Source organism: Geodermatophilus sp. DSM 45219 (genome assembly GCF_900104025.1).
In the GTDB taxonomy this organism is placed as follows: domain Bacteria; phylum Actinomycetota; class Actinomycetes; order Mycobacteriales; family Geodermatophilaceae; genus Geodermatophilus.
Map to the genome: position 1 here is coordinate 560711 of NZ_FNIQ01000002.1, position 56199 is coordinate 616909.

A 56199-nucleotide genomic window follows, 5' to 3' on the forward strand; every position below is an offset into this window, starting at 1 on the left:
CGACCGGCTCGGCGCAGACCAGCGACGCCGTCCAGCCGAGGCCGCCGGCCCGGCGCAGCAGGTGACCGAGGTACACCTCGGCGCCGCCCCAGTTCTCGGAGTCGCAGACCAGCGACAGCCGGCTCACCGCGCCACCAGCGCCCGGGCGGCGGCGAGCACGTCGACGGGCCGCACCGAGTCCGCGCACCGGAAGTCGATCGGGCAGACCAGGTGCGGGCAGGGCGCGCACGGGACGTCGGCCACGACCGCGCGGTGCCGCGGCCCGCGGTGCGCCCACCGCACCGGGTCGCCGGGCAGGAAGACGGTGACGCTGCGCGCGCCGACGGCCGCGGCCAGGTGCGCCGAGCCGGTGTCGTTGCCGACCAGCACCGCGGCGTCGCGCAGCAGGGCCGCCAGCCCGCCGAGGCCGGTGGCGCCGGTGAGGTCGACCGCCGGGGCGCGCATCGCGGCGGCCACCGCGGCGCCGAGCGGCCGCTCCCCCGGCCCGCCGGTGACGACGACGGCCAGCCCGTCGGCGGCCAGCGCGTCCCCGACCGCGGCGTACCGCTCGACCGGCCACATCCGGGTGGGCGAGGAGGCGCCGGGGTGCAGGACGGCGTACCCACCCGGCACCAGGCCGTGCCGGTCGAGCGTGGCCGCGTGCCCGGCCTCCTCGGCGGGCGGGACCGGGAAGGCCATGACCGGCGGTCCGGCCGGCGGCACGCCGAGGTGCTCGAACAGCCGGGTGTGCCGCTCGGCCTCGTGCAGCTCCAGCGGGTAGCGCAGGTGCAGGTGCTCCGTGCCGGGCGGCGGGGTCCACCCGGTCGGCGCGAACCCGCCGACGAGCCGGGCGCCCAGCGCCGCGGTGACCCGGTTGGCGGCCGGCCGGTCGCCGTAGACCTGCAGCGCGAGGTCGAAGCGGCGCGCGGCGGCCGCGGCGGTGAAGGCGGCCCAGGACGCCGGGTCGGGCTCGCGGCCGGGCGGGCGGTCGGGCACGTCGTCCGCCCCCGGGAAGGCCAGCAGCTCGTCGACGGCGTCCCCCATCCGCTCGACCACCCCCGCGGTCTCCGCCCAGGTGACCAGGGTGACCCGCAGGTCCGGCCGGGCCGCGCGCAGCCGGTGCAGGGCGGGCAGCGAGCAGAGCAGGTCGCCCAGGCCCAGCCGCAGGCGCACCAGCGCCACGCGGCGCACGGCCGGGTCGGCGAGTGGGGCGGTCACCTGCGGCATCCTCCCCGGCGGCGACGGCGCCGCAACTCTGCTTCACTGCGGGTCCGTCGATCTGGGTTGAGTCACTCCAACCAGGAGGCCCCGTGCACCCCGTCCACGTGCTGAGGCTGTGCAGCGTGTTCGAGCCGCTGTCCGTCGACGGGCGGTCCGCGCGGTTCGACCCGGTCGGCGGGATGCAGAACCACACCGCCACGCTGACCCGCTGCCTGGACGCGCAGGGGCTCGCCCAGACGGTGGTCACCTCGCGGCTGGCCGGGCGCCGCGGACCGACCCCGCTCGGCCGCTCCGCCGTGGTCCACCGCACCGGGCTGCGCGTGCCGCGACTGCGCCAGCTGTGGGCCCTCGACGCGCTGCGCGTCGTCCTGCGCCGGCCCGCCCGGGCGGTCGACGTGGTGCACGCCCACCAGGGCGAGGACCTGGCCACCCTGCCGCTGGCCCGGCTCGCCGCTCGCCGGCACCGCTGCCCGCTGGTGGTGACCGTGCACTGCAGCGTCGGGCACACGCTGACCGGCCGGGGTCCGCGCACCCGGCTGCTGCGGGCGCTCGGCGGGTGGGTGGAGCGGTCGGCGCTGCGCCGGGCCGACGCGGTCGTCGTCCTCACCGACCGGACGGCGGCGGCGCTGGCCGCCGACGGGCTGCGCGCCGAGCACGTGCACACCATCCCGTCGGGCTTCGACCCGGCGCTGTTCGCCGGCCGCGCCGCCGACGCGTTCCCGGGAGCCGGCCGGCCGCGGATCGGCTACGTCGGCCGGCTGGCCCCGCAGAAGCGGGCCGACCTGCTGGTCGAGGCGTTCGGCCGGATGCGCGCCGACGCCTGGCTGGTCGTCGTCGGCGACGGGCCCGACCGCGAGCGGGTGCACCGGCTGGCGGCCGGTCTGCCGCGGGCGCACCTGACCGGCTTCGTCGAGCACTCCGCCGTCCCGGCCGTGCTGGCCGCTCTCGACGTCCTGGTGCTGCCCTCGGCGTACGAGGAGATGGGCTCGGTGCTCACCGAGGCCATGGCCGCAGGCCTGCCGGTGGTCGCCAGCGACGTCGGCGGCATCCCCGAGGTGGTCCGCGACGGGGTCACCGGCCTGCTCGTGCCGCCCGGGGACGTCGGGGCGCTGGCCGCCGCGCTGGACCGGCTGGCCGCCGACGCCGACCTGCGCGCCGGGCTGTCGGCGGGGGCGCGCGCCCGGGCGGACGGGTACTCGTGGCCGCGGCTGGCGGCCCGGGTGGCGGCGGTCTACGCGGGCGTGCGGGAGGGGCCCGCCTTCGGGCTCGCGGCGTGACCGCCGTCGGCGTGCTGGTGCCGGTGCACGACCAGGCGGCGTTCCTGCCCCGGGCGCTGGAGGGCCTGCTCGCCCAGTCCTGCACCTCGTGGACCGCGCTGGTGCTCGACGACGGCTCGCCGGAGCCGGTTCCCGGGCCGGCCGATCCGCGGGTGCGGCTGCTGCGGTGGGCGGCCAACCGCGGCCTCGGCGCCACGCTGAACGCCGGGCTCGACGCGCTGGAGACCCCGCTGGTCGCCTACCTGCCGGCCGACGACGTCTGGTCCCCCGACCACCTGGCCGCGCTGCTGGAGCGCCTGGCGGACCCGGACGTCGGGACCGCGGTGTCCCGCCTGGCCGAGCCGGCCGAGACCGCGTACGCCCAGCTGGTGCAGGTCGCCCACCGGGTCACCGCCGAGCGGTGGACCGAGCGGGCCGAGCTGGAGACCGACGACCTGGGCCGGCTGATGTGGGACCGGCTCCCCGGGCGGACGGCGGACACCGGCCGGGTCACCTGCTCGTGGACCCGGCACCCGGCACAGCGCTCGGCAGCGCTGCGCGAGTCGCGGGACGGCGGGTTGAACGTCTTCCGCAGCCGCTACCGGGTGCGCGAGCCGCTGCGCTTCGCCTCCACCGATGGTGGCGCCGTCGACGAGGTCGCCCGCTACGCCCGGTTCCGGTCACGGACGTACCCACCGGCCGCGGACGGGCTCTCCGTGCTGCTGGTCGGCGAGCTCGCGCTCAACCCCGAGCGGGTGCTCGCGCTGGCCGAGCGCGGGCACCGCCTCACCGGGCTCTGGACGGCCGACAGCCTGGGCGACGCCACCATCGGGCCGCTGCCGTTCGGGCACGTGCCCGACCTGGCGCGCGAGGACTGGCGGTCCGGCGTGCGGGCCCTGGCGCCCGACGTGGTGTGGGCGCAGCTGAACTGGCGCGCGGTGCCCTTCGCGCGCGAGGTGCAGTCCGCGTTCCCCGGGCTGCCGTTCGTGTGGACGTTCAAGGAGTCGCCGCAGCGCAGCACCGTGCGGGGCGAGTGGCCGCTGCTGGCCGAGCTGGTGACCCGTGCCCCGGCGTCCCTGTTCGCGACCGAGGAGGAGCGGGACTGGTTCGCCCTGGCGCTGTCCGGCCGGGTCGACCCCGCGCGGCTCGGGGTGCTGGACGGCGACCTGCCCAAGCGCGACTGGCTGGACGCACCGCTGTCGCCGAAGCTGTCGGACGCCGACGGGCAGCCGCACACCGTCGTCGCCGGCCGGCCGGCCGGGCTCGACCTGGACTGGGTGCTCGGGCTGGCCGCACGCGGCGTGCACACCCACCTCCACGGGCAGGTGCGGGCGCCCGGGCCGAAGGGGTCGTGGACCGGCTGGCTGGATGCCGCGCTCGCCGCCGCGCCGGAGTTCGTGCACGTGCACCCGCCGGTCGGGCCGGAGGACTGGGTGACCGAGCTGTCCCGGTACGACGCCGGGTGGCTGCACCGCTTCGACAGCACCAACGGCGGCGACCTGCGGCGGGCGACCTGGGACGACCTCAACTCCCCCGCCCGGCTCCCGGTCCACCTCGCCGCGGGACTGCCGCTGCTGCAACAGGCCAACCCGGGGTCGCTGGTGTCGGTCGAGCGGGTGCTGCGCCGCGACGGCACCGGGCTGCTCTACGGCTCCGCCGACGAGGTGGCCGACGTCCTGGCCGGGGAGCTGGCCGGCCGGCGGGGTGCCGCGGCCGCGCTCGCGGTGCGCGAGCAGCACACCTTCGACGCGCACGCCGACCGCGTGGTCGACCTGTTCCGGTCGGTGGCGTCATGACCTGGCGGGACGTGCCCCCGCGCCCACCGACGCCGGGTGAGCGACGGCTGCTCGACGCGCTGGCGGCCGTGGTCGGTGAGCCGCTGCTGCGCGCGCAGGCGGGGACGGCGCTCGTCGACGGGGTCTGCGGGTGCGGTTGCTCGTCCGTCCGGCTGAGCACCCCGTCGGCCGCCGTCCCCGCGGCCCGGGTCGCGGAGCTCTCGGCGACCGGGCGCGACGACCACCTCGCCGTGGAGGGCACCGGTCGGGGGCCGGACGGGCACGCGGTCGACGTCGTGCTGCACGTCGTCCGCGGCCGGCTGTACGAGCTGGAGGTGTTCGACCCGGTCGCCGGCGAGGGCGCCGCCGTCGACCCCGCGACGCTCACCGGGCTCGCAGATCCGGTGGTGACCTGAGTTCCCGTCGGACCCCCGTCCTACCGTCGCGGCGTGTCGAGCGAGCTGCGCTGGGCGGTGACGGACGGGCCGGCGGGGACGAGCCCCGTCGTGCTGCCCGAGGAGGCCGCAGCCGCCCGTGCGCTGGGGTCGCACCACGGCAGCGGCTTCTGGTGCTCCCGAGAGGCCGGCGGCTGCGGCGGCCGGCTCGCCCTGGACGGCGCCCGGCCGCGGTTCCGCCACGGCGGCGATGCGCGGTGCCGCTTCACCGGTCGCGGGTCCGACGCCGCTCCGGCGTACGAGCACCTCCGCTACCAGCGGGCCGTCGCGGCGTGGCTCACCGGGCAGGGGCACCGGCCGCGGATGGAGAAGGTGCCCGACGCCGGGTGCCGCACCGGCCTGCACGTCGCCGTGGACGAGGTGGGCCAGGCGGTCGAGGTGCAGCTGTCAGCCCTGCCGGACACGTCCTGGCGGGCCCGAGACGACCGCCTGCGTCAGCGGTTCCGGCACGTGACGTGGCTCTACGGTCCGGCGGCCGAGGTCGCCGGCGACACCGAGGTCGCCGTCCGCGGCGTCGCGTACGCGGTGCGCCGGCACAACACGGGGCTCCTCGTCGGCGTCCGGGACGTGGCCGGCGGGACGCGCTGGGTGCGGCTCGGTGCCTGCCGGCTCACCGCGGACGGCTTCGCGGCACCGGGCGCCGCGGAGGCCCGGGCGCTGCACGCGCGGCGCGCGGCCGAGCGGCAGGAGGCGGCGCGACGAGCCGCCCGGTGCGCGGCCAGGGCGGCGCAGGGGCCGTCGCTGTCCGGCCGGGTGCAGGCTGCCTCCGGCACCGGGGACCCGGCTCCGCCGCTGCAGCCGCTGCCCTTCCCGGGCTAGTCCCTCGGAGGGTCAGCCGCTGCGCACCTGCCGCCAGGCCCGCCGCGCCTCCGGCAGCGCGCGCGCCAGCGAGGCGACGGACACCGCGGTGGCGGCCTGGCACCGGGCGCACAGGGCCTCGTTCTCCCGCCACTCCTCGCTGGCCAGGGCCAGGTCGGTGACCACGTCGGTGGCGACCTCGGCGGTCATCAGCAGGGGCAGGACCGGCCGGTGGCGCGCCCGGTCCTGCCCGCCCGCCCCGGCCAGCCACGCGGTGACCGCGTAGGTGAGGACCATCACCAGGCCGTCCGGGCTGGAGGCACGGCGGTAGGCGTAGTCGGAGGCGTCGACGCGATCGCTGTCGAACGGCCCGACCGGTGGATCGGGCAGGTGGCGGAGGATCCCGGTCTGGTAGGCGCCGACGACCTGGCCGATGCCCGCACCCAGGAGCGAGAGACCCACGATCCCGCGGCGCCTGCGCAGGTCCGGGTCGGCACCGGTGCGCAGGTGGCGGGACAGCTGCGACGGGCTCGGGCTGCCACCGCCGTACCGCGGGAGGGGAACGGTCCGGAGGGTCCTCCTCAGGGGTCCGGACGGGACGGTGGCCACCGAGGGCTGTCCGCGAGGTCAGCGCGGGGAGCACGCGTCGGTGGTCGCGCGGTCAGCCGGTGACGACGGTGCCGCCCGTCAGGACGGCGAGCCGGTCGGGCTCTCCTCGTCGCGCGGGGGCACCGGCGCGTCGGTCTGCGGCGCGGGGCGGTCCCGGTGCAGCAGGTGCAGGTGCGGCAGGTGCAGGTGCGGGCGGTGCAGCGCGCTGCGGGTGTGCCCGATGCGGTCGGCCACCCGCGGCGGCAGGTGCACGTGCGGGAGGTGCGCCAGGTGCGGGTGCGGCACGCGCTGCGCGACCAGTGCCGCCGCGCGCACCCGGAGCGACGCCTCCTCGCGGGCCCGGATCTCAGCCCGGGCCGCCCGGTGGTTGCGCTCCCAGCGGGCTGTGTTGCCCCGTGCCATCGCGATGACCAGTGCGATCTCCAACCCGAAGCCGAGCACAGCGATGATCGCCCACTTCATGACGACCCACTCTCCGAGCCGCCGCAGCAGCCCGGCCCACCCGGCGTCAGCGGCGATGACGGCAGGATCCGTCAAGCCCCGTTGCGACACAAGGGAGTCCGGAACGACTCACCGCGCGACACGCCGGTACAGCTCCTGCAGCGCCGCGACATGGTCGAGGGGGTCGTGCCGGGACCGCACCCGGGCCCATCCGGCCCGGCCGAGACGGTCGGCCGCCGCGGGATCCGACAGCAGCCGGGTGAGCGTGCCGGCCAGCGCGGCGGCGTCCCCCGGCGGCACGAGCAGGCCGGTCTCGCCGTCGTCCACCAGCTCGGGCACGCCGCCCACGGCGGAGGCGACCACCGGCACCCCGTGGGCGGCGGCCTCCAGCACCGCCATCGGGCAGTTCTCCCACCACAGCGCCGGCAGGACGGCGACCGCCGCGGCCTGCAGCTCGGCGGCCACCCGCTCCGGCGGCAGCGGGCCCAGCACGTCCACCGGAAGCCCCTCCGCCGCGACCCGGGACCGCACCGCCCGCTCCAGCCGCCCGGACCCGGCCAGCCGCACCCGCACGCCGGCCGGCAGCCGGGCCGCGGCGTCCAGCAGCGTGTCCACGCCCTTCTCGGCGACCAGCCGCGAGGCGTACAGGACGACGGGCGGCCCGGTGGCGGACGGCCGGGGCGACGCCGCTGCCACCACCGGGTTGGGCAGCACCTGCACCCGCCCGGCCGGCAGCCCGCCCTCGACCACCCGGTCGCGGAGGAAGGCACTCGGCGCGAGGAAGCGGTCCACCCGCTGGTACACGCCGCGGGCGCGGGAGGCGTACGCGTCGGCGGCCGCGGCGACCGACCGCCAGCGCGAGCCCTCCAGGCAGCGGTGCCGCACCACCTGCCAGTAGCCGCCGGACAGGCAGCGGGTGCACGGCGCGCCGTCGGTGAACAGCCGGAAGTCCGGGCAGACCGGCTTGTAGTCGTGCAGCGTCATCACCGTCGGCACCCCGCGGCGCTGCAGCGCGTCGAGCACCGAGACGGTCAGCCGCTCGAAGACGTGGTGCACGTGCGCCACGTCCGGCCGCACCTCGTCGACCACCCGCACGAGCGCCCGGTACGCCCGGGGCGACCAGGTGCCCGCCCACGCCTCGCCGAACCGGGTCCGGGAGCCGCTGCCCGCCGCGGCCGGGAGCAGCGGGCGCACCGGCGTCGGCAGCGTCCGCTCCTCCGCGACCGCGAACGGCACCACCTCGTGGCCGGCCGCGCGCAGCAGCTCGGCGGTGAGCACCAGCATCGTCTCCGCGCCACCGGGCCCCTCGGTCCAGTGGTTGCCCACCAGCAGGACCCGCACGGGTCAGTCGAACCGGAGGACGGCCTGCAGCGGCGGGGCGGCCAGCCGGCGGCCGGCGAGGTCCGCCAGCAGACGAGGGCCCTCCTCGAACGGCAGCACGTCGGTGACCAGGTGGGTGCGGATCTCCGGGCCCCGCTCGCGCAGGAGGTCGAGGGTGACCCGCGCCAGCGCCGTCCGCGGCCAGGCGCCGGCCATGCCGCGCGGCACGCGGCTGATCTGCGCGCACACCACCGCGAGGCCGTTGTGGTGGAACTCCTCGCCGAGCCGCACCGCCTCCGCCCCTGCCTGGTAGAAGCCCAGGTCGACGACGGTGCCCTGCGGGCGCAGCGCCTTGAGGCCGGTGGCCAGCGCGGCGTCGTGCCCGCGGCACTGCAGGACGACGTCGGCGCCGGCGTCCCCCGGCCCGTGCCGCCAGCGCTCCTTGACCGCCCGCCAGGCGGGGTGGGCGGGGTCGTCCGGACCGGTGGGGTCGGGCAGCGTGGCCAGGCCCAGCGCCTCGGCGACCGCCCGCCGCTCCGCCGACGGCTCGGCGACGACGACGTCCGCGGCGCCGTGCTGGACGGCGAGCAGCGCGGTGAGCAGCCCGATGACCCCCGCACCGGTGACCAGCACGTGCCGGTCGCGCACGCCGGCGTCGACGTCCGCGCCCGGCCCGGCGACGTCGGCCGCGGCGTGCAGCAGCCCGTTGACGCAGATCGGCCCCATCTGGGCGAGGTAGACGCCGAGCAGCGGGTCGAGGTCGTCGGGCACCGGGACGACCGGCTTGGCCGACGGGTCGGCGCAGGACCCGGTGCGGTGCCCGTAGGCCATCGCGACCAGCTGCCCCTCGGCGAGGCCGGGCGTGCGGCTCTCGGTGACCCGGCCGACCTCCATGTACCCCAGCCCGGTCACCGGGTAGGCAGCCGTCGGCCCGGCGTCGTCGAAGGAGCGCAGCTCGGGGTCCCAGTGCAGCAGGTGGTGCGGGTCGGTGCCGCGGACCAGCGCCACCTCGGTCCCCGCGCTGATCCCGCTCCACTCGGTGCGCACCCACGCCTGTCCGGGGCCGGGGTCGGGCTCCTCGGCGTCCAGGATCGCGGGCTCCCCCGGCCGGACGACGCCGATCGTGCGGACCGCCCTCACAGCTGCACCGTCCCGCCGTCGGCGGCAGCGGTGGCCACGGCGACCGCCAGCCGGTGGGTGCGCAGCGCGTCGGCGTACGTCGTCCGGACGTCGTCCCCTTCGCCGCGGACGGCGGCGACGAACGCGCGGTCCTCGGCCTCGAAGGGGTCGACCTCGCGGTCGATCGTGCGCTCGCCGTCGGGATCGGTGACGACCAGCTGGTGCTCGGTGAGCCACAGGCCCAGCCCCGGCGCGACCAGCTCGACACCGATCCGGTGCGCCCGCGGCAGCAGGCAGCTGTTGGAGAAGGAGCCGACCGCGCCGGAGGCGAACCGCAGCGCGGCGGTGCAGACGTCGAGGATGTCGCCGGGCCCGTCCGGGGAGCGGGAGCCGGTCGCCCAGCCGCCCTCCACCTCACCCACCAGCACCCGGGCGACGTCGAACAGGTGGGTGGCCTGCTCGACGGTCTGCCCGCCGGAGCCGTCCTGCCGGGCCCACCAGTCGACCCGCGGCGCCCTGTCCAGCCAGGCGCCGAGCACCATCCGCGCCGGGGAGCCGGCCAGCAGGTCGCGCGCGGTCTCCAGGGTGTCGAGGTAGCGCCAGTGGTAGCCGACGGAGGTGGGCAGCCCGGCGTCCCCGATGCGCGCGGCCAGCCGCTCCGCGGTCCCCAGGTCCGCGGCCAGGGGCTTCTCCACGAACAGCGGGAGCCCCCGGTCGACCGCCGCCTCCTCGACCGGGCCGTGCGCGTGCGGCGGGACGCACACCCACAGGGCGTCGAGCCGCTCGACGTCGAGCAGGTCCGCCCAGTGCGCGTACGCCGCGGCGCCGACGCGGGCGGCGAGGACCTCGGCCCGATCGGCCCGCGGGTCGGCCACCCCGGCGACCGTCACGCCCTCGATCCGCGCGAGCGCGTCCAGGTGCCGGCCGGCGATGAACCCGGCCCCGACCAGGCCGATCCTCGTCGTCATGCCGGTGCCCGTGCCCGGGTCCGACGCGCGGCAACCCTCACCGGGCCGGGCGGATGGGTGCCCCCTCGCACGCGGCCCGGTCGGCGGGCCGGGCCAGGGCGTGCGTGCGCAGCGTCGCGCCCATCCCCGAGGGGTCGGTCGACGGCGTGCAGAGGCAGATCGGGCGGCAGACGGGCATCGGCGTCCCTCGCGGTCGGTCTCCGGGGAGGCGGAGCCACCGTCCTCCCGCCCACGGTGCGGCCGGTGCCGGCGGGCCCGCGCACCCGTCCCCGGGTTCGGTGACGGGCCACCGGGTAGGGCACGACATCCGACGATCCGAGGAGGCACCCGTGAAGGCAGTCGTGTGGCACGGCGTCGGCGACATCCGGCTCGACGACGTCCCCGACCCCACCGTCCAGGACCCGACCGACGCGATCGTGGAGATCACCGCCAGCGCCATCTGCGGCACCGACCTGCACTTCGTGCGCGGCACGATGTCGGGGATGGTCGAGGGCACGATCCTGGGCCACGAGGCGGTCGGCGTCGTCCGCGAGACCGGCCCCGGCGTGCGCAACCTGCGGCCCGGTGACCGCGTGGTCATCCCCTCGACCGTCGGCTGCGGCACCTGCTCCTACTGCCGCGCCGGCTACTACGCCCAGTGCGACCGGGCCAACCCCAACGGGCCCACCGCGGGCACCTGCTTCTTCGGCGGGCCGCAGACCACCGGCCCGGTCGACGGTCTGCAGGCGCAGTACGCCCGCATCCCCTACGCGAACGTCGGCCCGGTGTGGCTGCCCGAGGAGGTCGGAGACGACGCGGCGATCATGCTGTCCGACATCTACCCGACCGCGTGGTTCGGAGCCCGGCTGGCCGAGGTCGGCAAGGGCGACACCGTGCTGGTGCTCGGCGCCGGGCCGGTGGGCCAGTTCGCCGTCACCAGCGCCTTCCAGCAGGGCGCCGGCCGCGTCCTGGTGGTGGACGGCTTGGGCACCCGGCTGGACCAGGCGCGGGCGCGCGGCGCGGAGGCGATCGACTTCAACGCCGAGGACCCCGTCGCCGTCGTCCAGGAGCTCACCGGCGGCATCGGCGTGGACCGGGTCATCGAGGCGGTGGGCATCGACGCGCAGCGGCCGAGGAGCGGGCCGGCCGCCGAGGCCGCGGAGGCGCAGGCCGGGCAGTTCGAGCAGGAACGCGCGCAGGTGGCCCCCGAGCAGAACCCGCAGGGGGACACCTGGGTGCCCGGCGACGCGCCCAGCCAGGCGCTGCAGTGGGCGGTGGAGGCCGTGGCCAAGGCCGGCACCATCGGCGTGATCGGCGTCTACCCGCCGCAGGCGACGAGCTTCCCGATCGGCGCGGCGATGAACAAGAACCTGACCGTGAAGATGGGCAACTGCAACCACCGCCGCTACATCCCGCACCTGCTGGACCTGGTGCGCACCGGCGCGATCGACCCCTCGACGGTGCTCACCCAGGTCGGGGACATGCCCACGGTGCTCGACGCCTACGAGACCTTCGACCGGCGCGAGGCCGGCTGGACCAAGGTGGCGCTCGACCCGTCCGCATGACGAGTTCGTGTCATCCCGGCCGGGCCGCGTGGGGCCGCGACCCGGCCGGGGCACCCCTCGGGTCACCGCCCGCGATCCCGAGGAGCACCCCGCCATGCGCCGCACGCTGCTGCCGGCAGCCGCCGTCCTGCTCGCCCTGACCTCCTGCGCGAGCCACGAGGAGGACGGACTGCGCGAGGACCTGGCCGCGGTCACGGCGGAGGACCAGGTGGCGTCCGAGGAGCTGGCCGTCGCCGGGGAGGAGCCGCTGGTGCCGGTGGAGGTCACCGCCGACCTGGTGGACCCCGAGGGCAGCACGGTGGGGACGGCGTGGATGCGCGACACCGACAACGGGTCCGAGCTGGAGCTCCGCGTCTCGGGGCTGACGCCGGGCACCCACCCGGTCACCGTGCACGCCGTCGGGACCTGCGACCCGGCGCAGGGGTTCGCCGCCGTCGGGGACGTCGTCGCCGAGCTGCCCGGGGTCCTGGTGCTCGACGGCGGCGTGGGCACGCTGACCACGCTGGTCGGCCCCGAGCCGCTGGAGGACCTGCTGGCCGGCGACGGCGTCGCGGCCGTGGTGCAGGAGTCCGAGGGGGCCGCAGCGCCGCCCGTCGCCACCCGCGTCGCCTGCGCGGCGTTCACCGGCTGACCTGCGGGGAACGCGCACCGACCCGCGTGGCCGGCCGGCCGGCGAGTAGGAGTGGCCGGTGACCGTGGACGTCGCCCCTGGGACCGTGGCCGTGTACACCGACGTGGTCTGCGCGTGGTCGACCGTCGCGCTGCAGCGCTTCCACGCGGCGCGGGCCCGGCTGGGCCTGCACGACCGGGTGCGCGACGACGCCGGCTACCCGGTGGTCGACGCCGACGACCCGGGCGTCCACGAGGACCTCGTGCGGCGCGCGGCTAACGCCGCCGGCTGCTGAGCTCCGGCCCGCGGTCCGCCGCGAGGGGTGACCCGGGTCGCCGACGGGTACCCGGACGACCCTGACACGTCCCGGGGAGGCCCCGTGCGCGACCACCGGATCGGCATGATCGTGCCGAGCTCGAACCTGACCATGGAGACCGAGCTGCCGCGGATGCTGCTCGCCCGCGAGCGGGTGGTGCCCGGTGAGCGGTTCACCTTCCACTCCAGCCGGATGCGGATGAAGCACGTGACGCCGGAGGAGCTCGTGCGGATGAACGCGCAGACCGAGCGCGCCTCCCTGGAGCTGGCCGACGCCCGCCCCGACGTCGTCGCCTCCGCCTGCCTGGTCGCCATCATGGCGCAGGGGCCGGGCTACCACTCCTCCGCCGAGGGCCAGATCACCGGCGTGCTGCAGGGCGAGGGGCTCGACGTCCCGGTCGTCTCCAGCGCCGGCGCCCTGCTGCGCGCGCTGGACGCGATGGGGGCCCGGCGCGTCGCGATGATCACCCCCTACATGAAGCCCCTGACCCGGCTGGTCGCCGACTACGTGGAGGACGCCGGGGTCGAGGTGTGCGACGCGCTGAGCCTGGAGGTCTCGGACAACCTCGCGGTCGCCGCGCTGGACCCGGACGCGCTGCGCGAGCACTGGCGCCGGGTCGACGTGCGCGACGCCGATGCCCTGGTGCTCTCCGCGTGCGTGCAGATGCCCTCGCTGGCGGCCATCCAGCCGGTCGAGGACGCCGCCGGCGTGCCGGTCCTCTCGGCCGCCACGGCGACGGTGTTCACCATCCTCTCCGAGCTGGGGCTCGAGCCGGTGGTCCCCGACGCCGGCCGGCTGCTCGGCGGCGAGGTGCGGATGGCGCCGGGACCGCGGCCCACCCCCGAGCCGGTGGACGCCGGGACCGCCCCCGCGCCGGCGCTGCCCGAGCCCTACCCGGCCGCCGCGCAGTAGCCGGCGGGGGCTCCCGGCGCCACCCTCACAGCCACCCGGGCAGCACGAACACGGCCCAGGCCAGCAGCGGCCCCAGGACGACGACGACCGCGGCGTAGCCGAGCATCTGGCGGTAGAAGCGGTCGCGGTCGATGTCCTGGGCGTTGGCCAGGACCAGCGCGCCGTTGGTGGAGAACGGGCTGACGTCGACCACCGTCGTGGCGATGGCGAGCGCGACGATGAACCCCACCGCCCCGATGCCGCCCTGCTGCAGGAACGGGATGGCCAGCGGGATCATCACGCCCAGGATCGCGACCGAGGATGCGAAGGCCGAGGCGATGCCGCCCAGGTAGCAGATGAGCAGCGCGGCCAGCAGCGGCGCGCCCAGCCCGGCGATCGCGTCGCTGACGTACTCGATCGTGCCGGCCTCCTGCAGCACGCCGACGTAGGTGAGCACGCCGACGATGAGCAGCACCGTCGACCAGGCGATCTTGTCGACCGCCCCCTTCGTCGCGCGCGGGCTGACGAGGGCGAGGAGCGCGCCCAGCAGGATGGAGGTGAAGCCGACGTCGAGGTCGAAGACGACGGTGCACACGGCGAAGGCCAGCAGCGCGACGACGGTGACCAGCTGCTCGGGCCGGACCCGCTCGGGCGTGCCCTCGTGCCCGGGTGCCGGGTCCTCCGGCGAGCCGGCCGCCGCGACGCCGTGGTCGCGGGCCGGCGCGGTGCCGGCGCTGCCGCTCCCACCGCTGGTGACCGCGCTGGCCTCCACCGCCTCGCGCGCCGCCGGCTGGGCGGCCACGTCGTGCGTCCGGACGGAGAGCAGCTGCCGGCCGCCGAAGGCGACGAAGACGAGGACGCCGATGACCGCGTTGAAGGCCAGCGGCGCGACGGTCAGCGCGAGCGGGCTGCTCTCCAGGCCGCTGTCACCGACCAGCTGGTTGACGAAGCTGCCGTAGACGCTGATCGGGGTGAAGGCGCCGCCGAGCGCACCGTGCACCACCATCATGCCCATCAGCAGCGGGTTGATCCCGTACCGGAAGGCGAACCGCAGCGCGATCGGCGCCACGATCGCCACCGCGAAGAGGGCGCCGATGCCCACCAGCAGTGCGGTGACGGCGAACATGATCCACGGGATGGCCGCGATGCGTCCCCCCACCAGCCGGATGGCGCCGCGGATCAGCAGGTCGACCGTCCCGTTGATCTGCGCGATGCCGAACAGGTAGGTGATCCCGGCCAGGGTGAGGAAGAGGCCGGCCGGGAAGCCCGCCAGGATCTCGTCGACGGTCAGGTCGAGGGCCAGGGTGCCGAGCAGGAAGGCCGCGCTGAAGCCCAGCACGCCCATGTTGACCGGCAGCGTCGTCGCGATGACGAACATGACGAGCAGCACGATCAACGACAGGACCTCAGGGGACATCGATGTCCTCCTCCTGGGCTCGGCGGGGGCGGGTCGGGGGCGTGGGCGGGCCGGGGCGGGCCCCGGTCACGAGGGGGCGGGCAGGGTCGGCGGGTCGGGCGGCGGTCAGACCACCCCGGCGGCGCGCAGCGCGGCGACCTCCTCGGCACCCAGACCGAGCAGCTCGGCCAGGACGGCGTCGGTGTGCTCCCCCAGCCGCGGCGCGCGCTCGCGGACCGAGCCCGGTGTGGCGCTCAGCCGTGGCACCACGGCCGGCATCGCCACCTCGCCGAACTCCTCGTCGGGTACGTGCACGATCGAGTCCCGGGCGCGGAAGTGCGGGTCCTCGAGCATGTCCGCGGGCTCGTACACCAGCCCGGCCGGGACGCCGGCCCCGTGCAGCCGGTCCAGCACCTCCGCAGCGCTGCGGGGCCGGGTCCAGGCGGCGATGATCCCGTCCAGCTCGGCCTGCCGTTCCCCGCGGGCCCGGTGGTCGGCGAAGCGCGGGTCCTCGGCCAGCTCCGGTGCGTCCATCGCCGCGGCGAGCCGGCGGAAGACGGAGTCCTGGTTGGCGGCGACGAGCACCTGCCCGTCCGCGGTGGGGTAGACGTTGCTGGGGGCGATGCCGGGGAGGGTGGGGCCGGTCCGCTCCCGCCTGAGCTCGGCCACCTGCCACTCGGGTACCAGTGCCTCGGTCATGGCCAGCACCGACTCGAAGATCGACGCGTCGACGACCTGACCGCGGCCGGTCCGGTGGCGGGCCTCCAGGGCGGCGACGGCGCCGAGAGCGGCCATCGTGCCGGCCAGCGAGTCGCCGATGGACAGGCCCACGCGCGTCGGAGGCCGGTCGGGGTACCCGGTCAGCGCGCGCAGGCCGCCCATCGCCTCGCCGATCGCCGCGTACCCGGCGCGCCCGGCGTAGGGCCCGTCCTGCCCGAAGCCGCTGACCCGCACCATGACCAGCCGCTCGTCGACCCGGGAGAGGTCCGCCCAGCCCAGCCCCCAGCGCTCCAGGGTCCCGGGCCGGAAGTTCTCCAGCACGACGTCGCAGTGCCCGGCCAGCCGCCGGACGATGTCCTGCCCCTCGGGACGGCGCAGGTCCACGGTCACGCTGCGCTTGTTGCGTCCGGTGACCCGCCACCACAGCGAGTCGCCGTCCTCGCCGTGCACCCGGCCCCACTGCCGCAGCACGTCCCCCACGCCCGGGGGCTCCACCTTGACGACGTCGGCGCCGAGGTCTCCCAGCAGCTGTCCGCAGAACGGGCCGGCGATCACCTGGCCGAGCTCGAGGACCCGGACACCGGACAGCGCGGGCTCGGCCACGGGCATCCTCCCGACAGTGGATTGCGCACGTCACGGTAGGGTCCAATGGCACTGGTGACAAGCGTCACAACATGACGGCGGAGGCCGCCGCGACCCCCGAGACGACCGAGGCGTCTCGGCCGCCGACGGCCACAGCCGGGCCGACGCCGGGCGCAGCACCGCCCGAGGCGGTGGCCGCGGTCGGTGAGGTCGCCGGCCTGGCACACGACGCCGGTGGAACGGGTGGTCGACGTGGTCCGCCGTGCCGTCGACCCCGGCGTCCGGACCGGTCTCGGCCTGGACGCCGTCCTCCGTGCCGCCGCGGTCGTCGAGGAGGTGGTGGGCCACCCGCTGACCAGCAGCCTGTACCTGGCCGGCGGCCGGTCCCGCCCCCGGGAGCGGGACGGCTCCTGGGTCATCGGCCCGACAGCGCTCAGTCCAGACCGGTGAGCAGCTTGTCGAGGGTCACCGGCAGGTCGCGCACCCGGACGCCGGTGGCCCGGTGGACGGCGTTGACGACGGCCGCGGCGGTGCCGACGATCCCGATCTCGCCGATGCCCTTGCTGCCCATCGCGTTGACGTACGGGTCGTGCTCGTCGAGCCAGTGCGCCTGCACGTCGCCGACGTCGGCGTTGACCGTGACGTGGTACTCGGCGAGGTCGTGGTTGGCGACCTGCCCCACCTGCGGGTCCCACACGCTGTTCTCGTGCAGCGCCATGGACAGCCCCATGGTCATGCCGCCGACGAACTGCGACCGGGCGGTCCGCGGGTTGACGATCCGCCCGCACGCGAAGACGCCGAGCAGCCGTGGCACCCGGACCTCCCCGGTGTCGGCGTGCACCCGCGCCTCCACGAACTGCGCGCCGAAGGCGTAGGCGGCGTGGTCCTCGTCCTGCGCGGCCTGGTCGACGTCCCCGGTGGCCTCGTCGCCGTCCTCCGGGCGCCGCCCGAACTTGCCGCGGAACTCCCGGGCGGCCACGACCAGCGCCGAGCCCCAGGTGTTCAGCCCGGACGAGCCGCCGGCCACCGACGCGATCGGGTACTCGGTGTCTCCGATGCGCACCTCGACGTCGTCCACGTCCACGCCGAGGGCGTCGGCGGCGACCTGCGGCAGCGTCGTCCACGTGCCGGTGCCCAGGTCCGCGGCGCCGATCTCGGCGACGTAGCGGCCGTCGGCGTACCGGATCCGCGCCGTCGAGGTGGCCTGCCGCATCGTCGGGTAGACCGACGACGCGACCCCGGTGCCGACCAGCCAGGCACCGTCGCGGTGCCTCGGCGCCGGGCGGTCGGCCCAGCCGAAGCGCTGCGCGCCCTCGCGCAGGCACTCCACGAGGTGCCGGCTCGACCAGGGCTTGCCCGTCTCCGGGTCGACCTCGGGCTCGTTGCGGATGCGCAGGTCGACCGGGTCGAGGCCGAGCTCGTCGGCCAGCTCGTCGAGCGCCACCTCGGGGCCGAACATGCCGGGGCACTCCCCCGGTGCCCGCATCCAGGACGGGACCGGCACGTCCAGCGCGGCGAGGCGGTGCGTCGTCCGCCGGTTGGGCGAGGCGTACATCATCCGGGTGGGGACGCCGGTCTGCTCGGCGAACTCCTTGATCCGCGAGGTCTGCTCGACCACGTCGATGGCGATCGCCGACAGCCGGCCAGACCGGTCGGCGGCCAGCTGCACCTGCTGGATGGTCGGCGTGCGGTAGCCGGCGAGGGAGAACATCTGCTGGCGGGTCAGCGCCAGCTTCACCGGCCGGCCGGGCAGCGCGCGGGCCGCCATCGCGGCGAGGACGACGTTGGCGTGCGGCGTGCCCTTGGAGCCGAAGCCGCCCCCGATGTAGGGGCAGACGACCCGCACCTGCCGCTCCTCGAGCCCGAGCACCCGGCAGACCGTGGCGCGGTCGGGGTGCACGCCCTGGGTGGAGTCCCAGAGCGTCAGCGGCACCTCGGCGGCCGGGTCCCACAGCGCGGTCGTGGCGTGCGGCTCGAGCGGGTTGTTGTGGTACATCGCCGTGCTGTAGGTCCGCTCGAGCGCCACCGCGGCGCTCGCCATCGCGGCCCCGACGTCGCCCTCGGCGGTGTCGGTCTCGTGGCCGGCGTTCACCTGCTCCGGCGCGTACAGGTCGTCCCTGTCGACCGACAGCACGCTGTCGTGCTGCCGCTCCTCGTAGGCGACCCGGACCAGGTCGGCGGCCTGCCGGGCCAGCTCGGAGGTCTCGGCGACCACCACGCCGACCAGCTGCCCGCGGAAGCCGACCTCGTCGGTCTGCAGGACGGCGAGCTCGGCGTCGTCCGTCGACGCCAGCCGTTCGGCGGTGGACGGGGTCAGCACCACCAGCACCCCGTCGAGCGCCTCGGCGGCCGAGGTGTCCACGGCGGTGACCCGGCCGCGGGCGACGGTGGCCTGCACCGGGTGCGCGTAGGCGGGGTGCTCGACCGGGGTCTCGAACGCATAGGTCGCCGTCCCGCGGACCTTGGCCACCCCGTCGCGGCGGGCCAGGTCGCGGCCGATCGCGCGCGGCTCGAGCAGGTCGGTCATCGCGTCGCCTCCACGAGCTCGCGCAGGGTGGCGACCACCGTGCGGGTCAGCAGCGGGATCTTGAAGCCGTTGCCGCCGTCGATCCCCGGCTGCGGCTGGGCCGCGGCCAGCTCGGCGGCCATCGCGGCGCGGACGGCGTCCTCGGTGAGCGGGCCGCCGCGCAGCACCTGCTCGGCGCGGGTGGCCCGCCACGGCTTGTGCGCGACCCCGCCCAGCGCGATGCGGACAGTGCTCGATCCGGGACCGTCAGCGGTCACGACTGCGGCCACCGACACCAGGGCGAAGGCGTAGGAGGCGCGGTCGCGGACCTTGCGGTACGCCGAGCGGGCGCCCGCCGGCAGCGGTGGGAGGTCGAGGGCCGTGATCAGCTCGCCGTGCTCGAGCACCGTGTCGCGGGAGGGGTCGTCGCCGGGCAGCCGGTGCAGGTCGGCGAACGGGATCGTGCGCTCCCCGGCCGGGCCGAGCACCTGCACCTGCGCGTCGAGCGCGGCCAGGGCCACGGCCATGTCGGAGGGGTGGGTGGCGGTGCACGTCTCGGGCGCCGTGGGGTCCGGCAGCGCCGCCGGTACACCGAGGACGGCGTGGTGGCGGGTGTAGCCGCCGACCGCGGAGCAGCCGCTGCCGGGGTCGCGCTTGTTGCAGGCCGTGGTGACGTCCTGGAAGTAGACGCAGCGGGTGCGCTGCAACGGGTTGCCACCGGTGGTCGCCGTGTTCCGCAGCTGGCCCGTGGCCCCGGCCAGCAACGCCTCGGCCAGCACCGGGTACCGCTCGCGGACCCGGCGGTCGGCGGCGACCTCGCTGTTGGTCGACGCCGCCCCCAGCCGAAGCCCGCCGTCCGGCAGGTCGCTGATCTCCCGGGAGGTGAGGGTGCGGACGTCCACGACCAGGTCCGGGCGGGCGACGCCGAGCTTGAGGTGGTCGACCAGGTTGGTGCCGCCCGCGAGGAACACCGCGGCCGGCTCGGCGGCGACGTCCCGCACGGCCTCGGCGACGCTGCCCGGGCGGGCGTAGGCGAAGGGCTTCACGCCTGCACACCCCCGGCCTGCTGCACCGCCGGGACGATGTTCACGTAGGCCCCGCAGCGGCACAGGTTGCCGCTCATCCGCTCGGCGACCTCGTCGTGCGTGAGCTGCGGGTCGGCGGTGAGGTCCTCGGTCGCGTGGCTGGGCCAGCCGCGGTCGACCTCGGCCAGCACGCCGACCGCCGAGCAGACCTGCCCGGGGGTGCAGTAGCCGCACTGGAAGGCGTCCCGGTCGATGAACGCCTGCTGCACCGGGTGCAGCTCACCGTCGGCTGCCAGCCCGTCGGCGGTGGTGATCTCCGCGCCGTCGTGCGCGACGGCCAGCGCCAGGCAGGGCAGCGCGCGGTCGCCGTCCAGCAACACGGTGCAGGCACCGCACTGGCCGTGGTCGCACCCCTTCTTCGGGCTGGTGACCCCCAGCCGTTCCCGGAGCGCGTCCAGCAGCGTGGTGCGGGTGTCGACGGTCAGCGTGCGGGCCGCGCCGTCGACCGTCAGCGTGATCTCGGCGTCCACCCACCCCCGGTGCCCGGTGCGCTCGGCGCGGCAAACCAGCGGGTCCGCGCGTCGGCGCGTGGGGGGACCGCCCTCCGGCGCCGGCCGTCAGCTGGCGATCACCTGCGGCGAGGCGACCTTGAGGTGCGCGTTGGCCCAGCGGGCCTGGCGCAGCGACTGCGGGTGGCAGCGCTCGGCCAGGTCCAGCAGCTCCTGCTCCCTGGCCCCCTGGGCGGACTGGGCCAGGATCTCCCAGTCCAGCGAGGTGCCCGCGGCCTCGCGGTACAGGTGGCGCAGGTCGGCCAGCAGGAGCAGGCCGGGCGTCGAGCGCCGCCCCAGCAGGTCCGACGTCCGCTGCCGGATGCTCGCCAGCAGGCCCGGGTCACCGGACGCGTGCGGGTCCAGGTCCAGCCCGAAGTCCCGCCCGATGCGGGCGAGCTCGGCCACGTGCTGCCGGGACCACCCCGCCATGTCCCGGCACACGTGGAAGACCTCGTGGTCGGCCTCGTGCCGGTCCGACATCGACCTCAGCACCGTGACCAGGTGGTCCTCCGAGCGGTGCAGCTCCTCGATCGCCAGGTGGAGCTTCACGACCGTCCTCCCACGCGCTCCTCGGCACGGGCGTCGTCCCCGCCGGTGGTCGGCGGCACCGACCCGGCCACCGGCGCCGACCCGGTCGTGGTGGGCGCAGGGGCCGGGGCACCCCTGCCCCGGGCCACGCGTTCCACCCGCGCGGCCGCCGTCTTGAAGATCGGCTGCTTCGACACCGGGTCCCAGTCGGTCAGCGTCAGCTCGTTCGCCGCCCGGCCCCCGCCCTTCCTGCGGGGTCGCGACCCCTCGGTGTCCCAGTAGCCGTAGTGGAACGGCAGGAACAGCACCCCGGGCCGGATGCCGCTGACCCGCAGCCGGGCCCGCACGCGGCCGCGGGGGGTGCTCACCTCCAGCAGGTCGCCCTCGGCGAGACCGCGGTCGGCGGCGTCGCCGGCGGACATCTCGACCCAGACATCCGGTGCGGCCGCCTGCAGCTGGGGCGCCCGGCCGGTCTTCGTGCGGGTGTGGAAGTGGTAGAGGGTGCGGCCGGTGATCAGCTGGAACGGGTACTCCCGGCTGGGCAGCTCGTGCGGGGGCAGGTACTCCGCCGCCTTGAGCACCGCCTTCCCGGTCGGGTTGAGCGCCTTGTACTCGGTCTCCTCGACCGGAGCGCCGGTGACCATGTCCCGGCCGTAGCTCTCGCAGTACTCCGGCTGCGCCCAGAACTGCCCGTCGACGTAGATGCGCTCGGTGCCCTCGGGGTGCTCGTCGGTGCACGGCCACTGGATGCCGCTGCCGCCGCGCAGCTTGTCGTAGGTCATCCCGCTGTAGTCGCACGGCCGGCCCCGGGAGCACTCCTTCCAGCCCTCGAAGGCCCCCTCGGCGTCGGACCACTTCACCAGCGGGGCGCCGTCCTCGTCCCGCAGCCCCAGCCGGTGCGCGAAGTCGATGAGGATGTCCAGGTCTGCCCGGGCCTCGCCGGGCGGCTCGACGGCCTTCTCCGACAGGTGCACGGTCCGGTCGACGTTGGTGAAGGTGCCGGTCTTCTCGCCCCAGGTGGCGGCGGGCAGGACGACGTCGGCGAGCTGCGCGGTCTCGGACAGGAAGATGTCCTGCACGACGAGGAACAGCCGCTCCTGGGCGAGGATCGAGCGGATCCGCCGCAGCTCCGGCAGCGAGACCGCCGGGTTGGTCGCCGTGACGTACAGGAAGCGGATCGACCCCTCCTCCATGTACCGCAGCTGCTGCATGACGTGCGTCGGCGGCGAGTGGTGCGGGATCTGCATCGGGTCGACGTTCCAGATCCGGGCCAGGTCCTGGACGTGGGCGTCGTTGGACCAGTTGCGGAACGCCGGGAGGTCCCCGTCCGCGCCGGCCTCACGGGTGTTCTGCGCCGTCGGCTGGCCGTTCATCTGCAGGATCCCGCAGCCCGGCTTGCCGAGCATGCCGCGGACGACGTTGACGTTGTTGACGCTCACGGCCGCGGCGGAGGCCTGGTGCGACTGGTAGAAGCCCTGCAGGACCGTGGAGAGCAGCCGCTCGGCGTGCCCGAGGATCCGGGCGGCCTCCCGGATCTGCTCGGCCGGCACGTCGCAGACCTCGGCGGCGACCTCCGGCGGGTACGCCGCCACCTGCTCCTCGAGCTCGGCGAAGCCGACGGTGTGCGCCGCGACGTACTCCCGGTCGATCCAGCCGTTGCCGATGATCTCGTGCAGCAGCGCGTTGACCAGCATCACGTTCGTGCCCGGCCGCGGCGCGAGGTGCACGGTCGCGGCCCGGGCGACCGGGGTCTCCCGCGGGTCGACGCAGATGATCTTCGGCGGGTTGGGCCCGGCCAGCCGGTCGAGGACGCGCGTCCAGAGCACCGTCTGGGTCTCGGCCATGTTGTGCCCGTACAGCGCGATGACGTCCGCGTGGTCGACGTCGGTGTAGGAGCCGGGCTGGCCGTCGCAGGCGAAGGTCTCCTTCAGCGCCGCGGCCGCGGTGGCGGTGCACAGCCGGGTGTTGCCGTCGACGTGGTTGGTGCCGATGCCGCCGTGGGCGATCAGGCCCAGCGTGTAGTACTCCTCGAGGAACAGCTGGCCCGAGGTGTAGAAGCTGATCGCGCTGGGCCCTCGCTCGTCCAGCAGCTGCCGGCACCGCCCGGCGACGGCGTCCATCGCGGTGTCCCAGTCGGTCTCCACCAGCTTGCCCCTGCGCCGGATCAGCGGCCTGGTGAGCCGGTCCGGGGAGTTGTTGGCCTGCCAGCCGAAGAGGTCCTTGGGGCCCAGCCGGCCGTGGTTGACGCGGTCGACGGCCCGGCCGCGGACACCGACGATCCGGTCGTCTTTGACGGCGATGTCCAGCCCGTCGCCGTTGCTGTGCAGGATCGTCGCCGACTGCACCCAGCGGTCGACGTCGTCCTCGGTCAGCCCGTCGGCGAGGTACTGGTCGACCCGCGTGGGCCAGGTCCCACCCGGGCCGTACGGCGTGCGCGTCCCCCAGGGTTCGGCGATGCGGTCGGTGCGCGGCATCACGGTCGCGTACCCCCGGCCCACCGGCGCGCCAACACGGGTTCATGACAGGACCGTGACGGTTCAGGGCCGGCGGTGGGCGGCGTCCGGGACGTCGGTGACGAACATGTGGCCCGGCGCGTGGGTGATCGCGAACGGCGGCCGGGAGGCCATCAGCGCGGCCTGCGGGGTGACCCCGCAGGCCCAGAACACCGGGACGTCGCCGTCGGCGGCCCGGACCGGGTCACCGAAGTCGGGGGCGGCCAGGTCGGCGATGCCCAGGGACGCCGGTGCGCCGACGTGCACCGGCGCCCCGTGCACCTGCGGCATCCGGGCGGTGACCTGCACCGCGGTGGGCACCAGCTCGCCGGGCACCGGCCGCATCGACACGACCAGCGGCCCGGAGAGCCGGCCGGCGGGGCGGCAGGGCCGGTTCGTCCGGTACATCGACACGTTGCGGCCCTGCTCGATGTTGCGGACCGGGACACCCGCGTCGAGCAGGGCCGTCTCGAAGGTGAAGCTGCAGCCGACGAGGAAGGCGACCAGGTCGCCGGTCCACAGGTCGCGCACGTCGGTCGGCTCGCCGGCCAGCTCGCCGTCCCGCCACACCCGGTAGCGCGGCAGGTCGGTGCGCAGGTCGGCGTCCGGGGCCAGCGCGGTGCGGGGGGAGCCGGCGTCGGTGACGTCGAGCAGCGGCACCGGCTGCGGGTTGCGCTGCGCGAACAGCAGCATGTCGTAGGCCCAGTCCCGCGGCAGGACGACGAGGTTGGCCTGGGTGTACCCGGGCGCCAGGCCCGAGGTGGGCAGGTCGTGGCCCGCGCGGCAGGCGGCCCGGACCTCGGCGGGGGACGTCATGGCCCCATGCTCGTCCGCCTCGCGCAGAGGGCAAGAACGGTCGGGCGCCGCACCGCCGTCCCCGGCCAGACTCCGGGACGTGGCCGACGACGACCCCCTGCCCGGCCGGGACCGCCTCCGCGAGCTGCTCGACGCCGTCCTGGACGAGGACAACCGCACGCTCACCGACATGGCCGGGGACGCCTACGCCAGCCCCTGGTACTTCGCCCGACAGGTCAGCCGGGGCACCGGTGAGCCGCCCGTGGCCCTGCACCGGCGGGTGCTGCTGGAGCGTGCCGCGTGGCAGCTGCGCGAGGGCACCAGCGTCACCGAGGCCGCCTTCGCCGCGGGGTACGAGTCGGTCGAGGGCTTCGCCCGCGCGTTCGCCCGCGCCTACGGCCGCTCCCCCGGCACGCCGGACGACGCCCCGCGCACCCGCGACGCGCACTGGCTGCCGGCGCCCAACGGCGTCCACTTCCACCCGCCGACCTCGCTGTGGGTGGCCGACCGGCCGGCGCAGGGCTCCCCGGACGAGGTGACCGCACTGCTGGTGCACCACGACGTCGAGGACACCCGCGCCCTGGTCGAGGTCGCGAAGGCACTGCCGGACGAGGAGTACCGCCGAGCCCGGCTGCCGGGGCTGTCGGTGCTGCCCTGGGACGGCCCGGAGGAGTCGGTGGCCGCCGTGCTGGGCGCGCTGGTGTGGGCCAAGGAGGTGTGGCTGGCCTCGATCGAGGGCGCCGGCTCCCCGTCGCGCGGCGCCGACGACCCGCCGTCCCTGCTCGCCCGGCACGACGCGGTGGCGCCGCGCTGGCTGGCCGCCGTCCGCGAGATGGCCCGGCGCGGCAGCTGGGGCGACCGGCTGGTCGACGCGCTGTGCGAGCCGCCGGAGACCTTCGTGCTCGGCAGCGTCGTCGCCCACGTCCTCACGTTCTCTGCCCACCGGCGGCTGCTGGTGCGCCACCTGCTCCGGGACGCCGGCCTGACCATCGGCACCGGTGACCCGATCGACTGGCTGACCCGTCGTTCCCATGACCCGTCGTTCTCCACCACAGGGAGGGACCGATGACCCGGACCGTCTACTACACGGCGACGAGCCTCGACGGCTTCATCGCCGACGAGCGGCACTCGCTGGACTGGCTGCTCTCCCGGCAGTCCGACGCCGACGGCCCCATGGGGTACGCGGAGTTCGAGAAGCGGGTCGGCGCGCTCGCCATGGGGGCGACCACCTACCAGTGGGTGCGGGAGCACGACCCGGGCGCCTGGGCCTACACGCTGCCGGCCTGGGTGTTCACCCACCGCGAGCTGACCGGGTACCCGGGTGCGGACATCCGGTTCACACGGGCCGAGGTCCCCGACGTGCACGCCGAGATGGTGGCCGCGGCGGGCGACCGCGACGTGTGGATCGTCGGCGGCGGCGACCTGGCCGGCCAGTTCGCCGACCGCGGCCTCCTCGACGAGGTGGTCGTCTCGATCGCCCCGGTCACGCTCGGCGGCGGAGCGCCGCTGCTCCCCCGCCGGCTGGAGCTGGTGCGGACGGAGGAGGCGGTCAACGGGGAGTTCGTCTGCGTGCGCTACGACGTCGTCCGGCCCTGACGCCGGCGCCGTCCCGGGGTCGAGTGGGCAGGTGCGGTCGCCGACCCGCGCCGGCGCGCCGTGCGCGGCGACCGTGACCGCACGGTCGACGCGTCCGGACCCACTGACGCATGGTCATTCACAGTCGTGCATACTTCCTCGGGTGTCCAAGGTGCTCACGTCCCTGCCCGTCGGCGAACGCGTCGGGATCGCCTTCTCCGGCGGTCTCGACACCTCGGTGGCCGTCGCCTGGATGCGCGACAGGGGGGCGGTGCCCTGCACCTACACCGCCGACATCGGCCAGTACGACGAGCCCGACATCGGCTCGGTGCCCGGCCGGGCGGAGCAGTACGGAGCCGAGATCGCCCGGCTGGTCGACGCCCGCGCGGCGCTGGTCGAGGAGGGCCTGGCGGCGCTGACCTGCGGGGCGTTCCACATCCGCTCGGGCGGGCGCAGCTACTTCAACACCACCCCGCTGGGCCGGGCGGTCACCGGCACCCTGCTGGTGCGGGCCATGCTCGAGGACGACGTCCAGATCTGGGGCGACGGCTCGACGTTCAAGGGCAACGACATCGAGCGGTTCTACCGCTACGGCCTGCTGGCCAACCCGTCGCTGCGGATCTACAAGCCGTGGCTGGACGCCGACTTCGTCACCGAGCTCGGCGGGCGCACGGAGATGTCGGAGTGGCTCACCGCCCACGGCCTGCCCTACCGGGACAGCACGGAGAAGGCCTACTCGACCGACGCCAACATCTGGGGCGCCACGCACGAGGCCAAGTCCCTGGAGCACCTCGACGCCGGCCTGGAGATCGTCTCGCCGATCATGGGCGTGCGGTTCTGGGACCCGGCGGTGGAGATCGAGCCCGAGGACGTGACGATCGGCTTCGAGCAGGGCCGGCCGGTGTCGATCGACGGCAAGACCTTCGACAGCCCCGTCGACCTGGTGCTGGCAGCCAACGCGATCGGCGGCCGGCACGGGCTGGGCATGTCCGACCAGATCGAGAACCGGGTGATCGAGGCCAAGAGCCGCGGCATCTACGAGGCCCCGGGGATGGCGCTGCTGCACGCCGGCTACGAGCGGCTGGTCAACGCCATCCACAACGAGGACACCCTGGCGACCTACCACAGCGAGGGCCGCCGGCTGGGCCGGCTCATGTACGAGGGCCGCTGGCTGGACCCGCAGGCGCTGATGCTGCGGGAGGCCCTGCAGCGCTGGGTCGGGACGGCGGTCACCGGCGAGGTCACGCTGCGGCTGCGGCGCGGCGAGGACTACTCGATCCTCGACACCACCGGCCCGGCGTTCAGCTACCACCCGGACAAGCTGTCGATGGAGCGCACCGAGGACTCCGCGTTCGGCCCGTCGGACCGGATCGGCCAGCTGACCATGCGCAACCTCGACATCGCCGACTCCCGGGCCAAGCTCGAGCAGTACGCGGCGCTGGGCATGGTCGGCAGCGGGCACCCGCGGCTGATCGGCGCGGCGCAGGCGGCCTCGACCGGGCTGATCGGCGCGATGGACTCCGGCGGCGCCGAGGCGATCGCCTCCCGTGGCACCGTGACCGCCGACGAGCAGCTGCTGGACCGCGCCGCCATGGAGTCGGGCACCGACTGAGCCCCGGGTCCCCGGATCCGGTCACGGCACGAGGAGCGACGGCCGGCCACCTTGACAGGCAAGTGGCGACTTGCCTACAACTGTCCCGTGGACGCCCGCCCCGACCTGTTCAGGGCCCTCGGTGACGCGACGCGCCGCACCATCCTCGACGAGCTGACCGACAGGGACGGTCAGACGCTGTTCGAGATCTGCGGTCGGCTGACCATGAAGCACGGCCTGGCCTCCTCGCGTCAGGCCATCTCGCAACACCTCGCGGTGCTCGAACAGGCCGGCCTGGTCCACACCCGGCGGCAGGGCCGGTACAAGTTCCACCACATCGACACGAGCCCGCTGCGCTCGATCGTCGAGCGGTGGCCGATCGACCGAGAGGAACCCACCCCGTGATCCGCATCGCCATCACCAGCGTGCTCGTCGACGACCAGGCCAAGGCGCTCGCCTTCTACACCGAGAAACTGGGGTTCACCACGAAGACCGACGAGCCCGCCGGCGGGGCCCGCTGGCTCACGGTGGTCTCCCCGGCCGACCCGGACGGCGTCGAGCTGCTGCTGGAGCCGGACGGCCACCCGGCGGCGCGCCCGTTCAAGGACGCCCTGGTCGCCGACGGCATCCCGTTCACCCAGTTCGCCGTCGACGACGTGTACGCCGAGGTCGAGCGGCTCAAGGGGCTGGGCGTGCAGTTCACCCAGGACGCGGTCGACATGGGGCCGGTGGTCACGGCCGTCCTCGACGACACCTGCGGCAACCTGATCCAGATCGCCGCGGTGAAGTAGCCGCGCCGCTCCTCGGCGGAGACCCCTCGGCGGCTCCGTGGGGCACGCTGGCACCGTGGACCTGAACTCCGACCTCGGTGAGGGTTTCGGCCAGTGGCAGCTGGGGGACGACGACGCGCTGCTGGGCGTCGTCACCAGCGCGAACGTCGCCTGCGGCTTCCACGCCGGCGACCCGTCGATCATGCGGCGGGTGTGCGCGCGGGCGGCCTCGGCCGGGGTGGCGGTCGGCGCGCAGGTGTCCTACCGCGACCTGGCCGGGTTCGGCCGGCGCTTCGTCGACGTCGAGCCCGCCGAGCTGACCGCCGACGTGCTCTACCAGATCGGCGCCCTGGAGGCCTTCGCCCGGGTGGCCGGCACGCGGGTGCGCTACGTCAAGCCGCACGGGGCGCTGTACAACGCGATCGTCGGCCACGAGGAGCAGGCGGCGGCGGTCGTGCAGGCGGTGGTCGAGTACGACCGCGAGCTGCCGGTGCTCGGGCTGCCCGGGTCGGCCTGGCTGCGGCTGGCCGACGAGGCCGGGCTGACCACGGTGGCCGAGGCGTTCGCCGACCGCGAGTACACCCCAGAGGGCACGCTGGTCTCCCGGCGGCTGCCCGGCGCGGTGCTGCACGACGCCGACGAGATCGCCCGCCGCTGCGTCGCGATGGCCACCGGGGAGCCGGTGACCGACGTCGAGGGCGGCCTGCTGCGGCTGTCCCCGGAGTCCATCTGCGTGCACGGCGACACCCCGGGCGCGGTGGCGATCGCCCGGCGGGTGCGCGAGGCGCTCACCGCGGCCGGGGTCCCGCTGGCGTCCTTCACCGGCTGATGCGCGTCCTGCCCAGCGGGTCGACCGCGCTGCTGGTCGAGCTCGACGACCTCGACGCCGTCCTCGGCCTGTACGCCGCGCTCACCGCGGAGCCGCTCGAGGGCGTGCTCGACGTCGTCCCGGCGGCACGCACCGTGCTGCTGGTCACCGACCCGGCGGTGACCACCCTCGCCGCGGTCGAGCAGGCGGTGCGGCGCACTCCCCCGCGTCCGGGCCGCCGCGACGGCGGGGAGCTGGTCGAGCTGCCGGTCGTCTACGACGGCGCGGACCTGACCGACGTCGCCGGGCACCTCGGGGTGGATCCCGACGAGGTGGTGCGCCGGCACACCGGCACGACGTGGACGGTGGCCTTCTGCGGCTTCGCCCCCGGGTTCGGCTACCTGACCCCCGACGGCGAGCCGTGGGACGTGCCGCGCCGGGACACCCCGCGCACGAGGGTGCCGCCCGGGTCGGTGGGGCTGGCAGGCGGGTTCAGCGGCGTCTACCCGCGGGAGTCACCCGGCGGCTGGCAGCTCATCGGACGCACGGACGTGGCCGTCTTCGACGTGGCCCGCGACCCGGCCGCGCTGCTGCGGCCCGGTGTGCGGGTGCGGTTCGCGGCGGCATGACCCGCACCCTGACCGTGCTGGCCACCGGTCCGCTCACCACCGTGCAGGACGCCGGCCGCCCCGGGCTGGGCGCACTCGGCGTCGGCCGCTCCGGTGCCTGTGACCGCGCCGCCGCCGCGCTGGCCAACCGGCTGGTGGGCAACCACCCGGACGCCGCCGTGCTGGAGGCGACCCTCGGCGGGCTCGTCGTGCGGGCCGGCACCGACCTGGTGGTGACCACGACCGGCGCCCGCTGCTCCGCCGCGCACGACGCGCCGACCAGGCTCCGCGCCGGGGCCGAGCTCCGGCTGGGCCGGCCGGACACCGGGCTGCGCACCTACCTCGCCGTCCGCGGCGGCATCGCGGTCGAGCCGGTCCTCGGCAGCCGCTCGACCGACCTGCTCTCCGGCCTCGGCCCGCCGGTCCTCTCCTCGGGCGACGAGGTGCCCGTCGGGTCGGCCGCGGGTCCGATGCCGGGCGTGGACCTCGCGCCGGTGCCCGACCCGCCCGGCGGGGAGGTGACCGTGCGGCTGCTCCCCGGCCCGCGCCGGGACTGGTTCACCTCGCCCGCCGCGCTGACGGCGTCCGCCTGGGAGGTGACCGGCGAGAGCAACCGGATCGGGCTGCGGCTGGCCGGCGTCCCCCTGGCGCGGGCCCGCACCGGCGAGCTGGCCAGCGAGGGCATGGTGCGCGGCGCGCTGCAGGTGCCGCCGTCCGGGCAGCCGGTGCTCTTCCTCGCCGACGCGCCGGTGACCGGCGGCTACCCGGTGGTCGGCTACGTCGAGGACGCCGACGTCGACCGCTGCGGCCAGCTGCGCCCGGGCCAGACCCTCCGCTTCCGCGGCGCCGTCGCCCCCCGCTGAGCGCAGCCGCCGCTCAGGGGCGCTCAGCCGTCGCCGTGCGCGCGACGGCCGCTGCGACGACGAGGTCCTGCCAGGACATGCCGACGCTCGTGAACACCAGCGGCCGGTCGGCCGGCGGGGTGGCCGCGCCGGTCACGACCTCGCGCATGGGCACCAGGTCGTCGGCGCTCAGCGCGCCCTCGGCGATCGCGAGCACGACGTCCCCGGCCTCGCGCAGCGCGGTGGCGACGTCCTCGACCACGACGGTGGCCCGGCCCAGCAGCGCCGCGTCGAGCTCGCGTGCGTCGGGCTCGTGCGAGCCGACCGCGATCACCGCGGCCTCGTCGCGCAGCAGGCTCGAGTCGAACAGCGGCGCGCGGGCCGAGGTCGCGCAGACGACGACGTCCGCGCTGCCCAGGGCCTCGTCGGCCTGCGCCGAACCCAGCCGGACGGCGTCGAGGGACGCGCGCGACGGGTCCCGGAGCAGGTGGGTGACGCCGGCCAGCGGGCGGACGGCGGCCAGCGTGGCGACGTGCCCCACCGCCTGCGGCCCGGCCCCGACCACGGCGATCCGCAGCGGCCGGTCGGGCAGGGCCGGGAGGACGGCGGCGACCGAGACCGCGGGGGTCCGCAGCGTGGTCAGGGCCGTGCCGTCGAGCACCGCGCGCAGCCCCAGGGTCTCCCGGTCCAGGAGCAGGTAGGTGGCCTGGATGCGGGGCAGGCCGCGGGCCGGGTTGCCGGGGGCGACGGTGGCGACCTTCACCCCGGCCGCGGCCGCGGCCTCCGACGGCATGAGCAGGAACTGGCCGTGCGCGAGGCCGACCGCCGTGCGGGGTGGGTCGGTGGCCGGGTCGAGCCCGCCGCGCAGTGCGTCGGTGACCGCCCGGACCGCGCCGGCCGGGCCGAGCGCGGCGACGGCGTCCGCGTCGAGGAACCTCACCGCAGCACGAACCCGGGGACCAGCGGGTCGTGCGGGTCGACGGCGAACACGTGCTCGCCGGTGCGGTAGGCCATCCCGGTGACCTGCGGCAGCACCGCGCGGTGGCCGGCGACGTCGATGGTGTCCAGCACCCTCCCCGTGAAGGTGCTGCCGACGATGGACTCGTGCCGCAGCACGGTGCCGGCGGGCAGCCGGCCCTCGTCGGAGAGCACCGCGAGCCGGGCGCAGGTGCCCGAGCCGCACGGGGAGCGGTCGACCTCGCCGTCGGCGAAGACGGTGACGTTGCGCTGGTGCACCTGCCCGTCGGTGTCGCCGAGGTCGTCGAACCAGATGGTGCCGTAGACGCCGTTCTGCCGCGGGTCGTCCGGGTGGACGGCGTGGGCGGAGTCGTCGAGCGCCCACGTGACCTCCCGGCCGAGCGCGATGAGGTCGCCGAGGTGGTCCGGGGTGACCGACAGCCCCAGCTGCGCGGCCGGCAGCGTCGCGTAGATCGCCCCGCCGTAGGCGACCGTCACCGACACCGCGCCCCGGGAGGTGGTCACGGGCACCTCCCGGGCGACGACCCAGCTGGGCACGTTGACGAAGTCGACCGCCACCGTCCGGCCGCCCTCGCGGTGCACCCGCGCGGTCACCCGGCCCGAGGGCACGTCGACGACCACGTCCACGCTGCCGGTCTCCGGGGCCGCGACCCGGCCGGTGTCCACCGCCCACACGCCGAGCGCGATCGTGCCGTGCCCGCAGGCGGTCGAGAAGCCGTCCTTGTGCCAGAACAGCACGCCCAGATGGGCCCCGCCGTCGTCCGGCGGCACGACGAAACCGCCGTACATGTCCGCGTGGCCGCGCGGCTCCGAGCACAGCACCGCCCGCAGCGCCTGCACGTCGGGGTCCTCGACCGCCCGCACCCGGCGCTCGGCCACCGTCGTCCCCGGGATCGGCCCCGGGGGTTCGGCGACGATCCGGAACGGCTCCCCGCCGGTGTGGTAGTCGACCGTCTCGATGCGCGGAGGCAACACGGCGACACCCTACTGGGTAGACTGGTCTACCCAGTACCGGCGCGAGGAGCTGCCCATGTCCGACCGCGGACGCCGACAGACCGTGGACACCGGGACGTCGACCACGTCGGCTCGTGGCCCGGCTCGGGCTCGGCTGCTGGCAGCAGCGGCGGAGTGCTTCTACGACCACGGGGTCAACGGCACCGGGATCGACACCATCACCGCCGCCGCGGGCGTGGCGAAGATGAGCCTGTACAACAACTTCGCCGGCAAGGACGACCTGGTGCTGGCGTACCTCGCGGCGCGGCACGAGGAGTGGCTGGACCTCCACCGCCGCCGGCTGGCCGACGCGACCGACGCCCGGCAGCGGGTCGCCGCGGTGTTCGACGCCTACGTCGATCACGCCGAGATGGCCCACCGGCACGGCTTCCGCGGGTGCGGGCTGCTCAACGCGGCGGCCGAGCTGCCCGCCGGCGCCCCGGGGCGGCAGCTCGTCCGCCGGCACAAGGAGGAGGTCGAAGCGCTGCTGGCCGAGCACCTCGCCGAGCTCGACCGGCTGCCGGACACCCGGGTCGACGCCCTGGCCGAGCACCTGTCGTTCCTGCTCGAGGGCGCGATGGCCCGGGCCGGCCTGGAGGGCGACTCCCGCCGCCTGCACCGGGTCCGCGAGCTCGCCATGCAACTGGTCGACGCCGCCGCCGGCGGCGACGCGCGGTGAGGCACGGCGCGACGTACGGCAGCGTGTGCGTGCTGGCCGCAGCCGTCCTGTGGGGCACGACCGGCACCGCGGCGGCGCTGGCGCCCGGCGTCGGGTCGCTGGCGGTGGGTGCGGCGGCGATGGGGGTCGGCGGCCTGCTGCAGGCGGCGGCCGCGCATCGTGGACTGCGTGTCCACCGCGCCGGCCTGGCCGCGCAGTGGCGGACGCTGGCGGTGGCCGCCGGCGCGGTGGCCGTGTACCCGCTGGCCTTCTACTCCTCGATGCGCCTGGCGGGGGTCGCGGTCGGCACGGTCGTGTCCATCGGCTCGGCGCCGATGGCGGCCGCCCTCGTCGAGCGCGTCGTCGACCGTCGGCCGCTGTCCCGCCGCTGGGCGCTCGGCGCCACCGTCGGCCTGCTGGGCGTGCTGGCGCTGGCTCTCGCCCGCACGGGCGAGGAAGTGGCGGCCGGCGGTCCCGACGCCCAGCCCGTGCTCGGTGTCGCGCTGGGGCTGCTGGCCGGGGTCACCTACGCGCTGTACTCGTGGGGCGCCGCGCGGGTGATGCGCCGCGGCCTGCCCTCCCGCCCGGTCATGGGCGCGGTCTTCGGGGCCGGCGGCGTCCTGCTGCTGCCCGTGCTGCTGCTCACCGGCGCTCCCATCGTCGCGTCCTGGTCCAACGTCGCGGCCATGGCCTATCTGGCCGTGGTGCCGATGTTCCTCGGCTACGTGCTGTTCGGCCGGGGCCTGGCCGCCGTCCCCGCGAGCACCGCCACCACGCTCTCCCTGCTGGAGCCCGTCGTCGCGGCGGTCATCGCCGTCCTCGTCCTGCACGAACGGTTGTCGGCCCCGGGCTGGTGGGGGATGGCGATCGTGCTCGCCAGCCTGGTGCTGCTCACCGCGGACTCCCGTCGGGTGGGGGCGCACCCGGCGAGCAGTCCAGCGAGGAGCCCGTCGCGCGCGGTCGACGTCGTCTCGTAGCCGCCCTCGGGGACGGATCGGGCGACCGGCCGGTGCTGCGCGACGATGGCCGTCCCCGACACCCTCTGGAGGAGCCCGCGTGCAGACCGCCGACCCGGCGACCCGGACCGGCTCACCGCGGCGCCGGTGGGCGGTGCTCGCGCCCGCCGCCGTCCTCGTGCTGGTCGCGCTCTGCCTGCGCGGCCCGTTCGCCGCCGTGGGCCCCGTGCTGGGCGAGCTGTCCGCCGAGCTGTCCGTGCCCCGCGCCGCCCTGGCCGCGCTGACCGCGCTGCCGCTGGTCTGCTTCGGCCTGGTCTCCCCCGTCGCACCCGCGCTGGCCGCGCGGCTCGGGGTCCACCGCGCCGTCCTCGCCGGGGTGGCCGCCCTCGCCGCGGGGATCGCGCTGCGGCTGGCGGGCACCTGGGGCCTGTACGCCGGCACGGTGCTGCTGACGGCGGGGATCGCGGTGGCCAACGTGCTCGTGCCGGCCGCGGCGCGGGCCGAGTACGGCGACCGCAGCGCCGCGGCGGTCGGGGCCGCGGTGGCGTCCATGGGGCTGTCGGCGAGCCTGGGGGCGGGCCTGGCCCAGCCGCTGGCGGCGGCGACCGGCAGCGCGCTCACCGGCCTGACGCTGTGGTTGGTCCCGGTGCTGCTGGCCGCCGCGGCGATGGCGCTGCTCGCCGCCCGCCGGCCGGTCCGGGCCAGCGCGCCCGCGGCCCGGCTGCCGGTGGTCGCCGTCCTCCGCGACCGGGTGGCCCTGGCGGTCACGCTGTTCTTCGGTCTCCAGTCGCTGGCCTTCTACACGATGCTGAGCTGGCTGGCCGACGTCCTGGAGGACGAGGCGGGGGTGGCCCCGGTGACCGCCGGCGGGCTGGTCGCCGCGGCCGCCGCGCTCGGCGTCCCGTGCGCGCTGCTGGTCCCGCCGCTGGCATCGCGGCGGGCCGGCCAGCGGGCGTGGGTGGTCGGCGTGGGCGTGCCGTCGACCACCGCGATCACGGGCCTCGTCGTCGCCCCGGACGCCGCGCCCGCGGCGTGGGCGCTGCTGTGGGGGCTGGGCACGGGCGCGGCGTTCCCGCTGGCCATGACGCTGGTGCTGCTGCGCACGCGGGACGTCGCGCAGACCGGCCGGCTGTCGGCGGCCGCGCAGAGCGCCGGCTACCTGCTGGCCGCCACCGGCCCGCTGGCCGTCGGACTTCTGCACGACGCGACCGGCGGGTGGCGGCCGGGGCTGGCCGTGCTGCTGGTGCTGCAGGCCGCCCAGTTCGCCGCCGGGCTCGCCGCGGCCCGGCCGCGGCTGGTGACCGAGTCGCCGAGGGACGCCGGCCCCGCAGGCACGCGCCGCTGAGGCCGCCGGCCGGTGGCGCCCTGGGGTCGCCTCTGTGCCTGCCCACCGGCAGGGTGGGACCGTGCAGTCGAGGAGCCGGGAGCAGGAGGCGTCCATGGGGATCAGCGAGACCGCGGAGTGGCAGGCGCTGGCGCAGCACCACCGGGAGGTCGGCGACCGGCACCTGCGCGACCTGTTCGCCGAGGACCCCGCGCGCGGCGAGCAGCTCACCGCGCGCGCCGGGGACCTGTACCTGGACTACTCCAAGAACCGGCTGACCCGCGAGACGGTCCGGCTGCTCGTGGAGCTGGCCGAACGCGCCGGGCTGCGCGAGCGGACCGAGGCCATGTTCCGCGGCGAGCACATCAACACCACCGAGGACCGCGCCGTGCTGCACGTCGCGCTGCGCGACCCGCGCACCGGCGGCCTGGACGTCGACGGGCAGGACGTCCGCCGCGACGTGCACGGGGTGCTGGACCGGATGGCCGCCTTCGCCGACAGGGTGCGCGGCGGCGAGTGGACCGGGCACACCGGCGAGCGGATCCGGGCGGTGGTCAACATCGGCATCGGCGGCTCCGACCTCGGCCCGGCCATGGCCTACGCCGCCCTGCGCGACTACTCGGACCGGTCACTGAGCTTCCGGTTCGTCTCGAACATCGACCCGACCGACCTGGCCGAGGCCACCCGGGACCTCGACCCGGCGTCGACCCTGTTCATCGTCGCGTCCAAGACCTTCACCACGCAGGAGACGCTGACCAACGCCACGGAGGCCCGGCGCTGGCTGGTCGAGGGCCTCGGGGGCGAGGACAAGGCGGTCGCCAAGCACTTCGTCGCCGTCTCCACGAACGCCGAGAAGGTCGCCGAGTTCGGCATCGACACCGAGAACATGTTCGGCTTCTGGGACTGGGTCGGCGGCCGGTACTCGTTCACCTCGGCGATCGGGCTCTCCCTCATGGTCGCCATCGGGCCGCGGCAGTACCGCGAGCTGCTCGACGGCTTCTCCACCATGGACGAGCACTTCCGCACCGCGCCGTACGAGGAGAACCTGCCGGCGCTGCTGGGGCTGATCTCGGTCTGGTACGTCGACTTCTTCGGCGCGCAGAGCCAGGCGGTGCTGCCGTACTCGCAGTACCTGGCCCGCTTCCCGGCCTACCTGCAGCAGCTGTGCATGGAGTCCAACGGCAAGTCGGTGCGGCTGGACGGCTCACCGGTCGACGTGCCCACCGGCGAGATCGTGTGGGGCGAGCCGGGCACCAACGGCCAGCACGCCTTCTACCAGCTGCTGCACCAGGGCACGGTGCTCGTACCGGCGGACTTCCTCGCCTTCGCCCGGCCCAACCACGACCTCGACGGCATGCACGACCTGTTCCTGGCCAACTTCCTCGCCCAGCCGCGCGCGCTCGCCTTCGGCCGCACGGCGGAGGAGGTGGCCGCGGAGGGGACGGCACCGGACGTCGTCCCGCACAAGGTCATGCCGGGCAACCACCCGTCCAACGCGATCGTCGCGCCGGAGCTGACGCCGTCGGTGCTCGGGCAGCTGGTCGCCGCCTACGAGCACCGCGTCTTCACGCAGGGCGTGGTGTGGGGCATCAACCCGTTCGACCAGTGGGGCGTGGAGCTGGGCAAGGTCATGGCCAACCAGCTGGCGCCCAAGCTGCAGAGCGAGTCGGCGCCCGCGTACGACTCCGACTCCTCGACCGACGCGCTGGTGCGGCTGCTCCGGCAGGGCCGCGGCCGCCCGGCCTGAAGAAGGACCCCGTCCTCCCCACCCCTCGCAGGCTCGGGGCGGGACCCGGGACGGGGCCGGAGGAACCTCACTGCTGGCCGCGGAGCTCCTCGAGGATCGGCGCGGCGACCGTGAAGGCGTGGTTGGCCGCGGGCACGCCGGCGTAGACGGCGGCGTGCTGGATGACCTCGGCGATCTCCTCGTCGGTCAGCCCGTTGTTCTTGGCAGCCCGCACGTGCAGCGCGAACTCGTCCCAGTGGCGCAGCGCGATGGTGATCGACAGGGTCACCAGGCTGCGGTCGCGGCGGGCCAGCCCGGGCCGCTGCCAGACGTCGCCCCAGGCGACCCGGGTGATGAAGTCCTGGAAGTCGGCGGTGAACGGCGTCGTCCTCGCCACGGCGCGGTCGACCCAGGCGTCGCCGAGCACCTCGCGCCGGGTGCGCATCCCGGCGTCCCGCCGCTGCTGGTCGTCGCTGGAGGTCACAGGTGGCCGCCGGCCGCGTCGAGGTGGCCCAGCAGCGCGCCGGTGACCTCCAGGGACGACTCCAGGTTGGGCAGGTGTGCCCCCGGGCTCACCGACACCAGCGACGCCCCGGCGATCCCGTCGGCGATCAGCTGCTGGTGCGGCGGCGGCAGCGCCGGGTCCTCGGCGCCCGACACCACCAGCGTCGGGGCGGTGATCCGCGCCAGGTCCTCGCGCAGGTCCACGGCGGCCACCACCTCGCAGCACAGCGCGTAACCCTCGTCGTCGGCCGCCGTGATCATCGCCTCCAGCCGGGCGACGAGGTCCGGGTGCGCCGCCGCGTGGGCCGGCGTCAGCCACCGGCTCACCACCGTGGGCGCCAGCGGCGCCGTCCCCCCGGAGCGGGCCGCGGCCGCCCGGTCGAGGAAGCCCTGCGGATCGGGCTTCGCCGAGGTGGCCAGGGCCACCAGCCGGCCGACCCGGTCGGGCTCGCGGGCGGCCAGCCGCATCGCCGTCATCCCGCCCAACGACAACCCCACGACGTGCGCCCGCCGCGCCCCCAGCCGGTCCAGCAGCGCGACGACGTCGTCCACCAGGTCGTCGAGGGTGTACGGGCCGGCCGGCGCGGGCGACTCGCCGTGGCCCCGGGTGTCGTAGCTGACGACCCGGAAGCGCTCGGCCAGCGCGGGCACCTGCGGGTCCCACATGCCGCGGGTGGCGCCCAGTGAGTTGGACAGGACGACGACCGGCGCGTCGGCCGGCCCGTCCTCGGTGTACGAGACCTCGACGGCTGTCACTTCTCCCCTTCGACCAGTGCGGCGTGCTCGGCGAGCGCGGCGTCGACCTGGGCGCCCGCCTCCCCCACGTCGGGTGTACCGGCGGTGAGCACCGCGCGCACGTCGACGTCCGTGCGGGCGGCCACCACCTCGGCGAGTGGCCGGCCGCTGTCACGGGCCTCGCGGACGGCGGCGGCCGCGGCGTCGTGCGCCGCGCCCCTACCGAGGGTCGGCGCCAGCGCCTCGGCGAGCGCGCCGGCGAGCGGGCCCTCGGCGGCCGCCGCGGCGGTGGCGGCCATGCGCGCCGTGTCCGGCCGCAGCCCGCGCAGGCTCTCGGCCAGCCAGGACGCCGCCGACCCCACGGTGGTGAGCAGCCCGGTCAGGGCCGGCCACTCGCTGTGCCAGGCGCCGGCGGCGCGCTCGTGCTCCTGCTCCATCGCCGACAGCAGGGTGGCGACCAGCCCCGGCGCGCGGCGGGCGCAGGCCCGGGCGGAGATCGCGGCGACCGGGTTGCGCTTGTGCGGCATCGCCGACGACCCGCCCCGCCCGTCGGCGACCTCGGCCACCTCGCCGACCTCGGTCTGCGCGAGCAGCACGACGTCGACCGCGACGGTGGCGACCACACCCGCGGCGGCACCGAGCGCCCCGGCGAGGTCCGCGACCGGCAGCCGGACGGTGGACCACGGGACGGCGGTGCTCGTCAGCTGCAGCTCCTCGGCCAGCGCCGCGCGCAGCGGGACCCCTGCCCCGCCGCTGGCGGCCAGCGTGCCGACCGCGCCGCCGTACTGCACCGGCAGCTCGGCGACCACCTCGGCGAGGCGGAGGCGCGCGCCGTCCAGGCCGGCCAGCCAGCCGGCCGCCTTGAGCCCGAAGGTCGTGGGCAGCGCCTGCTGCATCAGCGTGCGCCCGGCCACGACGTCGTCCCGGTGGGTGCGGGCCAGCCCCGCCGCGGTCTCCGCCGCGGCGGCGAGGTCGGCGTCGAGGGCCGCGACGGCGTCCCGGGCCAGCAGCAGCAGGGCGGTGTCGAGGACGTCCTGACTGGTCGCGCCGACGTGGACCGCGACCGCGTCCCGCTCCCCCACCGCGTCCTGCAGGACGCGCACCAGCGGCGGCACCGGGTTGCCGGCGTCCGCCGCCCGCGCGACCACGGAGGCGAGGTCGAGCCGCTCCGGGTGCGCGCAGGCGGCGGTGACCGCGTCGGCGGCCGTGGCGGGCACCAGGCCGGTGCGGGCCGCCGCGCGCGCCAGGGCCGCCTCGACGGCGAGCAGCGACCGGAACCAGGCGTCGTCGGAGACGGCGGCCGCCGCCCCGCCGCGGGCGAAGGTCCCGTCGAAGAGCGTCATACGGCGAAGAACACCGTCTCCCGGTCGCCCTGCAGGTGCAGGTCGAGGCGGTAGCCGTCGTCCGTCGGCGTCGCGATCAGCGTCTGCCGGCGGTCCTCGGGGAGACCGGCGAGGACGGCGTCCTGCGCGTTGGCCTCGGCCTCGTCGGCGAAGTAGACGCGGGTGACGACGCGGTCGAGCAGGCCGCGGGCGAACAGCGAGACGTCGACGTGCGGCGCCTGCAGGCCGCCCTCGCCGTCGGGCACCCGGCCGGGCTTGAGGGTGAAGAGGCCGAACTCGCCGGGGGGGTCGACCGTCTGCACGCGGGCGTACCCGCGGAAGCCGGGGTGGGACGCCGCGCCGCGGGGGTCCTCGGGCGACGGGAAGCGGCCGTCCGGGTCGGCCTGCCAGGTCTCGATCATGGCGTCGGGGACGAGGTCGCCCGCGCCGTCGAACACCCGGCCGCGGATCCAGATGCCACCCTCGGTGCCCTCGGCGGCGGCCCAGGCGCCGTCCGGCCAGGTCAGGCCGATGGCCAGGTAGGGCCCGACGGTCGCGCTCGGGGTGGTGCCCAGCCGGAACGGCTCGGTGAGGAAGCCGGTGCCGCGCCGGCCGGAACGCGGCTGGAACGGGGTGGCCGGGTCCGGCGGGACGTCCAGCGGGTTCACGCGACGTCCCCGTCGTCGTCGGTCTCGAACGGGGTCTGCTCCGCGCCGCGGAGCACGACGTCCCACTCGAAGGCGAGCGCCCAGTTGTCCTGGGTGCGCTCCAGGGAGTACCGGCTGACCGCCCGGTGGCGCGCCGCGGCGGGGATGGAGGTGAAGATCGGGTCCTGGCCGAACAGCGGGTCGTCCGGGAAGTACATCTGCGTGACCAGCCGCTGGGTGAAGGCCCGGCCGAACAGGCTGAAGTGGATGTGCGCCGGGCGCCAGGCGTTGTGGTGGTTGCCCCACGGGTAAGCGCCGGGCTTGACCGTCATGAACTCGTAGCGGCCCAGGCTGTCGGTGACCACCCGGCCCAGCCCGTCGAAGTGCGGGTCGAGCGGCGCCGGCCAGGTGTCGACCACGTGCCGGTAGCGGCCGGCGGCGTTGGCCTGCCACACCTCGACCAGCGCGTCGGGCACCGGCCGCCCGTCGCTGTCGAGCACGCGGCCGTACACGAGGATCCGCTGGCCGATCGCCTCACCGCCGTTGCGCAGCGTCAGGTCGGCGTCGTGGGGCAGCACCCGGTCCTCGCCGAGCACCGGGCCGGTGATCTCGGTGAGCCGGTGCGGCAGGTCGACCGGCGTCCGCAGCGGCGCGCGCAGTGCCGTGCTCCGGTACTCGGGGAAGCCGACGGGGGTGCGCAGGGCGGCGTCCTCGCGCACGTACCCCGGCAGGACCAGCCCGCCCTGCGATGTGGTCCCGGTCATGTCCAGGACCGTAGGGCCGGAGGGCTGCCCTGCCCAAGCCGGGACTTCCGGCCAGTGGGAGACCGCACCCGTGGGGGCCGCCCCCGTCACCGCCCCGGCCGGTCGCGTCCGGCGGCGAGGTACGCGTGCACCAGCGTCACCGCCAGCGCGCCCTCACCGACGGCGGAGGCAACCCGCTTGACCGAACCCTGGCGCACGTCCCCGGCGGCGAACACTCCCGGGGTGCTGGTCTCCAGCAGCGCCGGCGGCCGGTGCAGGGGCCAGGCCGGGTCGACGTCGCCTGCGGTCAGCGCGGCGCCGGTGAGCAGGAACCCCCAGGGGTCGCGGGCCAGCACCCCGGCGAGCCAGCCGGTGCGCGGCTCGCTGCCGATCATCACGAACAGCATGCCCGGCTCCTCGGTCTCCGCGCCGGTGTCCAGGTCGCGCAGCACGACCCTCTCCAGGACGTCGGCGCCCCGGCCGCCGACCACCTGGACCCGGTACCGGACCTCGACGTTCGGCAACGCGACCAGCTCACGGATCAGGTACTCCGACATCGTCTCGACCAGGGACTCCCGGCGCACCAGCAGGTGGACCCGGTCGGCGTAGCGCGACAGGTGCACCGCCGCCTGCCCGGCCGAGTTGCCGGCCCCGACGACGAAGACCTGCCGCCCGCGCATGGCGGGGGCCTCGCTGACCGCCGCGCCGTAGAAGACGCCCCGGCCGGTGAACGCCTCCAGCTCCGGCACCCCGATCCGCCGCCAGCTGGCCCCCGCGGCCACCACCACGGTGCGCGCGAGCACCGAGGCCCCGTCGCTGAGCGTGAGCCGGTGCAGCCCGTCCTCCGACGTCAGGGCCTGCGCGGTGCGCATGAAGGAGAAGGAGGTGCCGAACGCCCACGCCTGCTGGTAGGCCGACGCCGCGAGCCGGCTGCCGCTGACGCCGGTCGGGAAGCCGAGGTAGTTGCGGATCAGCGAGCTCGTGCCCGCCTGACCGCCGACCGCCTCGCACTCCACCTGCAGCACCGACAACCCCTCCGACGCGGCGTAGACGCTGGCCCCGAGCCCCGCCGGCCCGGCACCGACGACCGCGACGTCGTGGACGACGGTCGGGTCCAGCGGGTCGAACAGGCCGAAGGCGTCGGCCATCTGCAGGTCGCTGGGCGCCTGCAGCACGATCTGCTCGGGACGGAAGCGCACCACCACCACGGGCAGCCGCGGCTGCTCGAGACCCAGCTCGGCCAGCAGCTCCCGTCCCGTGGGCGAGCCGGCCTCGTGGAAGCCCAGCGGGATGCGGTTGCGGGTGAGGTGGTCGCGCAGGTGCTGGGCGTGCGGATCCCACCTGTCCCCGATGATCCGCACCGCCTCGAACCCGCCGCCCTGCCGGGAGGACCACTCGTCGAGGACCTCGGTGACCGCGTGGTGGAACTCCTCGTCGGCGCGCCCCCGGGGGACGTAGAGCCAGCGGTCCAGCTGCCCGACCGTGATCGCCTCGAAGATGGGCCGGGCCGTCTCCCACGCCCCCCAGCGGACCAGCGCCACGGCCATCGCCTCGGGGTGGGTGCCGTGCAGGCCGCGGAGCACGCGCAGCCCGTCGGGGTCGGCGTCGCCCAGCCCGCCGAGGAGCAGGGCGACCGGCGGGTCGCCGCGAGCGGTCAGCGCCTCGTCCACCCGGACCGGGTCGTCGCAGGAGAAGACGAGGTAGTCCGCGCCGTACCGGCGCTCCAGCTCACGGGTCGTGGTCGTCCGCACGCCGTCGTCCCGGGTGACGACCACCAGCGCTCCCCGGCATCCCTCGGTCACGGCGCCCGCCGCTCCGACGCGGAGACCATCCGCCACCCGGCCGCGCCCGTGGCGACGACCGCGACCGTGAGGACCGCGAAGACCCACGCGGCGGGGCTGCCCCACTCCACCGTGCCCGGATGGCGGAGCACGGCCAGCGCCACGAGGACGCCGAAGACGGTGTAGGCGACCGCCGCCGTCCGCAGCCGCCGCAGGTCACCGGCGGCCGCGGCCAACGCCGTCGCCAGGCCGAAGGCCACGAGCCACGCGGCCACCACCCGCGCGGTCAACGGGGTCAGCTGCCACGGCCACAGCGCCGCAGCGGTCGACGGCACGGTGAACAGCGCGGCGCCGACCGCGAGCAGCACCGCCGACTCGACCGCCAGCGCTGCGCGCAGCACCGGCGGCACCGGGTGGCGTGGGGGCGGGTCGGCTCCCGGCGCCCGCTCCTGCGGTACCAGCACCGCGAGCATGCACACGGGGACGACGACGTAGACGGCCAGCCAGAACCAGGCCGCGACCCGGGCCAGCAGCGGCCGGTCGGCGAACTCCGGCTGCAGGTGGAACCGGTCCAGGTGCAGCAGCGTGGCGGCGAGCGTCGCGACGGTGAACAGCAGGATGGTCAGCACCGGGACCCGGCTGTGCGCCCACACCGGGTCCCGCAGCGAGAGCACCACGAGGACGCAGCCGGCCGCGTAGCCCGCGCCGAGGAAGGCCGCGGTCAGCGGCGGGTGGATGGTCCAGGCGAACGAGCGGTCGGTGCGGTCCGCCAGCACGTAGAGCGTGACGACCGCGAGCGCGGTCAGCACGCTGAAGGCGACCAGCAGGGCGGACATGGCCGGCAGCAGCCGGCGGACGCCGGCCGGGGTGTCGACGGCGGTCGGGGCACGGTCCACGAGTACTCCCGAGTGCGTCGGGCCCCGTGCTGTCGTCGTGCCCAGCCATCGAACCACCGCCCCGCGGCACTGTCACCGGCTTTGCGGCCGGCGCGGCGCCGGAGGGGCCGGCGGCGGTCACCGCTGCGCTGCTGACCGGGCCGGGCCCGACTCCGGATCCGTGGTGCCGCCGGCGTACTGGTCGAGGGGCGCGGTGCCCGGGTGGGCCACGGTGAACCGGCCGAACGCCCGGTCGGCGCCGAGGTGGCCCGGCCGCGTCCCCACGGGCGCGACCGGCCGCCCGGCGGGCAGCGCGCAGCGGTACTCCAGGGCGCGGAAGGCGGCCAGCGGCCTCGGCGAGAGCTCCAGCCCGCGCAGCTCGTCGGCCACCGCGTGGGCGCCCAGCACCAGCTCACCGGCGCCCGGGCCGGGTCGGGCCTGCCACCACGCGAACACCGGGACCACCGTCTCGACCAGCTGCCCGCCTCGGGTGGACCACAGGGTCCGCGACCGGCTGCCCAGCAGCGCCGGACCCCGGACGCGCACCGTGTGCGTCAGCACCTCGGTCCCGCCCTCGGACAGCCGCACCCGGTGGCGGTCCGGGGCGTCGAGGAAGTCCATGTCGGCGACGGACTTCGGCAGGCCCCACAGCTCCCACCCCACGTCCCGGGCCTCCCGGGAGGTCACCGGGAGGTACAGCACGAAACCGCCCACGGCACGCCCGGCCCGCGGCCGGCCGCGCAGCGCCGGCCCGCCCACCACGCCGGCCGTCACCCCCACCTCGCCGTACGGAGCCAGCGTGCGGGTCCCGCCGTCGGGAGCGGTCCAGGTGACGGTCCGGTAGCGGAAGGCGTGGACCGAGACCAGCGTCCGGCCGCCCCGCCAGCGCAACGGCCGCAGCAGGTCGCCCGGCAGTGCCGCCGCCACGGCCGCGTACGAGGCCGTGTGGTAGGAGCTGGCCACCTCGGCGTCGTGGTAGAGGAGGGGCAGACCCATCCGACCGTCCTCATAGCCCGGCTCCTGCTGGCTCGGCACGGTCATCCGGTCCTCCCTGCACGGGGCACAGCGCGACCCGACGGGCACGTCGTGACGCCGTCCGGCCGGCTCAGCACACGACGCGGCGGGCCGTCCGGCGAGGGTCCGAGGTCCCCCGGCTGCGGTCCGTTCCCGGGGGCCACGGCCGGTCACCGTACGATTCCTTCCGCTGAGTGGGAGGCTGGCCGCATGGCGGGTCGGGCCGGAACGGGCGGGCGGTCGGTGACCTCACGGGCCCTGCAGGTGCTCGACGCGTTCGACAGCACCGCCCCGCGGCTCACGCTGTCGGAGATCGCCGAGCGCTCCGGCACGCCGCTGTCGACCGCGCACCGGCTGCTCGGCGAGCTGACCGCCTGGGGGGCGCTGCGCCGCCGCCCCGACGGGCGCTACGAGATCGGCCGCAAGCTGTGGGACCTCGGCCTGCTCGCCCCCGTCCAGCTCGAGCTGCGCCAGGTGGCCACCCCGTTCCTGCTCGACGTGCACACCGCGACCCGCGACACCGTGCACCTCGCCGTCCGGGAGGGCCGCAGCGCGCTCTACGTCGAGCGGGTGTCCGGCCGCGAGTCGGTGCCGGTGGTCAGCCAGGTGGGCAGCCGGCTGCCGCTGCACGCCACCGGCGTGGGCAAGGTGCTGCTGGCCGCCGCACCCGACGACGTGGTCGACGCCGTCCTGCGGGCCCCCACCCGCGAGACCCGGCACACCGTCGTCGCCCCCGCGCGGCTGCGCCGGGAGCTCGCCGAGGTGCGCCGCCGCGGGTACGCGCGCACCGCCGAGGAGATGTCGCTGGGCACGCTGTCGCTCGCCGTCCCGGTGCGGGTGGAGCGGCCGGCCGGACCGGCGGTCGTCGCGGCGCTCGGCGTCGTCGTCCCCAGTCACCGGCGCGACCTGCTGCGGCTGGTGCCCGTCCTCGAGGTCGCCGCGCGGGGGATCGGCCGTGAGCTGTCGCGGGTGCACGCCTTCCACTGAGCGGGAGCCGGCGGTTCCCACGGGGACGTGGCCACGGTCACACTCGACGCGTGCGCACTCAGGTGGGGATCATCGGCGCCGGCCCGGCCGGCCTGCTGCTGTCGCGGCTGCTCGCGCTGCAGGGCATCGACTCCGTCGTCCTGGAGAACCGGTCGCGGGACTACGTGGAGGCCCGCGTCCGCGCCGGCATCCTCGAGCAGCACACCGTCGACACGCTGACGGCCGCCGGGCTCGGCGACCGGCTGCACCGGCAGGGGCTGGAGCACTCCGGCATCCACCTGCAGTACCCGGGCACCCGGCACACGCTGGACTTCCCGTCGCTGTGCGGGCGGAGCGTGTGGGTCTACGGGCAGACCGAGGTGGTCAAGGACCTCGTCGCCGCTCAGCTGGACGGCGGCCCGCCGCTGCTGTTCGAGGTCTCCGACGTGCAGCCGGAGGGCGTCGACACCGACAGCCCGCGCATCCGGTTCACCGATGCGGCAGGCGCGCCCCAGGTGCTCGAGTGCGACGTCGTCGCCGGTACCGACGGCTTCCACGGGCCCTCGCGGGCCACGGTGCAGGAGGCCGGCGGCCGGGTGTGGGAGCGCACGTATCCCTACGCCTGGCTGGGCATCCTCGCCGACGCCACCCCCGCCACCGACGAGCTGGTCTACGCCTGGCACCCCGAGGGGTTCGCGCTCTACTCGATGCGCTCACCCTCGGTGTCGCGCCTCTACCTGCAGGTCGATCCGTCGGAGCGGATCGAGGACTGGTCCGACGAGCGGATCTGGGACGCCCTCGACACCCGCATGGCGCTGGAGGGCTGGTCGGTCAACCGCGGCCCGGTGACCGAGAAGTCGATCCTGCCGATGCGCTCGTTCGTCAGCGCCCCGATGCGCCGCGGCCGGCTCTTCCTCGCCGGGGACGCCGCGCACATCGTCCCGCCGACCGGCGCCAAGGGCCTCAACCTCGCCGTCGCCGACGTCACCCTGCTCGCCCAGGCACTGGTGCGGCTGCTGCAGGACAAGGAGACCGACCTGGTCGACTCCTACTCCGACCGGGCGCTGGCCCGCGTCTGGCGGTGCACCCACTTCTCGTGGTGGATGACCTCGATGCTGCACCGCTCCGGCGACGACTTCGACGCCCAGCTGCAGCTCGCCCAGCTGCGCCGCGTGTGCTCGTCGGAGACCGCCGCGCGCGAGCTGGCGGAGAACTACACCGGCCTGCCCCTCGGGTCGTAGCGCCTGTCCCGGGGATCTCCGCGGAGCACGTCGGTGGAGCGATCCGGCCAGCCGCCTGGATCGCCTCGCCACCGTTGCGGCCGGCCCCCGGGACCAGCCACCATGGACGCGGCGCCAGCTCCGGAGGTCCCATGCGCACGTCCCTCGTCGCCCTCTCGGTGTTCACCGGGGTCGCTGCCGGCGTCCTGGCACCGACCCCGGCCGGCGCTGCCCCCGTCGCCCCGGCCTCGGCCGCGGTCACGGAGTCCACCGAGGCCCTCGCCGCCCCGCTCCGGCCATGCCGCCTCGACCGCGGTTGGTGGGAGCACGCCAGAGCGATCCTCGGCCTCGACTGCTGACCCCCCGCCCCCTGTGGCAGCGGCCGGACGCCGGCCAGCCGACGGGCCCGGGACCGGCAGGAGAGGCCCTGGGGGCTTTCCGCGCGCGAAAGGCACTCCCCGGTCGGTGACGCGGGTCGACGACCTCGACCGACTGGCCCTGGTGCTCCAGGGGCCAGGGTCTCTTCTCCGCGGGTGGTGGAGCCGCGGGCTCCTGCCCGGCCGGCGGCGGGCACGCGCTGCCGGCGCAGAGCGGCAGCTGGGACCACCACCTCCGGCACGGGTGAGCGGGTGCACCGGCCACCGAAGGCGCCCCCGGCGTCAGCGGCCGGCGTCCAGGAGGGCCAGCACCGCCGCGGCGGTGCCGGCCGCGCTGCTCCACCCGACTGCTGCGCCCGGGGGTTCGGGGAGGTGGCCGCTCGCGGAGCCGCTCAGGGGTGCCAGCGGACCTCGACCCTGGTCCAGGTGACCTCGAGCCCGCCGGGGAGCAGCTGCGTTCCCGCGTCGGCACCCACCCGCTGCCGCGCCATCCGGCCGGCCAGCTCGATCGCCTTGGCGGCCGCGGCCGCGGTGAGCGCGACCGCCGAGACGGTGAGCAGCGGCCCGGCGATCGCCAGGCGCGCGAGCGCCGGGACCAGCGAGGGCAGCGGCTGCGGCGCCACGCCGCGACCTCCCGGGACCGCGGTCCCGTCCCTCCCGATGATCGCGTCGGGCTCGACCGGCTGCTGATCGGTCATCGCGTCCTCCGTCCCCCAGGCACGGTCCATCGTGACCTACGCGGGCACCCCGGCGCGAGGGCGGTGCCCAGGTGCCTTCCGCGCGCGGAAGGCACCTAGCGGCCGGTGTCGAGCAGGGTGAGGACGGCGTCCGCGGTGCCGGGCGCGAGCGGCAGGTGCGGCAGGACGGCGGGCAGCTCGTCGGGCTCGATGCCCTCCGCCAGCAGCGCGGCGAGCACCCGGTCCGCCTGGACAGGCGGGACCGGCTCGTCGAACCCGCTGAGCGCGGCCCGGGCGAGGAAGACCGCACCCGACGCGGCCGGGTCCGCGCCGGACGGTGCGGACGGCGGCGGTGCGGCCGCCTCGCGGGTCAGCGCCTCGGCCGCCCGCACCAGGGACAGCGGCAGCCCCTCGGCCTCCACCTCCAGCAGCGGGACGTCGGCGAGCGCGGCCAGCACCAGGTGCTCGGCCTCGGTCCGCAGAGCGGCCTCCCACTCCCCCGCGCGGACGACGCCGACCAGGTCGCCGCCGTCCTCCCCGAGGTCGTCGAGCAGCTCGGCCCACTCCGCCGGCCGGGTCGCCCGCGCGCGCTCCGCGGCCAGCACGCAGGTGGCCAGCACGAACGGTTCGAGCACCTCCCGGTCGAAGCGGTCGGCGTGGACCACACCCGCGGCGTCCACGGCGTTGAGCACGTCGCGGAAGCTGCCCGGCCGGGCGTCGCCGAGGTCGAGCCGGCCGTCCTCCTCGCCCGACACCGGCTGGCCCCGGGCGATCCGGTCGCCGATGGTGCCGCCGGTCTCGGCCAGCCGCCCGCGGCGCCGTTCGTGGTGCGGACGGTCGGACAGGCCCACGCTCCACGCGCAGGCCTCGGCGATCAGCGCGGGCAGCCGCTCCCGCAGCACCTCGCGGCCCAGCTGGCCCATCCAGTCGACGTCGAACACGCCCCCAGCCTCCGTGACCCACTGGAACGGCTCCTCCGCAGGGGCCCGTCGCGAGCCTGCCAGGGCTGGGGAGCGGAGGGGTCCTCCCTCAGCCGAACAGCTCGCCCAGGAACGACTGCTTGCGCTTGCCCGGGTGCCCGTAGCCGGAGGAGTGCCCCTGCTTCTTCGACACCTGGTTGAGCACCTCGCCGACCACGGCACCCAGCCCGCCGGCACCCGTCCCGGCGGCGCCGTACCCGGCCGACCCGTGACCCGACCCGCCGTGCACCGCCTGCCCCGAGGAGGACGGGCCGGACGCCGCCGCGGACGACCGGCCGCCGTCGTGCCAGGCGGTCTCGGCGTCGATCAGCCGCTCCAGCTCACCGCGGTCGAGGAAGATGCCGCGGCACTCGGCGCACTGGTCGACGTGCACCCCGTTGCGCTCGTAGGTGCGCATCGCGCCGTGGCACTTGGGACAGGTCAGCTCCATGGCCGGGCAACGGCCGGCGCACCACGCGCGTTCCCCCGCGTCCTCCGGCCCGACCCGGCGTCCGCACCGGCGACGGTGTGCGCGGATGCGCAGGGAGCGACCCGAGAACTGCGCATCCGCGCCCACCGACGGGGTGCCCCGGCGCCAGCGACCGACACGCCGCAGACGCCTGCGCCCCGGGGGCTACCCGTCGGTAGCAAGTGTGGGATCGTCGGTCTCCCACCCTGCGAGACGGCGACTCCACCGCCGTCAGGAGAGAGGCCCGATGCGGTTGCAACTGTCCCCGGAGCTGGAGGCCTTCCGGGAGGAGATGCGCACGTTCTTCACCACCCAGGTGCCGCAGGAGATCCGCGACACCGTCGCGGCCCGCCGGGACCTGACCAAGGACCAGTACGTCCAGGCCATGCGGACGCTCAACGCCGCGGGCCTGGCCGTGCCGCACTGGCCCGTGGAGTGGGGTGGGCGGGGCTGGACGCCGCTGCAGATGCACATCTGGCGCGAGGAGATGCAGCTGGCCTGCGTCCCCGAGCCGCTGCCCTTCAACGCCAGCATGATCGGCCCGGTCATCGCGGCCTTCGGCAACCAGGAGCAGAAGGAGCGCTTCCTGCCGAGGACGGCGAACATCGACATCTGGTGGTGCCAGGGCTTCTCCGAGCCCGACGCCGGCTCGGACCTGGCGAGCCTGCGCACCACCGCCGTCCGCGACGGCGACGACTGGGTCGTCAACGGCCAGAAGACCTGGACGACGCTGGGCCAGCACGCCGACTGGATCTTCTGCCTGGTCCGCACCGACCCGACCGCGGAGAAGAAGCAGCGCGGCATCTCGCTGCTGGTCTTCCCGATGGACACCCCGGGCGTCACGCTGCGTCCGATCCAGCTGATCGACGGCGGGCACGAGGTCAACGAGGTCTTCTTCGAGGACGTCCGCGTCCCGGCGGAGGACCTCATCGGCGAGGAGAACCGCGGCTGGGACTACGCGAAGTTCCTGCTCGGCAACGAGCGCGTGGGGATCGCCCGCATCGGCGCCTCCAAGCGGCTGCTGGCGCAGGCCAAGTCGTTCGCGGAGCAGGTCACCGCCGGCGGCCGCCCGCTGGCCGAGGACCCGCGGACGGCCGACCGCATCGCCGAGCTGGAGAACGAGCTGCTGGCGCTGGAGCTCACCGCGCTGCGCGTGGTGGCGCACTCCGCCGACGGCAAGCCGCACCCGGCGTCCTCGGTGCTCAAGCTGCGCGGTTCGGAGCTGCAGCAGGACATCACCGAGCTGGTCGTCGACCTCGCCGGCCCGCTCTCGCTGTCCTCGTTCGCCGACGGCGGTTCCGAGGTCCCCGACTGGGCCCGCGTGGCCACGCCGGAGTACCTGAACTACCGCAAGGTCTCCATCTACGGAGGCTCCAACGAGGTGCAGCGCACCATCATCGCCGGCACGATCCTGGGGCTCTGAGGCAACCGTGGACTTCACCTTCGACAGTGAGCAGAACGACCTCCGCGAGGCCGTGCGCGGTCTGCTGGAGCGCGCCTACGGCGACGGCGAGCAGCGCCGCCGGGTGACCGGCACCGACCCGGGCTTCGACGAGAAGACCTGGTCGCGGCTGGCCGAGATGGGCCTGCTGGGCCTGCCCTTCGCCGAGGAGCACGGCGGCATGGGCGCCGGCCCGATCGAGGTGGCGATCGTCGCCGAGGAGATCGGCCGCGTGCTGGCACCCGAGCCGTTCGTCGAGGCCGTCGTCCTCGCCGGTGGGCTGGTCGCCGCCGCCGGCACCGACGCCCAGCGGTCCGAGGTCCTGGGCGGCATCGCCGAGGGGACGACGCTGGCCGCCGTCGCGCACGCCGAGCCCGGCACCCGCTGGAGCCCGTCGGCGTCGGCCGTCACCGCCACGCAGGACGGCGGCTCGTGGACGGTGACCGGCGTCAAGGAGCCGGTGCTCAACGGCGCGCGGGCCGACGTCCTCGTCGTGTCCGCGGTCGTCGACGGCGGCGGGACGGCGCTGTTCCTCGTCCGCGGCGACGCCTCCGGCCTGACCCGCACCGGCTACCGCACCCACGACGGCGGCCGCGCGGCCAACGTCCGGTTCGACGGCACGCCGGCCGAGCTGCTCGGTGCGGGCAGCGCCGACCGCACCGCGGAGATCGAGCGGGTGCTCGCCGAGGCGCGCATCGCGTACGCCCACGAGGCCATCGGGTCGATGGACACGGCACTGCGCACCACCGCCGAGTACCTCAGGACCCGCAAGCAGTTCGGCGTGACGCTCAACCGGTTCCAGGCGCTCACCTTCCGCGCCGCGGACATGTACGTCTCCCTCGAGCTGGCCCGCAGCACCGCGCTGTGGGCGTCGATGGTGTCCGACGCCGGCGGGGACGTCATCGCCGCAGCCGACCGCGCCCGGCTGCAGACCAGCCGCGCCGGCCGGCACATCGGCAAGGAGGCCATCCAGCTGCACGGCGGGATCGGGGTGACCGCGGAGTACACCGTCGGCCACCACACCAGCCGGCTGACCGCGATCGACCACGTCCTCGGTGACGGGGACTGGGCGCTGTCCCGCCTCGCGGCGGACGTGCGCGGGCACGAGACCGTCGACCCGCTCGGCGCGCCCTACACGCCCTAGACGCGGACCTCCCTCGCTGGCTCGCGGCGGCCCCCCGGCAGGGGCCCGCCGCGAGCCTGCGAGCGGTGGGGGCCGGGGGTCCTCCTACTCGCCCAGCATCGCCAGGCGCAGCTCGTCGGCCTCGGCGCGCACCTTGTCCAGCACCGGGGGCACGGCGTCCTCGCGCAGCTGGCCGCTGGTGAGCTCCTCCACCGGCACCGGCACGTGGTCCTCGACGGTCAGCCGCGCGGCGAGCTCCAGCGCCACCCGCAGCAGCGCGCCGTCCACGCCGGCCAGGTCGTCGACGGCGCTCAGCGGGGTGACCATGCTCGGCGGGAAGCCCCACTGCTCCAGCGCCACCGCGGTCAGCCGGAAGGCGTGGATGCCGTAGCGGCGGACCTCGGCGGCGCGCAGCCCGACGGCGGTGGGCTCGGCGGCGGCCAGCTCGGCGTAGCCGTCGGAGTCGTTGTGGTGCAGCAGCGCCACGCCCAGCGGGGCCAGCAGGCCCAGGCACAGCGCGTCCTGCGGCCGCTCGCCGAAGCGCGGGGCCAGCGTGGAGGCGCCGAGCGCGACGCAGGTGCTCATCCGCCAGAAGTCGGCGGGCAGCCGCGACTCGTCGTCCAGGTCGGTGAGCGCGACGGTGGCCATGGTGCGCACCGTGGTGAAGCCGACGACGGTCACCGCGAACTGCAGCGAGGTGACCCGCCCGCGCATGCCGAAGTACGCGGAGTTGGCCAGCTTCATCACCCGGCCGGCCAGCGCGACGTCGGAGGCCAGCGTCTGCGCCAGCGTGCGCGCGTCGGTGTCGTCGGAGTTGGCGATCGAGACGATCTGCGCGGCGACCGGCTTCTGCGCGGCCATCGTGTCGATGCTGGCGAGCACGGCCTCGAGGTCGAAGGCCGGCGCGGCGGCCAGGGTCGTGGGCACGGGCGCTCCCGGGAGGAGGGTGACGGTCATCGGGCGTGCGCGGCGTACCACGCGGTGGTGCGGTGGCCGGTCATCGGCTGGGCGAGGTCGAAGCCCTGGAGGAAGCCGGCGCCGAGCGCGGTGAGCTGGGCGGCCTGCTCCTCGGTCTCCACGCCCTCGGCGACGGTCTTCAGGTCGAGGCTGCGCGCCAGCGCGATGACCGCGGACGCGATCTCGGCGTGCCCCTCGGCCAGCTCGGCGACGAACGAGCGGTCCACCTTGAGGCAGTCGACCGGCAGGTGGCGCAGGTAGGCCAGCGACGAGTAGCCGGTGCCGAAGTCGTCGATGGCCAGCGAGACACCGAGGTCGCGCAGCTGCATGAGCACCTCGCGCGCCGAGGCCGGGTCCTTCATCAGCGCCGACTCGGTGATCTCGATCGACAGCCGGGTCGGGTGCAGCCCGTGCCGCTCGAGCGCGGCGACGACGGAGCCGTGCAGGTTGGGGTCCAGCTGGAGCGCCGAGACGTTGACGTTGGCCTGCCCCGGAGCGGACGTCCCCAGCAGCCGGTCCCACTCGGCCAGCTGCCGGCAGGTCTCGTCGAGCACCAGCAGGCCCAGCGGGCCGATCAGCCCGCTCTCCTCGGCCAGCGCGACGAACACCCCCGGGCTGATCGCGCCGCGCGTCGGGTGGTGCCAGCGGGCCAGGGACTCCACGGCCACCGGAGTGCCGTCCGCGGTGCTGAAGATCGGCTGGTAGAGCAGCGTGATCTCCCGCCGCTCGATCGCCTGGCGCAGCTCGGCGACCAGCCGCAGCTTGTCCCGCGCCTCGGCCCGCGCGCGCTGGTCCAGGACGGTGATCCGGCCCTTGCCGCCGGCCTTCGCCTGGTACATCGCGATGTCGCAGTCGCGCACGAGCTCCTCGGCGGCGCCGTGCTCGGCGGTCTGCACGGTGACCCCGACGCTCGCGTACGGGCGGACGTCGACCCCGCCCAGGCGCACCGGCTCGGCGAGGGCCGCGCCGATCCGCTCGGCCAGCGTGACCGCGTCGTCCTGGTCCACGCCCTCGCAGACCACCACGAACTCGTCCCCGCCGAACCGGGCCACCAGGTCGCCGGGGCGCACCGTGGCGCGCAGCCGGGCGGCGACCTCGACCAGCAGCTCGTCGCCGGCGGCGTGGCCGAGCGAGTCGTTGACCACCTTGAAGTTGTCCAGGTCGAGGAAGAGCACGGCCAGCCCGCTGGTGCCCGGGCGGAACCGCTCGGCCACGTGCTCGGCGAGCAGGGTGCGGTTGGGCAGGCCGGTCAGCGGGTCGTGGTTGGCCTGGTGCTCCAGCCGCGCCTCGAAGGCCAGCCGGTCGGTGATGTCCTCGATCGTGCCCACGAAGCCCGCGCCGACGCCGGGGGTGAACAGGTGGGAGAACCGGATGACCGTCGTCCGCTCGGTGCCGTCGGTGCGGACCAGGCGGGCCTTGGTCTCCCCGTCACCCCCGCCGAGGACGGCGACGACCTGCTCGATGACGCCGTCCAGGTCGTCGGGGTGCACCGTGGACATCCAGCCGGTGCCCAGCAGCTGCTCGGACTGCAGCCCGACCAGGCTGCAGAAGGCGTCGTTGACGTGCGCCAGCCGCATGCCCTGCTCGGAGAGCAGGGTCGGGACCGGCGAGCGCTCGGTCAGGGTGGCGAAGCGCTGCTCGTGGGCGTCGGCGGTGGCCCGCAGGGCGCGCTCGGACTCGCTGTCGACCGGCACCAGCCGCAGCGTCCACATCCGCCCGCTCGGCGTCGGGACGCACAGCACGACCGTCTCCACGAGCGCGCCGCTGGCCGTGCGCACCGGCAGGTTCATCCGCGCGCTGCGCTCGCGGCGCAGCAGCAGCTTGACCTCTCCGCCGCGCAGCGTCGGGACCAGCGAGGCGACCGGGAGCGACCGCAGGTCGGCCAGGCCGTAGCCCAGCAGCTGGGTGGCGCCCTCGTTCCCCCAGGTGATGCGGGGGGTGCCGCCCACCATCTCGGCGACCAGCAGCACGAGCGTGTCGCTCACCGCCGCCCCGTAGAAGATCGACGAGACGATCTCCGGTGGCACCAGCGGTTCAGCACTCGCCATCGTCGCCGACACGCCGCCTCCTCCCGAACCGACGGCGATCGGCATCCGTGCCTCTCGTCCGCCCCACAGAGGAGTACGGCAACCCGTCGCCGCCGTTCCAGCCCGGGACCCCCGTCCTCACCCTCCCGGGTGGTGGCCCGGGACCGCGGGTGCGGACGGGGGTGCGGAGCGGCTGCGTACTGTGGCCCCCCTCACCCCGCCCCGGGGACGTGGGGGTGGCGCAGGACGGCATGATCAGGCCCGGCTGCGCCACCGTGCACGCCGGCCCCGGACCGCCCGCCCACCGGCGTGCACCACCGCTGTACCGGACCGCACCGTTCCGGCCCCGTCGCCGAGGATGGGCGGCTACCCGACCGTGCAGGAGGAACCGGACGTGCTCATCGGAGTCCCTCGGGAGACCCGCCCCGGCGAGACGCGCGTGGCCGCGACGCCGACCACCGTGCGCCAGCTCACCGCTCTCGGGTACGACGTCGTCGTCGAGACCGGGGCCGGCGCGGCCGCCAGCTTCCCCGACGACGGCTACCGCGGGGCCGGTGCCCGGGTGGGGACGGCGGAGGAGGCGTGGGGCGCCGACGTCGTCCTGCACGTGGCCAGGCCGACGGTCGAGGAGGTCGGCCGGCTGCGGGACGGCGCGGTGCTGGCCAGCACCCTGGCGCCCGCGTTCGACCCCGAGCTGCTGGCCGCGCTCGCCGCCCGGCCGGTCACCGCGCTGGCGATGGACGCCGTCCCGCGGATCAGCCGCGCCCAGTCGCTGGACGTGCTCAGCTCGATGGCCAACATCGCCGGCTACCGGGCGGTGATCGAGGCCGCGCACGCCTTCGGCCGGTCGTTCACCGGCCAGGTGACCGCCGCGGGCAAGGTGCCCCCGGCGACGGTGCTCGTCGTCGGGGCGGGCGTGGCCGGGCTGGCCGCGATCGGTGCGGCCAGCAGCCTGGGCGCGGTGGTGCGGGCCACCGACGTCCGCCCCGAGGTCGCCGAGCAGATCGCGTCGATGGGCGGCGAGTACGTCGGGGTGCCCGCCGACGAGGAGCAGGCCGGCGGCGGCACCGGCTACGCGTCGGTCACCTCGGCGGACTTCGACCGGCGGGCGGCGGTCATGTACGCCGAGCAGGCCCGCGAGGTCGACATCGTCATCACCACCGCGCTGATCCCCGGGCGGCCCGCGCCGCGGCTGATCACCGAGGAGATGGTGGCGTCGATGTCGCCGGGCAGCGTGGTGGTCGACATGGCCGCCGCGCAGGGCGGCAACGTGGCCGGCTCGGTGCCCGACGAGGTCGTCGTCACCCCCAACGGCGTGACGATCATCGGCTACACCGACCTGCCCGGCCGGCTCCCCGGCCAGGCCTCCCAGCTGTTCGGCACCAACCTGGTGAACCTGGTCAAGCTGCTCACCCCCAGCAAGGACGGGCGGGTGGTGCTCGACCTCGACGACGTCGTGCAGCGGTCGATGACGGTGGTGCGGGGCGGTGAGCTGCTCTGGCCCCCGCCCCCGGTGCAGGTGTCCGCGGCTCCGGCCGCCGCACCGGTGCCGCGCCCGGCCCCACCCGCACCCACGCCGAGGGCGCCGCGCTCCCCCGCGCGCACCGCCGCCGTCGTCGGGGTCGCGGCAGCGCTG

The 56199-nt window shown here is 75.9% G+C and carries 58 protein-coding genes (2 of these 58 only partly in view); 27 read left to right on the forward strand and 31 right to left on the reverse strand.

Annotated elements, in window-relative coordinates; genetic code table 11:
- Window positions 1-127 carry the 5' end (the start) of a glycosyltransferase gene (locus BLR12_RS07675; RefSeq protein ID WP_091375738.1) on the reverse strand. The gene continues 962 nt to the left of window position 1, outside the view, so only the first 127 of its 1089 coding nucleotides appear in the window; its start codon is at window positions 125-127; its stop codon lies off the left edge, out of view.
- Window positions 124-1206 (reverse strand): glycosyltransferase family 9 protein, encoded by a 1083-nt coding sequence (locus BLR12_RS07680; protein ID WP_091375740.1) that lies wholly within the window; start codon window positions 1204-1206, stop codon window positions 124-126. The genes BLR12_RS07675 and BLR12_RS07680 overlap by 4 nt, the downstream gene beginning before the upstream one ends.
- An 83-nt stretch (window positions 1207-1289) precedes the next feature.
- Here BLR12_RS07680 and BLR12_RS07685 point away from each other — a divergent pair, with 83 nt between their 5' ends.
- From BLR12_RS07685 to BLR12_RS07700, 4 genes are read left to right on the forward strand one after another with little or no spacing between them, the layout of a single operon-like run.
- Window positions 1290-2477: a glycosyltransferase gene (locus tag BLR12_RS07685; RefSeq protein WP_091375743.1), complete on the forward strand. Its 1188-nt coding sequence runs from the start codon at window positions 1290-1292 to the stop codon at window positions 2475-2477.
- Window positions 2474-4252: a glycosyltransferase family 2 protein gene (locus BLR12_RS07690; protein ID WP_091375746.1), complete on the forward strand. Its 1779-nt coding sequence runs from the start codon at window positions 2474-2476 to the stop codon at window positions 4250-4252. The genes BLR12_RS07685 and BLR12_RS07690 overlap by 4 nt, the downstream gene beginning before the upstream one ends.
- Entirely contained in the window at window positions 4249-4647 is a 399-nt protein-coding gene (locus BLR12_RS07695; RefSeq protein ID WP_091375749.1) for a hypothetical protein, read from the forward strand. The genes BLR12_RS07690 and BLR12_RS07695 overlap by 4 nt, the downstream gene beginning before the upstream one ends.
- Window positions 4648-4680: 33 nt before the next feature.
- Window positions 4681-5505, forward strand: a complete 825-nt coding sequence (locus tag BLR12_RS07700) for a competence protein CoiA family protein (protein WP_091375752.1) — start codon at window positions 4681-4683, stop codon at window positions 5503-5505.
- Between the two features lie 12 nt (window positions 5506-5517).
- Here the strand turns inward: BLR12_RS07700 and BLR12_RS07705 are convergent, their stop codons facing one another.
- From BLR12_RS07705 to BLR12_RS24835, 6 genes are all read right to left on the reverse strand, one after another.
- Entirely contained in the window at window positions 5518-5946 is a 429-nt protein-coding gene (locus BLR12_RS07705) for a vitamin K epoxide reductase family protein (protein WP_255363357.1), read from the reverse strand.
- 225 nt (window positions 5947-6171) lie between these two features.
- Complete coding sequence (locus BLR12_RS07710) at window positions 6172-6630, reverse strand: hypothetical protein (RefSeq protein WP_143018736.1); 459 nt, start codon at window positions 6628-6630, stop codon at window positions 6172-6174.
- Window positions 6631-6663: 33 nt separating this feature from the next.
- Window positions 6664-7875, reverse strand: a complete 1212-nt coding sequence (locus BLR12_RS07715; protein WP_091375756.1) for a glycosyltransferase — start codon at window positions 7873-7875, stop codon at window positions 6664-6666.
- Window positions 7876-7878: 3 nt separating this feature from the next.
- A complete protein-coding gene (locus BLR12_RS07720) occupies window positions 7879-8994 on the reverse strand; it encodes a zinc-binding dehydrogenase (protein WP_091375759.1) in 1116 nt (371 codons plus the stop codon).
- On the reverse strand, window positions 8991-9941 hold the full coding sequence (locus tag BLR12_RS07725; RefSeq protein WP_091375762.1) for a Gfo/Idh/MocA family protein: 951 nt from the start codon (window positions 9939-9941) through the stop codon (window positions 8991-8993). The genes BLR12_RS07720 and BLR12_RS07725 overlap by 4 nt, the downstream gene beginning before the upstream one ends.
- Before the next feature lie 37 nt (window positions 9942-9978).
- Window positions 9979-10119, reverse strand: coding sequence for a hypothetical protein (locus BLR12_RS24835; RefSeq protein WP_218120581.1), 141 nt, complete (start codon window positions 10117-10119; stop codon window positions 9979-9981).
- 151 nt (window positions 10120-10270) lie between these two features.
- On the opposite strand from BLR12_RS24835, the gene BLR12_RS07730 reads away from it, so the two are divergent.
- The 4 genes from BLR12_RS07730 to BLR12_RS07745 all read left to right on the forward strand — a co-directional run bounded on the left by BLR12_RS07730 (window position 10271) and on the right by BLR12_RS07745 (window position 13323).
- Window positions 10271-11485 carry a zinc-dependent alcohol dehydrogenase gene (locus BLR12_RS07730; protein ID WP_091375765.1) on the forward strand — a complete coding sequence of 405 codons (1215 nt, stop codon included), beginning with the start codon at window positions 10271-10273 and terminating at the stop codon, window positions 11483-11485.
- 94 nt (window positions 11486-11579) lie between these two features.
- Window positions 11580-12116 carry a superoxide dismutase family protein gene (locus BLR12_RS07735; protein WP_091375767.1) on the forward strand — a complete coding sequence of 179 codons (537 nt, stop codon included), beginning with the start codon at window positions 11580-11582 and terminating at the stop codon, window positions 12114-12116.
- A 58-nt stretch (window positions 12117-12174) separates the two neighbouring features.
- The gene (locus BLR12_RS24420; RefSeq protein ID WP_176832409.1) at window positions 12175-12390 is read left to right on the forward strand and encodes a hypothetical protein; all 216 of its coding nucleotides are present in this window, start codon (window positions 12175-12177) and stop codon (window positions 12388-12390) included.
- 84 nt (window positions 12391-12474) lie between these two features.
- A complete protein-coding gene (locus tag BLR12_RS07745; protein ID WP_091375769.1) occupies window positions 12475-13323 on the forward strand; it encodes a maleate cis-trans isomerase family protein in 849 nt (282 codons plus the stop codon).
- A 25-nt stretch (window positions 13324-13348) separates the two neighbouring features.
- On the opposite strand, the gene BLR12_RS07750 is transcribed toward BLR12_RS07745, so the two are convergent.
- A complete protein-coding gene (locus tag BLR12_RS07750) occupies window positions 13349-14719 on the reverse strand; it encodes an SLC13 family permease (RefSeq protein WP_091375773.1) in 1371 nt (456 codons plus the stop codon).
- A gap of 105 nt (window positions 14720-14824) precedes the next feature.
- Window positions 14825-16021, reverse strand: coding sequence for a CaiB/BaiF CoA transferase family protein (locus BLR12_RS07755; RefSeq protein ID WP_218120582.1), 1197 nt, complete (start codon window positions 16019-16021; stop codon window positions 14825-14827).
- A 183-nt stretch (window positions 16022-16204) separates the two neighbouring features.
- Between BLR12_RS07755 and BLR12_RS07760 the strand changes: the two genes are divergently transcribed.
- Window positions 16205-16450, forward strand: coding sequence for a hypothetical protein (locus BLR12_RS07760; RefSeq protein ID WP_143018737.1), 246 nt, complete (start codon window positions 16205-16207; stop codon window positions 16448-16450).
- On the opposite strand, the gene BLR12_RS07765 is transcribed toward BLR12_RS07760, so the two are convergent.
- From BLR12_RS07765 to BLR12_RS07790, 6 genes are all read right to left on the reverse strand, one after another.
- Window positions 16434-18527: a xanthine dehydrogenase family protein molybdopterin-binding subunit gene (locus tag BLR12_RS07765; RefSeq protein ID WP_091375783.1), complete on the reverse strand. Its 2094-nt coding sequence runs from the start codon at window positions 18525-18527 to the stop codon at window positions 16434-16436. The two genes, BLR12_RS07760 and BLR12_RS07765, sit on opposite strands and share 17 nt — an antisense overlap.
- Entirely contained in the window at window positions 18524-19552 is a 1029-nt protein-coding gene (locus BLR12_RS07770) for an FAD binding domain-containing protein (protein ID WP_091375786.1), read from the reverse strand. The genes BLR12_RS07765 and BLR12_RS07770 overlap by 4 nt, the downstream gene beginning before the upstream one ends.
- Window positions 19549-20061 (reverse strand): 2Fe-2S iron-sulfur cluster-binding protein, encoded by a 513-nt coding sequence (locus tag BLR12_RS07775; RefSeq protein WP_091375788.1) that lies wholly within the window; start codon window positions 20059-20061, stop codon window positions 19549-19551. Before BLR12_RS07775 ends, BLR12_RS07770 begins: the two co-directional genes overlap by 4 nt.
- 87 nt (window positions 20062-20148) lie before the next feature.
- Entirely contained in the window at window positions 20149-20631 is a 483-nt protein-coding gene (locus BLR12_RS07780) for a hypothetical protein (RefSeq protein ID WP_091375791.1), read from the reverse strand.
- A complete protein-coding gene (locus BLR12_RS25155; RefSeq protein ID WP_091376590.1) occupies window positions 20628-23084 on the reverse strand; it encodes a molybdopterin oxidoreductase family protein in 2457 nt (818 codons plus the stop codon). The genes BLR12_RS07780 and BLR12_RS25155 overlap by 4 nt, the downstream gene beginning before the upstream one ends.
- Window positions 23085-23147: 63 nt before the next feature.
- Window positions 23148-23918, reverse strand: a complete 771-nt coding sequence (locus BLR12_RS07790) for a putative hydro-lyase (protein ID WP_091375794.1) — start codon at window positions 23916-23918, stop codon at window positions 23148-23150.
- Between the two features lie 79 nt (window positions 23919-23997).
- Between BLR12_RS07790 and BLR12_RS07795 the strand changes: the two genes are divergently transcribed.
- The 8 genes from BLR12_RS07795 (at window position 23998) to BLR12_RS07830 (ending at window position 30112) form a co-directional block, all read left to right on the forward strand.
- Window positions 23998-24966, forward strand: a complete 969-nt coding sequence (locus tag BLR12_RS07795) for a helix-turn-helix domain-containing protein (protein WP_255363358.1) — start codon at window positions 23998-24000, stop codon at window positions 24964-24966.
- On the forward strand, window positions 24963-25493 hold the full coding sequence (locus tag BLR12_RS07800; protein ID WP_091375797.1) for a dihydrofolate reductase family protein: 531 nt from the start codon (window positions 24963-24965) through the stop codon (window positions 25491-25493). The genes BLR12_RS07795 and BLR12_RS07800 overlap by 4 nt, the downstream gene beginning before the upstream one ends.
- Window positions 25494-25635: 142 nt before the next feature.
- On the forward strand, window positions 25636-27084 hold the full coding sequence (argG, locus tag BLR12_RS07805) for an argininosuccinate synthase (RefSeq protein ID WP_091375800.1): 1449 nt from the start codon (window positions 25636-25638) through the stop codon (window positions 27082-27084).
- Between the two features lie 87 nt (window positions 27085-27171).
- Entirely contained in the window at window positions 27172-27468 is a 297-nt protein-coding gene (locus BLR12_RS07810; protein WP_091375803.1) for an ArsR/SmtB family transcription factor, read from the forward strand.
- On the forward strand, window positions 27465-27854 hold the full coding sequence (locus BLR12_RS07815; protein ID WP_091375805.1) for a VOC family protein: 390 nt from the start codon (window positions 27465-27467) through the stop codon (window positions 27852-27854). The genes BLR12_RS07810 and BLR12_RS07815 overlap by 4 nt, the downstream gene beginning before the upstream one ends.
- 55 nt (window positions 27855-27909) lie before the next feature.
- Window positions 27910-28662: a LamB/YcsF family protein gene (locus tag BLR12_RS07820; RefSeq protein ID WP_091375808.1), complete on the forward strand. Its 753-nt coding sequence runs from the start codon at window positions 27910-27912 to the stop codon at window positions 28660-28662.
- On the forward strand, window positions 28662-29270 hold the full coding sequence (locus BLR12_RS07825; protein WP_091375813.1) for a 5-oxoprolinase subunit B family protein: 609 nt from the start codon (window positions 28662-28664) through the stop codon (window positions 29268-29270). The genes BLR12_RS07820 and BLR12_RS07825 overlap by 1 nt, the downstream gene beginning before the upstream one ends.
- Window positions 29267-30112, forward strand: coding sequence for a 5-oxoprolinase subunit C family protein (locus tag BLR12_RS07830; RefSeq protein WP_091375817.1), 846 nt, complete (start codon window positions 29267-29269; stop codon window positions 30110-30112). Before BLR12_RS07825 ends, BLR12_RS07830 begins: the two co-directional genes overlap by 4 nt.
- A gap of 13 nt (window positions 30113-30125) precedes the next feature.
- Here the strand turns inward: BLR12_RS07830 and BLR12_RS07835 are convergent, their stop codons facing one another.
- Both BLR12_RS07835 and BLR12_RS07840 read right to left on the reverse strand, forming a co-directional pair.
- Window positions 30126-31031: an ornithine cyclodeaminase family protein gene (locus tag BLR12_RS07835; protein ID WP_091375821.1), complete on the reverse strand. Its 906-nt coding sequence runs from the start codon at window positions 31029-31031 to the stop codon at window positions 30126-30128.
- Entirely contained in the window at window positions 31028-32044 is a 1017-nt protein-coding gene (locus tag BLR12_RS07840; protein WP_091375825.1) for a proline racemase family protein, read from the reverse strand. The genes BLR12_RS07835 and BLR12_RS07840 overlap by 4 nt, the downstream gene beginning before the upstream one ends.
- Window positions 32045-32099: 55 nt before the next feature.
- Here BLR12_RS07840 and BLR12_RS07845 point away from each other — a divergent pair, with 55 nt between their 5' ends.
- The 4 genes from BLR12_RS07845 to pgi all read left to right on the forward strand — a co-directional run bounded on the left by BLR12_RS07845 (window position 32100) and on the right by pgi (window position 36747).
- A complete protein-coding gene (locus BLR12_RS07845; RefSeq protein WP_091375827.1) occupies window positions 32100-32741 on the forward strand; it encodes a TetR/AcrR family transcriptional regulator in 642 nt (213 codons plus the stop codon).
- Window positions 32738-33697, forward strand: a complete 960-nt coding sequence (locus tag BLR12_RS07850; RefSeq protein WP_218120583.1) for a DMT family transporter — start codon at window positions 32738-32740, stop codon at window positions 33695-33697. Before BLR12_RS07845 ends, BLR12_RS07850 begins: the two co-directional genes overlap by 4 nt.
- A gap of 79 nt (window positions 33698-33776) precedes the next feature.
- Window positions 33777-35021, forward strand: coding sequence for an MFS transporter (locus BLR12_RS07855; protein WP_091375830.1), 1245 nt, complete (start codon window positions 33777-33779; stop codon window positions 35019-35021).
- Window positions 35022-35115: 94 nt separating this feature from the next.
- Entirely contained in the window at window positions 35116-36747 is a 1632-nt protein-coding gene (gene pgi / locus BLR12_RS07860; RefSeq protein ID WP_091375833.1) for a glucose-6-phosphate isomerase, read from the forward strand.
- A 67-nt stretch (window positions 36748-36814) separates the two neighbouring features.
- Here pgi and pcaC read toward each other — a convergent pair whose 3' ends face one another.
- The 8 genes from pcaC to BLR12_RS07900 form a co-directional block, all read right to left on the reverse strand.
- Complete coding sequence (gene pcaC, locus BLR12_RS07865; protein WP_255363359.1) at window positions 36815-37210, reverse strand: 4-carboxymuconolactone decarboxylase; 396 nt, start codon at window positions 37208-37210, stop codon at window positions 36815-36817.
- Window positions 37207-37986 carry a 3-oxoadipate enol-lactonase gene (pcaD, locus tag BLR12_RS07870; protein WP_091375837.1) on the reverse strand — a complete coding sequence of 260 codons (780 nt, stop codon included), beginning with the start codon at window positions 37984-37986 and terminating at the stop codon, window positions 37207-37209. The genes pcaC and pcaD overlap by 4 nt, the downstream gene beginning before the upstream one ends.
- Entirely contained in the window at window positions 37983-39308 is a 1326-nt protein-coding gene (pcaB, locus tag BLR12_RS07875; RefSeq protein WP_091375840.1) for a 3-carboxy-cis,cis-muconate cycloisomerase, read from the reverse strand. The genes pcaD and pcaB overlap by 4 nt, the downstream gene beginning before the upstream one ends.
- Window positions 39305-39955, reverse strand: a complete 651-nt coding sequence (gene pcaG, locus BLR12_RS07880; protein WP_176832410.1) for a protocatechuate 3,4-dioxygenase subunit alpha — start codon at window positions 39953-39955, stop codon at window positions 39305-39307. The genes pcaB and pcaG overlap by 4 nt, the downstream gene beginning before the upstream one ends.
- Window positions 39952-40698 carry a protocatechuate 3,4-dioxygenase subunit beta gene (pcaH, locus tag BLR12_RS07885; RefSeq protein WP_091375843.1) on the reverse strand — a complete coding sequence of 249 codons (747 nt, stop codon included), beginning with the start codon at window positions 40696-40698 and terminating at the stop codon, window positions 39952-39954. Before pcaH ends, pcaG begins: the two co-directional genes overlap by 4 nt.
- 86 nt (window positions 40699-40784) lie before the next feature.
- Complete coding sequence (locus tag BLR12_RS07890; RefSeq protein ID WP_091375845.1) at window positions 40785-42452, reverse strand: NAD(P)/FAD-dependent oxidoreductase; 1668 nt, start codon at window positions 42450-42452, stop codon at window positions 40785-40787.
- 23 nt (window positions 42453-42475) lie between these two features.
- Window positions 42476-43354: a hypothetical protein gene (locus BLR12_RS07895; RefSeq protein ID WP_091375848.1), complete on the reverse strand. Its 879-nt coding sequence runs from the start codon at window positions 43352-43354 to the stop codon at window positions 42476-42478.
- 117 nt (window positions 43355-43471) lie between these two features.
- Window positions 43472-44329 carry an acetoacetate decarboxylase family protein gene (locus BLR12_RS07900; RefSeq protein WP_176832411.1) on the reverse strand — a complete coding sequence of 286 codons (858 nt, stop codon included), beginning with the start codon at window positions 44327-44329 and terminating at the stop codon, window positions 43472-43474.
- Window positions 44330-44590: 261 nt separating this feature from the next.
- On the opposite strand from BLR12_RS07900, the gene BLR12_RS07905 reads away from it, so the two are divergent.
- From BLR12_RS07905 to BLR12_RS07915, 3 genes are all read left to right on the forward strand, one after another.
- Entirely contained in the window at window positions 44591-45334 is a 744-nt protein-coding gene (locus BLR12_RS07905; protein WP_255363360.1) for an IclR family transcriptional regulator, read from the forward strand.
- A gap of 50 nt (window positions 45335-45384) precedes the next feature.
- Window positions 45385-46554, forward strand: coding sequence for a 4-hydroxybenzoate 3-monooxygenase (locus tag BLR12_RS07910; protein WP_091375860.1), 1170 nt, complete (start codon window positions 45385-45387; stop codon window positions 46552-46554).
- Between the two features lie 131 nt (window positions 46555-46685).
- Window positions 46686-46892: a hypothetical protein gene (locus BLR12_RS07915; RefSeq protein ID WP_091375863.1), complete on the forward strand. Its 207-nt coding sequence runs from the start codon at window positions 46686-46688 to the stop codon at window positions 46890-46892.
- Between the two features lie 410 nt (window positions 46893-47302).
- On the opposite strand, the gene BLR12_RS07920 is transcribed toward BLR12_RS07915, so the two are convergent.
- From BLR12_RS07920 to BLR12_RS07930, 3 genes are all read right to left on the reverse strand, one after another.
- On the reverse strand, window positions 47303-47608 hold the full coding sequence (locus tag BLR12_RS07920) for a hypothetical protein (protein ID WP_091375865.1): 306 nt from the start codon (window positions 47606-47608) through the stop codon (window positions 47303-47305).
- A 95-nt stretch (window positions 47609-47703) separates the two neighbouring features.
- Window positions 47704-48528: a hypothetical protein gene (locus tag BLR12_RS07925; RefSeq protein ID WP_091375868.1), complete on the reverse strand. Its 825-nt coding sequence runs from the start codon at window positions 48526-48528 to the stop codon at window positions 47704-47706.
- An 88-nt stretch (window positions 48529-48616) separates the two neighbouring features.
- Window positions 48617-48997: a TFIIB-type zinc ribbon-containing protein gene (locus tag BLR12_RS07930; protein WP_091375871.1), complete on the reverse strand. Its 381-nt coding sequence runs from the start codon at window positions 48995-48997 to the stop codon at window positions 48617-48619.
- Between the two features lie 265 nt (window positions 48998-49262).
- Between BLR12_RS07930 and BLR12_RS07935 the strand changes: the two genes are divergently transcribed.
- Window positions 49263-50438 carry an acyl-CoA dehydrogenase family protein gene (locus tag BLR12_RS07935; protein ID WP_091375874.1) on the forward strand — a complete coding sequence of 392 codons (1176 nt, stop codon included), beginning with the start codon at window positions 49263-49265 and terminating at the stop codon, window positions 50436-50438.
- Between the two features lie 7 nt (window positions 50439-50445).
- Window positions 50446-51600 carry an acyl-CoA dehydrogenase family protein gene (locus BLR12_RS07940; protein ID WP_091375877.1) on the forward strand — a complete coding sequence of 385 codons (1155 nt, stop codon included), beginning with the start codon at window positions 50446-50448 and terminating at the stop codon, window positions 51598-51600.
- A gap of 84 nt (window positions 51601-51684) precedes the next feature.
- Here the strand turns inward: BLR12_RS07940 and BLR12_RS07945 are convergent, their stop codons facing one another.
- Together BLR12_RS07945 and BLR12_RS07950 are read right to left on the reverse strand one after the other, a co-directional pair.
- On the reverse strand, window positions 51685-52506 hold the full coding sequence (locus tag BLR12_RS07945) for an HDOD domain-containing protein (protein ID WP_255363361.1): 822 nt from the start codon (window positions 52504-52506) through the stop codon (window positions 51685-51687).
- Between the two features lie 26 nt (window positions 52507-52532).
- Window positions 52533-54596, reverse strand: coding sequence for a putative bifunctional diguanylate cyclase/phosphodiesterase (locus BLR12_RS07950; RefSeq protein ID WP_255363362.1), 2064 nt, complete (start codon window positions 54594-54596; stop codon window positions 52533-52535).
- A gap of 361 nt (window positions 54597-54957) precedes the next feature.
- Here BLR12_RS07950 and BLR12_RS07955 point away from each other — a divergent pair, with 361 nt between their 5' ends.
- Window positions 54958-56199 carry the 5' portion of a Re/Si-specific NAD(P)(+) transhydrogenase subunit alpha gene (locus BLR12_RS07955; protein ID WP_091376607.1) on the forward strand. It continues 324 nt past the right edge of the window, so only the first 1242 of its 1566 coding nucleotides appear in the window; its start codon is at window positions 54958-54960; the stop codon falls past the right edge of the window.

Bases quoted from the DNA above. Each gene is read 5' to 3' on its own strand.
- BLR12_RS07680 (WP_091375740.1), bottom strand. From the start codon at position 1,206: ATGCCGCAGGTGACCGCCCCACTCGCCGACCCGGCCGTGCGCCGCGTG.
- BLR12_RS07695 (WP_091375749.1), top strand. From the start codon at position 4,249: ATGACCTGGCGGGACGTGCCCCCGCGCCCACCGACGCCGGGTGAGCGA.
- BLR12_RS07725 (WP_091375762.1), bottom strand. From the start codon at position 9,941: ATGACGACGAGGATCGGCCTGGTCGGGGCCGGGTTCATCGCCGGCCGG.
- BLR12_RS24835 (WP_218120581.1), bottom strand. From the start codon at position 10,119: ATGCCCGTCTGCCGCCCGATCTGCCTCTGCACGCCGTCGACCGACCCC.
- BLR12_RS07735 (WP_091375767.1), top strand. From the start codon at position 11,580: ATGCGCCGCACGCTGCTGCCGGCAGCCGCCGTCCTGCTCGCCCTGACC.
- BLR12_RS07750 (WP_091375773.1), bottom strand. From the start codon at position 14,719: ATGTCCCCTGAGGTCCTGTCGTTGATCGTGCTGCTCGTCATGTTCGTC.
- BLR12_RS07765 (WP_091375783.1), bottom strand. From the start codon at position 18,527: ATGACCGACCTGCTCGAGCCGCGCGCGATCGGCCGCGACCTGGCCCGC.
- BLR12_RS25155 (WP_091376590.1), bottom strand. From the start codon at position 23,084: ATGCCGCGCACCGACCGCATCGCCGAACCCTGGGGGACGCGCACGCCG.
- BLR12_RS07790 (WP_091375794.1), bottom strand. From the start codon at position 23,918: ATGACGTCCCCCGCCGAGGTCCGGGCCGCCTGCCGCGCGGGCCACGAC.
- BLR12_RS07800 (WP_091375797.1), top strand. From the start codon at position 24,963: ATGACCCGGACCGTCTACTACACGGCGACGAGCCTCGACGGCTTCATC.
- BLR12_RS07825 (WP_091375813.1), top strand. From the start codon at position 28,662: ATGCGCGTCCTGCCCAGCGGGTCGACCGCGCTGCTGGTCGAGCTCGAC.
- BLR12_RS07830 (WP_091375817.1), top strand. From the start codon at position 29,267: ATGACCCGCACCCTGACCGTGCTGGCCACCGGTCCGCTCACCACCGTG.
- BLR12_RS07845 (WP_091375827.1), top strand. From the start codon at position 32,100: ATGTCCGACCGCGGACGCCGACAGACCGTGGACACCGGGACGTCGACC.
- pgi (WP_091375833.1), top strand. From the start codon at position 35,116: ATGGGGATCAGCGAGACCGCGGAGTGGCAGGCGCTGGCGCAGCACCAC.
- pcaB (WP_091375840.1), bottom strand. From the start codon at position 39,308: ATGACGCTCTTCGACGGGACCTTCGCCCGCGGCGGGGCGGCGGCCGCC.
- pcaH (WP_091375843.1), bottom strand. From the start codon at position 40,698: ATGACCGGGACCACATCGCAGGGCGGGCTGGTCCTGCCGGGGTACGTG.
- BLR12_RS07900 (WP_176832411.1), bottom strand. From the start codon at position 44,329: ATGGGTCTGCCCCTCCTCTACCACGACGCCGAGGTGGCCAGCTCCTAC.
- BLR12_RS07915 (WP_091375863.1), top strand. From the start codon at position 46,686: ATGCGCACGTCCCTCGTCGCCCTCTCGGTGTTCACCGGGGTCGCTGCC.
- BLR12_RS07920 (WP_091375865.1), bottom strand. From the start codon at position 47,608: ATGACCGATCAGCAGCCGGTCGAGCCCGACGCGATCATCGGGAGGGAC.
- BLR12_RS07930 (WP_091375871.1), bottom strand. From the start codon at position 48,997: ATGGAGCTGACCTGTCCCAAGTGCCACGGCGCGATGCGCACCTACGAG.
- BLR12_RS07935 (WP_091375874.1), top strand. From the start codon at position 49,263: ATGCGGTTGCAACTGTCCCCGGAGCTGGAGGCCTTCCGGGAGGAGATG.